Origin of the sequence: Paraburkholderia diazotrophica (genome assembly GCF_900108945.1) — a bacterium.
Classification (GTDB): domain Bacteria; phylum Pseudomonadota; class Gammaproteobacteria; order Burkholderiales; family Burkholderiaceae; genus Paraburkholderia; species Paraburkholderia diazotrophica.
The window spans coordinates 57,672-115,342 of the sequence record NZ_FNYE01000009.1 but is presented as its reverse complement, the minus strand read 5'-3'; the positions used below and the strand labels follow the sequence as shown (position 1 = coordinate 115,342).

General features: G+C 62.8%; 47 protein-coding genes and 2 pseudogenes (2 of these 49 cut by a window edge). 27 read left to right on the top strand and 22 right to left on the bottom strand.

The genetic code is table 11. The features are described 5' to 3' along the window. The 4 genes from BMW76_RS14170 to BMW76_RS14155 form a co-directional block, all read left to right on the top strand. Window positions 1–1,351: the 3' portion of a xanthine dehydrogenase family protein molybdopterin-binding subunit gene (locus BMW76_RS14170; RefSeq protein ID WP_090865910.1), read on the top strand. The gene continues 1,001 nt to the left of window position 1, outside the view; only the last 1,351 of its 2,352 coding nucleotides appear in the window; the start codon falls outside the window, past its left edge; the stop codon is at window positions 1,349–1,351. Beyond that, window positions 1,341–2,066, top strand: a complete 726-nt coding sequence (locus BMW76_RS14165; RefSeq protein ID WP_090865909.1) for an enoyl-CoA hydratase/isomerase family protein — start codon at window positions 1,341–1,343, stop codon at window positions 2,064–2,066. Before BMW76_RS14170 ends, BMW76_RS14165 begins: the two co-directional genes overlap by 11 nt. A gap of 55 nt (window positions 2,067–2,121) precedes the next feature. After that, on the top strand, window positions 2,122–3,687 hold the full coding sequence (locus BMW76_RS14160; protein ID WP_090865907.1) for a UbiD family decarboxylase: 1,566 nt from the start codon (window positions 2,122–2,124) through the stop codon (window positions 3,685–3,687). 172 nt (window positions 3,688–3,859) lie between these two features. Then, the gene (locus BMW76_RS14155; protein WP_090865905.1) at window positions 3,860–4,792 is read left to right on the top strand and encodes a LysR family transcriptional regulator; all 933 of its coding nucleotides are present in this window, start codon (window positions 3,860–3,862) and stop codon (window positions 4,790–4,792) included. 27 nt (window positions 4,793–4,819) lie between these two features. Here BMW76_RS14155 and BMW76_RS14150 read toward each other — a convergent pair whose 3' ends face one another. Both BMW76_RS14150 and BMW76_RS14145 read right to left on the bottom strand, forming a co-directional pair. Beyond that, entirely contained in the window at window positions 4,820–5,851 is a 1,032-nt protein-coding gene (locus BMW76_RS14150) for an XdhC family protein (protein ID WP_090865903.1), read from the bottom strand. A 144-nt stretch (window positions 5,852–5,995) separates the two neighbouring features. Next, window positions 5,996–7,153 carry a diguanylate cyclase domain-containing protein gene (locus tag BMW76_RS14145; RefSeq protein WP_245763221.1) on the bottom strand — a complete coding sequence of 386 codons (1,158 nt, stop codon included), beginning with the start codon at window positions 7,151–7,153 and terminating at the stop codon, window positions 5,996–5,998. A gap of 431 nt (window positions 7,154–7,584) precedes the next feature. Here BMW76_RS14145 and BMW76_RS14140 point away from each other — a divergent pair, with 431 nt between their 5' ends. Further along, a complete protein-coding gene (locus BMW76_RS14140; RefSeq protein WP_143062259.1) occupies window positions 7,585–7,890 on the top strand; it encodes a hypothetical protein in 306 nt (101 codons plus the stop codon). Between the two features lie 86 nt (window positions 7,891–7,976). On the opposite strand, the gene BMW76_RS14135 is transcribed toward BMW76_RS14140, so the two are convergent. Together BMW76_RS14135 and BMW76_RS14130 are read right to left on the bottom strand one after the other, a co-directional pair. Beyond that, a complete protein-coding gene (locus BMW76_RS14135) occupies window positions 7,977–9,506 on the bottom strand; it encodes a CYTH and CHAD domain-containing protein (RefSeq protein ID WP_090865895.1) in 1,530 nt (509 codons plus the stop codon). A 208-nt stretch (window positions 9,507–9,714) separates the two neighbouring features. Then, window positions 9,715–11,262 (bottom strand): methyl-accepting chemotaxis protein, encoded by a 1,548-nt coding sequence (locus BMW76_RS14130; protein WP_090865893.1) that lies wholly within the window; start codon window positions 11,260–11,262, stop codon window positions 9,715–9,717. A gap of 242 nt (window positions 11,263–11,504) precedes the next feature. Here BMW76_RS14130 and BMW76_RS42810 point away from each other — a divergent pair. From BMW76_RS42810 to BMW76_RS14100, 7 genes and pseudogenes are all read left to right on the top strand, one after another. Then, a pseudogene (locus BMW76_RS42810) lies at window positions 11,505–11,807 on the top strand (DUF2252 family protein); the annotation flags it as partial. Between the two features lie 34 nt (window positions 11,808–11,841). Further along, a complete protein-coding gene (locus BMW76_RS41850; RefSeq protein ID WP_245763220.1) occupies window positions 11,842–12,156 on the top strand; it encodes a DUF2252 family protein in 315 nt (104 codons plus the stop codon). A 208-nt stretch (window positions 12,157–12,364) separates the two neighbouring features. After that, the gene (locus BMW76_RS14120; RefSeq protein WP_090865891.1) at window positions 12,365–12,700 is read left to right on the top strand and encodes an ArsR/SmtB family transcription factor; all 336 of its coding nucleotides are present in this window, start codon (window positions 12,365–12,367) and stop codon (window positions 12,698–12,700) included. Next, window positions 12,697–13,188, top strand: a complete 492-nt coding sequence (locus BMW76_RS14115) for an ArsI/CadI family heavy metal resistance metalloenzyme (RefSeq protein WP_090865889.1) — start codon at window positions 12,697–12,699, stop codon at window positions 13,186–13,188. The genes BMW76_RS14120 and BMW76_RS14115 overlap by 4 nt, the downstream gene beginning before the upstream one ends. A 28-nt stretch (window positions 13,189–13,216) precedes the next feature. Further along, window positions 13,217–13,711, top strand: coding sequence for an arsenate reductase ArsC (locus BMW76_RS14110; RefSeq protein WP_090865887.1), 495 nt, complete (start codon window positions 13,217–13,219; stop codon window positions 13,709–13,711). 5 nt (window positions 13,712–13,716) lie between these two features. Continuing rightward, window positions 13,717–14,421 carry an aquaporin gene (locus tag BMW76_RS14105; RefSeq protein WP_090866111.1) on the top strand — a complete coding sequence of 235 codons (705 nt, stop codon included), beginning with the start codon at window positions 13,717–13,719 and terminating at the stop codon, window positions 14,419–14,421. A gap of 825 nt (window positions 14,422–15,246) precedes the next feature. After that, the gene (locus BMW76_RS14100) at window positions 15,247–17,040 is read left to right on the top strand and encodes a hypothetical protein (protein ID WP_090865885.1); all 1,794 of its coding nucleotides are present in this window, start codon (window positions 15,247–15,249) and stop codon (window positions 17,038–17,040) included. Between the two features lie 155 nt (window positions 17,041–17,195). On the opposite strand, the gene BMW76_RS14095 is transcribed toward BMW76_RS14100, so the two are convergent. Next, on the bottom strand, window positions 17,196–18,410 hold the full coding sequence (locus tag BMW76_RS14095; protein WP_090865883.1) for a GGDEF domain-containing protein: 1,215 nt from the start codon (window positions 18,408–18,410) through the stop codon (window positions 17,196–17,198). Window positions 18,411–18,722: 312 nt separating this feature from the next. Continuing rightward, window positions 18,723–19,853: a GGDEF domain-containing protein gene (locus tag BMW76_RS14090; protein ID WP_245763219.1), complete on the bottom strand. Its 1,131-nt coding sequence runs from the start codon at window positions 19,851–19,853 to the stop codon at window positions 18,723–18,725. A gap of 451 nt (window positions 19,854–20,304) precedes the next feature. Here BMW76_RS14090 and BMW76_RS14085 point away from each other — a divergent pair, with 451 nt between their 5' ends. From BMW76_RS14085 to kdgD, 6 genes are all read left to right on the top strand, one after another. Further along, a complete protein-coding gene (locus BMW76_RS14085; protein ID WP_090865879.1) occupies window positions 20,305–21,063 on the top strand; it encodes a FadR/GntR family transcriptional regulator in 759 nt (252 codons plus the stop codon). Between the two features lie 481 nt (window positions 21,064–21,544). Next, the gene (gene garL, locus BMW76_RS14080; RefSeq protein WP_090865878.1) at window positions 21,545–22,330 is read left to right on the top strand and encodes a 2-dehydro-3-deoxyglucarate aldolase; all 786 of its coding nucleotides are present in this window, start codon (window positions 21,545–21,547) and stop codon (window positions 22,328–22,330) included. Between the two features lie 39 nt (window positions 22,331–22,369). Next, window positions 22,370–23,263, top strand: a complete 894-nt coding sequence (locus BMW76_RS14075) for a 2-hydroxy-3-oxopropionate reductase (RefSeq protein ID WP_090865877.1) — start codon at window positions 22,370–22,372, stop codon at window positions 23,261–23,263. Between the two features lie 52 nt (window positions 23,264–23,315). Next, entirely contained in the window at window positions 23,316–24,458 is a 1,143-nt protein-coding gene (locus BMW76_RS14070) for a lactonase family protein (RefSeq protein ID WP_090865876.1), read from the top strand. A gap of 32 nt (window positions 24,459–24,490) precedes the next feature. Then, window positions 24,491–25,840: a glucarate dehydratase gene (gudD, locus tag BMW76_RS14065; RefSeq protein ID WP_090865875.1), complete on the top strand. Its 1,350-nt coding sequence runs from the start codon at window positions 24,491–24,493 to the stop codon at window positions 25,838–25,840. A gap of 131 nt (window positions 25,841–25,971) precedes the next feature. Next, a complete protein-coding gene (gene kdgD, locus BMW76_RS14060; protein WP_090865874.1) occupies window positions 25,972–26,889 on the top strand; it encodes a 5-dehydro-4-deoxyglucarate dehydratase in 918 nt (305 codons plus the stop codon). A gap of 141 nt (window positions 26,890–27,030) precedes the next feature. Here kdgD and BMW76_RS14055 read toward each other — a convergent pair whose 3' ends face one another. Further along, on the bottom strand, window positions 27,031–27,957 hold the full coding sequence (locus BMW76_RS14055) for a LysR family transcriptional regulator (RefSeq protein WP_090866109.1): 927 nt from the start codon (window positions 27,955–27,957) through the stop codon (window positions 27,031–27,033). 98 nt (window positions 27,958–28,055) lie between these two features. Here BMW76_RS14055 and BMW76_RS14050 point away from each other — a divergent pair, with 98 nt between their 5' ends. Both BMW76_RS14050 and BMW76_RS14045 read left to right on the top strand, forming a co-directional pair. Further along, window positions 28,056–28,946 (top strand): aldo/keto reductase family oxidoreductase, encoded by an 891-nt coding sequence (locus BMW76_RS14050; protein WP_090866107.1) that lies wholly within the window; start codon window positions 28,056–28,058, stop codon window positions 28,944–28,946. Between the two features lie 354 nt (window positions 28,947–29,300). Then, window positions 29,301–29,642, top strand: a pseudogene (locus BMW76_RS14045) (LysR family transcriptional regulator); the annotation flags it as partial. 71 nt (window positions 29,643–29,713) lie between these two features. Here the strand turns inward: BMW76_RS14045 and BMW76_RS14040 are convergent. After that, a complete protein-coding gene (locus BMW76_RS14040) occupies window positions 29,714–29,911 on the bottom strand; it encodes an ACT domain-containing protein (protein ID WP_407668957.1) in 198 nt (65 codons plus the stop codon). Window positions 29,912–30,243: 332 nt separating this feature from the next. Here BMW76_RS14040 and BMW76_RS14035 point away from each other — a divergent pair, with 332 nt between their 5' ends. The 5 genes from BMW76_RS14035 (at window position 30,244) to BMW76_RS14010 (ending at window position 39,424) form a co-directional block, all read left to right on the top strand. Beyond that, window positions 30,244–33,342 (top strand): acetoacetate--CoA ligase, encoded by a 3,099-nt coding sequence (locus BMW76_RS14035; RefSeq protein ID WP_090865872.1) that lies wholly within the window; start codon window positions 30,244–30,246, stop codon window positions 33,340–33,342. Between the two features lie 17 nt (window positions 33,343–33,359). Continuing rightward, complete coding sequence (locus BMW76_RS14030) at window positions 33,360–34,184, top strand: 4'-phosphopantetheinyl transferase family protein (protein ID WP_090865870.1); 825 nt, start codon at window positions 33,360–33,362, stop codon at window positions 34,182–34,184. An 801-nt stretch (window positions 34,185–34,985) separates the two neighbouring features. After that, complete coding sequence (locus BMW76_RS14020; protein ID WP_090866105.1) at window positions 34,986–35,879, top strand: LysR family transcriptional regulator; 894 nt, start codon at window positions 34,986–34,988, stop codon at window positions 35,877–35,879. Window positions 35,880–35,973: 94 nt separating this feature from the next. Then, complete coding sequence (locus BMW76_RS14015) at window positions 35,974–37,938, top strand: aconitase family protein (protein WP_090865867.1); 1,965 nt, start codon at window positions 35,974–35,976, stop codon at window positions 37,936–37,938. Between the two features lie 43 nt (window positions 37,939–37,981). Beyond that, window positions 37,982–39,424 (top strand): MFS transporter, encoded by a 1,443-nt coding sequence (locus BMW76_RS14010; RefSeq protein WP_090865866.1) that lies wholly within the window; start codon window positions 37,982–37,984, stop codon window positions 39,422–39,424. 20 nt (window positions 39,425–39,444) lie between these two features. On the opposite strand, the gene BMW76_RS14005 is transcribed toward BMW76_RS14010, so the two are convergent. Then, entirely contained in the window at window positions 39,445–40,350 is a 906-nt protein-coding gene (locus tag BMW76_RS14005; protein ID WP_090865865.1) for a LysR family transcriptional regulator, read from the bottom strand. Between the two features lie 100 nt (window positions 40,351–40,450). Here BMW76_RS14005 and BMW76_RS14000 point away from each other — a divergent pair, with 100 nt between their 5' ends. Then, window positions 40,451–44,062: an indolepyruvate ferredoxin oxidoreductase family protein gene (locus tag BMW76_RS14000; RefSeq protein WP_090865864.1), complete on the top strand. Its 3,612-nt coding sequence runs from the start codon at window positions 40,451–40,453 to the stop codon at window positions 44,060–44,062. Between the two features lie 98 nt (window positions 44,063–44,160). On the opposite strand, the gene BMW76_RS13995 is transcribed toward BMW76_RS14000, so the two are convergent. After that, the gene (locus tag BMW76_RS13995; protein ID WP_090866103.1) at window positions 44,161–44,637 is read right to left on the bottom strand and encodes a RidA family protein; all 477 of its coding nucleotides are present in this window, start codon (window positions 44,635–44,637) and stop codon (window positions 44,161–44,163) included. A gap of 242 nt (window positions 44,638–44,879) precedes the next feature. Between BMW76_RS13995 and BMW76_RS13990 the strand changes: the two genes are divergently transcribed. Continuing rightward, window positions 44,880–46,445: a methyl-accepting chemotaxis protein gene (locus BMW76_RS13990; protein WP_090865861.1), complete on the top strand. Its 1,566-nt coding sequence runs from the start codon at window positions 44,880–44,882 to the stop codon at window positions 46,443–46,445. A 37-nt stretch (window positions 46,446–46,482) separates the two neighbouring features. Here BMW76_RS13990 and BMW76_RS13985 read toward each other — a convergent pair whose 3' ends face one another. From BMW76_RS13985 to BMW76_RS13925, 12 genes are all read right to left on the bottom strand, one after another. Beyond that, window positions 46,483–47,190 (bottom strand): GntR family transcriptional regulator, encoded by a 708-nt coding sequence (locus BMW76_RS13985; RefSeq protein WP_090865860.1) that lies wholly within the window; start codon window positions 47,188–47,190, stop codon window positions 46,483–46,485. A gap of 8 nt (window positions 47,191–47,198) precedes the next feature. Beyond that, entirely contained in the window at window positions 47,199–48,296 is a 1,098-nt protein-coding gene (locus BMW76_RS13980) for an ABC transporter ATP-binding protein (protein WP_090865859.1), read from the bottom strand. A gap of 28 nt (window positions 48,297–48,324) precedes the next feature. Continuing rightward, the gene (locus tag BMW76_RS13975; protein ID WP_090865858.1) at window positions 48,325–49,119 is read right to left on the bottom strand and encodes an ABC transporter permease; all 795 of its coding nucleotides are present in this window, start codon (window positions 49,117–49,119) and stop codon (window positions 48,325–48,327) included. Window positions 49,120–49,425: 306 nt separating this feature from the next. Continuing rightward, the gene (locus BMW76_RS13965; RefSeq protein ID WP_090866101.1) at window positions 49,426–50,310 is read right to left on the bottom strand and encodes an ABC transporter permease; all 885 of its coding nucleotides are present in this window, start codon (window positions 50,308–50,310) and stop codon (window positions 49,426–49,428) included. A gap of 85 nt (window positions 50,311–50,395) precedes the next feature. Further along, window positions 50,396–51,427, bottom strand: coding sequence for an ABC transporter substrate-binding protein (locus BMW76_RS13960; RefSeq protein WP_090865857.1), 1,032 nt, complete (start codon window positions 51,425–51,427; stop codon window positions 50,396–50,398). A 73-nt stretch (window positions 51,428–51,500) separates the two neighbouring features. Next, entirely contained in the window at window positions 51,501–51,815 is a 315-nt protein-coding gene (locus BMW76_RS13955) for an NIPSNAP family protein (RefSeq protein WP_090865856.1), read from the bottom strand. A gap of 42 nt (window positions 51,816–51,857) precedes the next feature. Continuing rightward, window positions 51,858–53,330, bottom strand: a complete 1,473-nt coding sequence (locus BMW76_RS13950) for an aldehyde dehydrogenase (RefSeq protein WP_090865855.1) — start codon at window positions 53,328–53,330, stop codon at window positions 51,858–51,860. Window positions 53,331–53,363: 33 nt separating this feature from the next. Beyond that, window positions 53,364–54,407: an LLM class flavin-dependent oxidoreductase gene (locus tag BMW76_RS13945; RefSeq protein ID WP_090865853.1), complete on the bottom strand. Its 1,044-nt coding sequence runs from the start codon at window positions 54,405–54,407 to the stop codon at window positions 53,364–53,366. A 15-nt stretch (window positions 54,408–54,422) separates the two neighbouring features. Next, window positions 54,423–55,427, bottom strand: coding sequence for a flavin reductase (locus tag BMW76_RS13940; protein ID WP_245763215.1), 1,005 nt, complete (start codon window positions 55,425–55,427; stop codon window positions 54,423–54,425). Continuing rightward, complete coding sequence (locus BMW76_RS13935; RefSeq protein WP_090865851.1) at window positions 55,420–56,328, bottom strand: alpha/beta fold hydrolase; 909 nt, start codon at window positions 56,326–56,328, stop codon at window positions 55,420–55,422. The genes BMW76_RS13940 and BMW76_RS13935 overlap by 8 nt, the downstream gene beginning before the upstream one ends. After that, window positions 56,318–56,905, bottom strand: a complete 588-nt coding sequence (locus tag BMW76_RS13930) for an amino acid synthesis family protein (RefSeq protein ID WP_090865848.1) — start codon at window positions 56,903–56,905, stop codon at window positions 56,318–56,320. The genes BMW76_RS13935 and BMW76_RS13930 overlap by 11 nt, the downstream gene beginning before the upstream one ends. A 283-nt stretch (window positions 56,906–57,188) precedes the next feature. After that, window positions 57,189–57,671: the 3' portion of a GntR family transcriptional regulator gene (locus BMW76_RS13925; protein ID WP_177200382.1), read on the bottom strand. It continues 204 nt past the right edge of the window; the window shows 483 of its 687 coding nt (coding positions 205–687); the start codon falls outside the window, past its right edge — the gene reads right to left on this strand; the stop codon is at window positions 57,189–57,191.

Below are 57,671 nucleotides of genomic sequence, written 5' to 3'. Positions count from 1 at the left end.
CGTCTCGTATGTGCCGATGTCGAACGGCACGCGCATCATGACGTCCGTCTACGACGTCCCCGTCGCCGCCGTGCACGTGAGCGCCGTCTTGACCAACACGGTTCCGACCGCGCCTTATCGCGGCGCGGGCCGTCCCGAAGCGACGCACGTAATCGAACGGATGCTCGATCTCGCGGCAAGCGAACTGGGCATCGACCGCGCGGAAATCCGCCGCCGCAATCTCGTGCCGCACGACAAGCTGCCGTATCGCAGCCCGATGGGTCTTACGTACGACAGCGGCGACTTCGCGCGCAACATGGCGCGCGCGCTGACGCTCGCGCAGTGGGACAGCTTCGAGGAACGCCGCGCGCAATCGCTCGCGAACGGACGGCTGCGCGGCATCGGCCTCGCGAACTATATCGAATCGCCCGTCGGCGCGCCGCGCGAGCGGATCGAACTGACAGTGCGCGCTGACGGCAGCGTCGATATCGTGTCGGGCACGCAGTCGACGGGCCAGGGCCACGAGACCACGTTCGCGCAGGTCATCGCGCATCACCTCGGCGTGCCGATGGAAGCCGTGAAGCTGCGCACGGGCGATACCGCGTTCGTGAGCGTCGGCGGCGGCAGCCACTCGGACCGCACGATGCGTCTGGGCGGCATGCTGCTCGTCGATACCGCGCAGCAGATCGTCGCGATCGGCAAGCAGGTGGCGGCCGGCCTGTTCGGCGTGGAGCCGGCGCAGGTCGCGTTCGCGGACGCATGGTTCACGACGCCCTCCTCCGGCCAGCGCATCGGCCTCGCGGAAGTCGCGCACTATGTGTCGAAGGACGGCTTGCCCGGCGATCCGTCGACGAAGAGGCTGTACGCGCACGCGGAAGTCAACACGCGCGTGCCCGCGCATCCGACGGGCGCCGCGATTTGCGAACTCGAAGTGGACCCCGATACGGGCGTCGTGCAGCTCGTGAACTACACATCCGTCGACGATGTCGGACAGCCGATCAATCCGCTGATCGTCGAAGGCCAGGTGCATGGCGGTCTCGCGCAGGGCATCGGCCAGGCGCTGTCCGAAGGCTTCTATATGGACCGCGATACGGGGCAGGTGCTGACGGGCTCGTACATGGACTACGGCATGCCGCGCGCGGGCGTGATTCCACCGCTCAACGTCGAGCTGACGGAAGACCCGACGCACGGCAATCCGCTGCGCGTGAAAGGGGGCGGCGAGAGCGGCATCACGCCCGCGACGGCCACGATCTTCAACGCGCTGGCCGACGCGCTCAAGGCCTACGGCAACGACGAACTCGCGATGCCCGCCACGCCGAAGGTCGTCTGGGAATACATCCATCGCGCGCAAGGAGGCGCACATGTCAACTGAATCCGTCGCTATCCGTCGCAAGGGCACGCTGCTCGAAGTCGAACTCGACCGGCCCGAGAACGGCAACCTGATCGACCAGCCGATGAGCGATGCCATCATCGCCGCCGTCAGCACGATCGACGACGACACGAAGCTCGTGCGCATCGTCAGCAGCGGCAAGGACTTCTGCAAGGGACGCCAGTCGCCGATGCCGCCCGCGGGCGCGAAGCCGTCGGCGGAAACGCTGCGGCGCGTGGTTGCCGCGCCGCCGCTCGCGCTCTACGACGCACTGAAGGCCGTGCGCGTACCCGTGCTTTCCGTGGTGCGCGGCGAAGCGATCGGTGTGGGCTGCGCGCTCGCGGGCGTGTGCGATGTCGCGCTCGCCGCCGACGACGCCGTCTTCCAGATTCCCGAAATGGAACGCGATATTCCGCCGACGCTCGTGATGTCCGCGCTGATCGGACGTGTGCCCGTAAAGACGGTTGCGCACATGGTGCTGAGCCGCGCGCGGCTGTCCGCGCAGGAAGCACTCGTCGCGGGGCTCGTGAGCCGCGTCGTGGCCGCCGCGTCGCTCGACGACGAAGCCGATGCGCTCACCGAAACGCTGCTCGGCTGCAGCGCGGTCACGCTGCGCGCCGTCAAGCAGTTCCTGCATCTCGCGCCCGAAATGCCCGCAAGCGGCGCGAGCGGCTTTGCCGCGCATCTTGCCGCGACCGCGCTGTCGGCGCGTTTCTAACGATAGCGATAACGACTGCGCGCAGCGTGCCGCCCTCAGCCTAAGGACCACTACATTGAGACCCAAGACCGCCATCCCTTCGACCGCGCAAGGCGCGGAACTGCCCGACCTCGAACGCTTCCGGCTGCGCCGCTTCCTCGCTTCGCTCGACGAAACGGAGCTCGAACGGCACGATGAGCCCGTCGATCTCGCCGACGTCGCCGGCATCATGGAAGGCAATCCGCGCGCGGTGTGGTTTCAGCAGCCGTCGGGCGGCGCGGTATCGCTCGCGGGCAGCGTCGCGGCTAGCCGTTCGCGCCTTGCCAAAGCGTTCGACACGACGCCGGCGCAACTGCTCGAAGTCGTGCGCGAGCGTCTGCGCACGAAAGGCAAGCTCGTCGAAGTGCGCCGCGAAGAAGCGCCCGTGCAACAGGTCGTGCTGACGGGCGATGACTGCGATTTCACCGCGCTGCCCGTGCATCTGCAGCACGATCTGGACGGCGCGCCGTATATTTCGGCGTCGATCGATTTCGCCGTCGATCCCGACACCGGCTGGACCAATGTCGGCATTCGCCGTCTGATGCTGCGTGGCAGACGCACGGCGGGTATCGACCTCGTCGCGCCGTCCGATCTGCGCGCGATTGCGATTGCGCATGCGAAGCGCGGCGAGCGGCTGCCGATCGCGTTCGCCGTCGGCACGCATCCCATCGATCACGTCGGCGCGACGATGCGCATTCCCGCCGACGAGCTCGAACTCGTCGCGGCGCTGCGCGGCGCGCCGATGGGCGTCGTCACATGCGTGACCAACGATCTGCTCGTGCCCGCCGACGCCGAGTTCATCCTCGAAGGCTATCTGGATGAACGCGGCCACGCGGAGCCTGAAGGGCCATACGGCGAATTCCTCGGCTACTACGGCGGCATCAAGACGAACCCGGTGTTTCATCTGACGGCCATCACGCATCGCAAGGATGCCGTGTTCCAGACGTGCACGATCGGCGGCCGCACGATGGCGCGCACCGATACCGCGCAACTGGCCGCGCTGCGCACGGAAGTGACCGTCTGGCGCGCGCTCGAAACCGCCGTGCGCGAAATCAGGGGCGTCTATGCGAGCCCCGCGACGGGCGGCATGTTCAATGTGCGCGTCGCGATGCAACAGCGCGTGCCCGGCGAGGCGCGCAATGCGATCTCGGCTGTATTCGCGTCGCTCGCGAACGTCAAGCATGTATTCGTCGTCGACCACGATATCGACATCTTCTCCGACGAGCAGATGGACTGGGCGCTCGCCACGCGCTTCCAGGCCGACCGCGATCTCGTGATGCACACCGGCATGCGCGCGATGCCGCTCGATCCGTCGCTGGGCGGCGCAAACGTGACGGCAAAGGTCGGCTTTGACCTGACGCTGCCGCTGCTGCGTCCGGGCGAAGAGCGCGATCTCGAACATCGCGTGCCGACGCCGCCCGCATTCACGGGCGCGCGCTTCGACTCGCTCGAAGCCGCTCTGGAGCACGGACCGAAGCGCTTCACCGAACTGATGTCGGCGACGGGCACGCGCGACGGCCGCGAAATCGTGCGCTGGCTCGAAGATACGGGCGCCGCGCGCGCGATCGTCCGCGACAGCGAAGGCCGCTACGCATTCGCTTAAAGCGCGCCTTCGGCGCCCACATCGCGCTGTCACGACATTTGCGCGTCAAGCACAGCCGCCGCTCGATGGCGGCCCGGTATCCGCGATCGGGCTTGTCCCGGTCGCGGATACGCCTGCACGGCGATAGAATCCGGGCAGCTCTGTCCTGCCCTGCCTTCGAGGATCGCCGTCGATGAACCTGTCCCTCAAACAACTCAAAGTCTTTCTTGGCGTCGCGAACGCATCGAGCTTTACGAAGACGGCGCAGAGCATGCATCTGAGTCAGGCGGCGCTGAGCGCGATCATTCGCGAGCTGGAAACGCAACTCAATTGCCGGCTGTTCGAGCGCACGACACGCACCGTCGCGCTGACGGAAGCGGGCCGCCTGTTCTATCCGACGGCGATGAAGATCGTCGAGACGCTAGAGAAATCCGTCATCGAGCTGAACGAGCTGGGCCGGCAAAAGAAGGCCTCGCTGCTGCTGGGCTGCACGCCGATGATCGCCGCGAGCCTGATGCCGCAAGTGCTCGCGCGCTTCGCCGAGACCAGTCCGCAAGCGCAGATCGAACTGGTCGATCGCCCGCCAAGCGAACTGCTGAAGATGGTCGAGGAAGGCGACCTGGATGCGGCGTTCGGCGTGTTCTTCTCGCAGCTCTCCGGTATCGATCGCGTGCCGATCTTTCCAACGCGGCTCGTCGTCGTGTCGTCGACGATGGATGGCGCGCACGGCATCGGCAAGGTGCCGCGCGACGGCGTGCAGTGGCGCGCGCTCGAAGGGCTGCCGATGATCACGCTGCCCAAGGACAACCCGTTGCAGCGCCTGATCGAAGCGTCGCTGTCGAAGGAAGAAGTGACGACGGGAAGGCGCACGGTCGTCGGGCATTTGCAGACGGCGATTGCGATGGCGCATGAAGGGCTCGGCGTCGCGATCATGCCTTCGTTCTGCGAGCACATCTGCCGCCACTATCAGGTGCGGATCGACGTGATTCGTCCGGAGGTGGAGTTTTCGTTTTACAGGATCACGCGCAGCGGCCGCGATACGCTCGCCGCGCTCGACGAGTTCACGCAGATGTTCGCCGCGGCCGCGCAGTTGAGTCCCTTCGATACGGCGGCCAGCGTGAAGTAAACGTCGTGGGCGTTGTGGACGCCTGTGCTACGCGAAGCACGCGAGTTCGGAATCGACGAACGACGACACCATGCCGTGCGCTGTCTTTGCAGCGCCGACCTGCAACGACGGCGGCATGATCACTCCGTTCTTCGCCGCCGTCACTTCAGCAAGAATCGACACGGCGATTTCAGGCGGCGTCCTGCTGCCGATATAAATCCCGATCGGCCCATGCAGCCGCGCGAGTTCGGTTTCCGTGAGATCGAATTCTTTCAGCCGTTCGCGCCGCGCCGCGTTATTGCGCCGCGAGCCCAACGCGCCGACGTAAAACGCGGGCGTCTTCAATGCCTCCATCAACGCGAGATCGTCGAGCTTCGGATCATGTGTGAGCGCAATCACTGCGCAGCGCTCGTCGGGTTTCATGTCGAGTACCGTATCGTCGGGCATCGTACGGACCACTTTCGTGCCCGGCACGTCCCATTCATCCGTGTACTCTTCGCGTGGATCGCACACCGTCACCTGATAGTCGAGCCCCACCGCGATATTGCACAGATAGCGCGATAACTGCCCCGCGCCGATCACGAGCATCCGATAACGCGGGCCGTGTATCGTCAGCAGACGTTTGTTGTCGAAGTCGACGCCATCGGTGGCCTGCGCGGGTCCCAGGCTCGCGACGCCCGTTTCCATATCGAGCATGCGCGCAACGAGACGCCCCGCTTCGACGGCTTCACATAGTTCGGCGATGCCGCTCGCTTTCGTCAGCGGCTCCAGCACGAGTTGAATCGTGCCGCCGCACGGCAGGCCGAAACGATGCGCCTCTTCTGCCGTGATGCCGTATTTCACCGCTTCGGGTTTCGTCTGCTCGATGCCGCGCTGACGTACGCGATCGATCAGATCGTCTTCGATACAGCCGCCCGACACCGAGCCGACCACCGCGCCATCGTCGCGCACCACGAGCATCGCGCCCTCGGGACGCGGCGACGAGCCCCACGTCTTCACCACCGTCACGAGCAGCGCGCGATGTCCCTCATCGAGCCAGCGCGCGCTGGACTTCAATACTTCGAGATTGACACTGTCCACGTTCGATACCCGATTCCTGCAACTCATCCTGCAGACAGTCTAATGGCCGGAACTAGGAGCGTGAATCGGTGAATATCGATCAAGCAATCGAAATTGCTGAAGAGTGAGTCGTGCGACGGCGACGGGCATTCGTTATCCGGTGCCTCATCTTTTCAGCCTCACGACATTCGACGGATGCTGTTCCGACAAAACACCGAAGCTCCACGTCGAACGGCCGCCGCGCTTTGCGACATACATCGCGGCATCGGCGACATCGAGCAGTTTCTCGACCGACTGCACGCGATCAGGGAATGTCGCGATGCCGATGCTCACGCCAATTTCGAAGCGGCCATCGAACTCCCTCTCGCCGACCACGCGCACGCAGCGAATCAGCCGCTCCGAAAGTTCTCGCAGTTGCGCGTCGTCGCCGCAATCCGGCGCGAGCAGAACGAACTCGTCGCCACCCACGCGCGCGAGCACGTCGCTCTGTCTCGTCGCTTCGCGCAGCGCATCGGCGAGGCGCCGTAGCAATGCATCGCCGGCGCTATGACCGAGTGTGTCGTTGACGCTCTTGAAACCGTCGATGTCGAGGAACAGCAGCGCGATGCGTCGTTCGGGGGCGAAATGAAGTTGCGCATTCAGCGCATCGATCGCGGACAACAGGCGTCGCCGGTTAGGCAGGCCCGTCAGCGGATCGTGTGCGGCCTCGCGGTCGAGCGCGGCAGACCATGCGTGCACTTTCGCAAACGCGCGGCGCTGGATATGCAGCGTGTAGATCATCAGGCAGCCGACGAGAACGGCAACGACTGCCAGCGCGGCCGTTCCGAACACGAGGCGCTCGTGCGCATCGCGTGCGGCAGCCTTGCGCTTCTGCTGCCATCGGTCCAGCAGTTGCCCCATGTCGTCGCGAAGCGCGTCCATGTAACGCTCGCCCTCGTTGGTACGGATCAGCGTCAGCGCGTCATTGCTGTGCCCCGTGCGCACGAGCTCGACTGTTTGCGCCAGTTCGCTAATCTTGTCCGTCTTCACATGTTCGACGGCATCGACGAGCGCTTCGGACAGCTCGTCACCAGCCACGACCCGATGCAGCCGGAGGACTGAGTCGTCGAGGTCGCGAACACCCTGTCGATACGGTTGCAAATAGCTTTCGTCACCCGTCAGCAGATACCCGCGTTGCCCTGTCTCCGCGTTTTCCAGATCGTGAAGAACACGATTTGCCTGGCTCAATACGGCAACGGCATCTTCATCCAGCAGGCTGTCGCTGATGATGACGCGGGCTTCGTGCAGGAACAGACCGGCCGCGATCAGCAGACCGAAAGTCATGAAGAGGTAAAGCACAATGAAGCGCCACCGGTCAGCGCTCGCGGCTTTGTACAGACGCGCAGGCAACGCGCTCCCCCAGGCATTCAGGAATCAAAAGTCTAATGATAGAGGAGCGAGCCGATGCTGGCGATCCGGGCAAAACCTGTCAACGCGATCCGCGCCGCGCAGCGCGCGTAACGACTCGCGAAACTGCCGTGTCTGCGCTTGCGCCGACACGCGCCGCGACCTCGTGCGATTCGTTCAGCAGATCGATCAACTGATAAATCGTTCGAATACGATCCGCTATTTATGCACTGCTTATGCGGTATTTATTTGAATCGGACTGGTTGCACACATGGCCGTTTACGCTGCTATAGTCGGCTTCTCTTTCGCTGAACCCGACTGAAATGTCCTGCGAAGCCTGCGACCGGATGCAATGCAGCGATGCAACCGTGCCACACGACGGATTGCGGGCGACGCACAAGCCGAAAAAGCTGCGTCCGCTAGGTCGCAAGCCCGTGCTCGTACAGAACTACCAGTGCCGCGTCTGCGGGACAAACTGGATGCGCGAATTCGATCCGCAAACGCCTGATCATCTGGAATGGGTCTGTCTGCATCACGCATCGAGCATTCTGGACCCGCTTGCCGCGTTGGAACCGGAAGCATCTTTACCATCGACGGATCGCCAGAGCGAAAGCGCGGAGCCGATCGTTGCGCACGACATACCACATCACGCGTTTCGGCCGGAAGCCGCGTGATATGGAAACTCATATGGAAAGCATCTTGTCAGGTGCGCCGTATTTCGCGCCCTGACCACCGGACACGTGATAACGATGTACTCGGGTTAGTGCGGCGGCGAAAGACGTCTGAAGCGTTTCCAGAGCTTCTTCAATGTCCGATGATCGGCGGCGACGCGTGACGCGAGAAAGCCTCGTGCAAAGGCGGCGCCCGCAGCCGTCTCAGGCGACGTTCGCGGCAGCGACTTCAGCAGTTCATCGGCGACGACGGCATCGTTGCGCCAGCCGAGATCGTCCTGCAGCTCAGCCAGGGCACCGACGTAGTGTTGCACGACGCGCCTCGGACAAAGCGACGCGAAGAACTCGGTCGCGTATCGCACTTTCTTCGCTGCAATGCGGGCGCGATGGCGACGGCGATCGTCGATATCGGCGAGCCCCTTGCCGCGCTTGATCAGCTTCCTGTGCCGGCGACGCAGCACATCCGCGGCGAACAGCCTCGCGGGCCGGCTGAGCGCTTCGCGCTGCTCGTCGGACATTTCGCCTCGCCATCCCTTTTGGCTCAACCATAGCGCGAGTTGCAGCGCGAGCCGCGTGTAGCGAACCGACTCGACGGCCTGCGCCGCGCGCTGCCGGTTGTTGGTGGCGATCTTCAAACAGGCGTCGCGCACGGGCAGCAGTTCTTCGGGATTGCCGCTCGTGCCCGCATGTTCGAGCGTCGATCCCGCGAGCACCTCCCAGTCGCGCGCGGCGCCCAGTTCCGAGGCGATCCACCGCAGCTCTTCGTCGAGACCGGCATAAGCGGGAATGACCGTCGCGAACAGATCGAGCGCCGAGCGCAAACGACGCAGCCCCACGCGCATCTGATGAACGCTCGAAGGATCGTGACCCGACACGACGCCGCGCTCGTTCGCATGAACCTGAGCGAGGCAATTGCGCACGATGCTGCAAAACGCGTCTTCGACCGAATCGCTTTTCTGCAGATGCACGGGTTGCGCCTTCACGGCCTTGCAGTGCTCCGCGATGAGGAGCGCGTAGCCGAGGTCGGCCTTGCTGAAACGGTCGATGCGCAGCGGCACGGTGTCGAGCAGTTCCAGTGCGACGCCGTACAGGTTCTCCGCCTGCCCCTGTTTCAGCTCGAGTTCGAGCGCCGCAATCGGCAAAGAGCCTGAGTCGGCTTCGACCGTGCCTTCGTCGAGTGCAACTTCGATTTCGTCTCCGGACGGCAAGCGCAGCGGAAAAACCGCTCGATTGATTCGCGTGACAAAGACGGGCTTTAACTGAGCCGCTGCGGACTCGTCACGGACCAGCTTTCCGCAGTCGCTCGCCTCGGGGATCGGGTCGTGCAGCAGCTTCAGATCGGGTACGTCGCCATCGACGGGCATCTCGAACTCGTTCCTGTCGAACAGGCCCGCCTGAACCGATCCTTCGAGCTTCAGCGTCTGGAGTCTCCCGTCACCGACTGCGCGCACGCGCAACGACGCCCCGCATTCGTGAAAGGCAAGCTCGGGCGTGTCGAAATAGGTGCTCGTCAACAACCGGGGAACCTCGGCCGCGCCTTTCGATTGCGCAAACAAAGGCACGTGACGCAATGTGTCGAGATCTTCGATGCGGACCCGCAGCTTCAGCTCCTGTTCCATACCGGCTCCCATTTGCGCTCGGGACTATCAGGCTACACCGAATCCGCCGGATTGCGGGTCATGCACGGGAGCATTTCATGCATGCGGCGCGCTGGCCAGCGCAATGCGCGCTTTCGACTCGGGACTGCCGTCGGCATGGTACTTCGATCACGAGGAACCCGGCGGCACGCAGCGGCCGGGGCTCGCGTAGCAAAGAGAAGAGTTCGGGTTAAAGCTGAAAGGCCCGCACGGCCGACCGCAAAGATTCTGCCTGCACGCGCAAATCGCCTGACGCCTGCGCGCCGTCCTGTACGAAAGCGGTGTTCTGCTGCGTCACGCGGTCCATCACGAGAATGGCCGCGTTGACCTGCTCGATGCCGTTGCTCTGCTCGCGTGACGCTTCTGCGATCGAGTCGACCAGATTTGCCACGCCGCGAACGGCGGCGAGCAAGTCGACAATCGTGGCCCCGGCTGCTTCGACTGCGACGCCGCTCTGGTCCACTTCGGCTGTCATCTCCTTGATCAACGCGCCGATTTCCTTTGCCGCTTTCGAGCTTCGCTCAGCAAGTGCACGCACTTCCTGCGCGACGACGGCGAAGCCGCGCCCCTGATTGCCTGCGCGCGCGGCTTCGACGGCGGCGTTGAGGGCCAGCAGGTTCGTCTGGAATGCAATGCCTTCGATCACCGATGTGATGTCGCGCACGCGGCCCGACTGTCCTGCGAGTGCGCGCATGCGCGCACCGGCATCCTTCGCGGCGCGGTCCCCGTCGCCGGCCTTGCCCGACGCGATGCCTGCCAGCGTGCGAGCTTCAGTCGCATGTTCCGCGTTGGCTCTGACCATCGACGCAAGCTGCTGCATGCTCGCCGAAGTCTGCTGGATGCTCGCCGCGTGTTCCTCTGCGCTGGTCGCAAGCGTGCCCGTGCCGCTCGCGATGGATGCGCTCGCTTCGGCGATCGTATCCGTCGAGTGGCGGATCTCGCCGATCATCGAGGCAAGACGTTCGCGCATCGCCTTCATCGCGAACAATACGCTGTGTGTGTCGCCCGGCTTCACGGGCACGTCGACGGAGAGATCGCCCGACGCAACGCGATTGGCGATTTCCGCCGCCGTTTGCGGCTCGCCGCCGAGTTCACGGAACAGGCTTCTCGACATCGACGCGGACAGTGCCGCCACGACGCCCAGACCGACGACGATAAAGCAGATGACGAGCATCTCGACGACGTGTCCCGCTTTTGTCGCCTGTTCGTACTCGTACTGAGCAGCCGTCAATTCGATCTTGCGCAGCTCCGCGCCCTGCTGCTTCAACGTGCGCGACAACGGGTCGACGGTTTGCGTCTGCACCCACTGCGCTTCGGCCAGGCTGTTTGCGCTCAATTGCTGAACGGCCGGCCGCAGACCCTTGTCGCGCAGATTCGCCCAGTTCGAAGCGTATTTCGTCGCGAGTTCACGCGAATCCGCCGATGCGCTGTTGGCGAGATACTGCTTCATCAGCGTGTCGACCTGCTCGATGCGCGCGACACCGCTTGCCGCGAGCGCCTGCGTTTTCTGCGCCGACGGATCGAGAATCGCGTCGCTCACTGCAAAGACCGTTTCGGTGACGAGTTCATTGATGGTCGATATCGTCTGCAACGCTTGCGCGCGTCCCTCATACATCTGCTGCAGCGTGTCGATCGACCTCGACACACCCATCAATCCCGCTGCGCCGATGCAAAGGGCAATGACGGTAACGGCGCCCGTCAAAAGAAGAAGGCGGGTTCTGATACTTAACTTGCGCATTGGAGACCTGAATGGCAATGCGTCGCGGCGGCATGGATGCGCGGCTGCGAGGCACGGAGAGAAGACAGTCCTTTTAAAGGGACGCGTCTTCTTTACGGCCCTAAGCGTGGATACTTGAATGAAGTTTTTATGACCATGCGCACCGACGCAGTGCATATGATGAACTGCCGCATGGCAGCGTCCATTGCGTTTGGGGCTTTTCTACGAAACGCGCCATGTCGTTGTCACTCCGCGCTGCTTGAATGACGCCGCACCAACAAGAGGGGCGGCTTTGTCGCTCCTTTTTCTTTATCCGAGGGAGAACAATGAAGAAATCGTGGATCGCCTTGTCCGCTGCCGCCTGCCTGCTGAGCGCATTTTCCGCCCACGCTCAAACTTCGCGACCCAGTTGGATCGTGACGCAGATCTACAACTACAACCATCCTCTCGCGGCCACGGACAGCGCGGAGCTTGCGACCAGGATGTCGACTATGGCGGGTGACGCGTTCGCGTTCTATCGCGGCACTGACCACATCTTCTACCAGGTCATGCTGACGTTACCTGCATCGAGCTATACGACCACGCAGACGGATCAACGGCTTGAATTACTACTTCCACGAGAAGTCGCCGTATCAGGAAGATTTCGACTACACGCAGTTGACGAGCGCCGGCAAGCTGAATACGGCGGCCGCTTATTTGGGTCAGGCATTGGCATCGGCTCACGCGATTTCCGATCAAGACTACAACAGCTCGATCGTCACCTATAGCATCGACAAGCAGGTGACCGACGCCATCACGAGTACGAGCGGACTGGAATCGGAAATCTCGAGCTTCGCATTCAGCTATGCGGCTCAAGTCAATCTGGACTGGCAATCTTTCGTCAGTGCTTATAAGGCCGGGACGCCGCTTTATTGAATTGGTATCGGTGGGAGAGGATTCGGCTTGGTGCGTTCGGCTGAATCCTCTTCGTTTTTCGAAACTCATGCGCGCGAAGTTCGACGTGTTTTCCGAAATTCGCCCGGCAGATGACATCGCATCGGAGCTGAACCAAATCGCTCGACGAAATGCGGGCGGGCGCATGCGTTCCTTGCTGTTTCTCCAACATTTCGACTATCATTGAAATATGGAAATGAATCAGACCGTCGCTGCTTTGGCGGCACTCGCGCACGAGTCCCGGCTTGCCGTGTTTCGCGCCCTCGTGCAGGCGGGCCCAGAAGGCATGCCGGCGGGCCAGATCGCCGCGCTGCTCGACGTCGCGCCGTCATCCCTCTCCTTTCACCTGAAGGAGCTGGCTCACGCGCAACTCGTCACGAGCCGGCAGGAAGGGCGCTTTGTCTTCTACTGCGCGAACTTTGCAACGATGAACGGCCTGCTGGCCTATCTCACCGAGAACTGCTGCGGCGGCAATCCCTGCACGCCAACGACAGCATGTCCCCCTTCCAGGAAGAAGCAATCATGAAGCGCTTTCACATTCACGTTGCCGTCGAAGACCTCGCAGCAAGCATTCGCTTTTACTCCGCGTTGTTTGCATCCGAGCCCACCGTCGTCAAGAGCGATTACGCGAAATGGATGCTCGACGACCCACGTGTGAATTTCGCCATCTCGCAGCGCGGCGCGACGCCGGGCCTGGATCATCTGGGCATGCAGGTCGAGAGCGAAGCCGAGCTGGACGAGATGCGCGACCGGCTGAAACGCGCTGCATTGCCCGTCGACGAGCAGATCGGTACGGCCTGCTGTTACGCGAATTCGAACAAGTACTGGACCGTCGATCCGCAAGGCATCGCATGGGAGTCGTATCGCACGCTGAACGAAATTCCCGTGTTCGGCGAATCGCGCAAGACGCAGTCCTCTGCGCCGGCCTCGGAGGTCGCCGCGTGCTGCGCGCCGCCGTCGGGCAAACCGGCTGGCGTTCCCGTGAAGTCTTCCTCGTCCTCCTCGTGCTGCTGAGTGCTGCGCGCAATTCGACGGGCGACCTGTGACGACCAACGTATTGATCCTGTGCACGCACAACTCGGCCCGCAGCGTGCTCGGCGAGGCCATGCTGAATCATCTCGCTGCGAAACTCGGCAAGGACGTGCGCGCTTTCAGCGCTGGTAGCGCACCCGGCGGCCGGCTGAATCCGTTCGCTGTCGAGGTGCTCACGCAAGCGGGCATCGACGCGAGCGGCTATCGCAGCAAGAGCTGGCACGAGTTTGCGCGCGACGACGCGCCTGCCATGCGCGTCGTCATTACCGTCTGCGACAGTGCGGCTGCAGAAACATGCCCCTACTGGCCAGGCAGTCCCGTCAAGGTTCACTGGGGCTATGCGGACCCATCCGTTGCGCCCGGCGGCGACGAAGGCAAGCGCGTTGCATTCGAACTCACCCGTCAGGCGATCGGATACCGGATGTTGCAACTGCTGGCACTGCCACTGGAAACGATGAACAACGACGAGCTCCAGCGAGCGCTCACAATCATTTCCGAATCGTGACGACAGTGATCGATCTCAAGCGCAAGATTCTCGCCGAGCTGATCGGCACGGCTTTGCTGCTCGCCGTGGTGATCGGCTCCGGCATCATGGCCGAACGGCTTGCGGGCGGCAACGTCGCGATCGCGTTGCTCGCAAACACACTGGCAACCGTGGGCGGACTGTATGTGCTGATCGAAGTATTCGGGCCATTGAGCGGCGCGCATTTCAATCCCGCCGTCAGCGCCGTCATGACGTTGCGTGGCGAACTGCCTGCACATGAGCTGCTGCCGTACATCGCTGCGCAGCTGATCGGCGCACTGCTCGGCGCGTGGCTCGCGCATGCAATGTTCGATCTGCCCATCGTCGCGTTTTCAGGCAAGATCCGCGTGGGAACCGGCCAATGGATTGCCGAAGCCGTGGCCACGGCCGGCCTGCTGCTCGTTATCCTGCGCGCACCGGCCGGACGCGCGTCGATCATGGTCGCTGCATATATCGGCGCCGCGTACTGGTTCACGGCATCGACGTCGTTTGCAAATCCGGCGGCCGCATTCGGCCGCATGTTCACGAACAGTTTCGCGGGCATCGCACCATCCAGCGTGCCTGGCTTCGCGATCGCCGAACTGATCGGCGCGGTCATCGGTCTCGCACTTCACTCTGCGTTCGAATTGCGCCGACTCACTGGGCACCCCAACGACATCGAATCCTCTGGCACGCGTAACGAAATTCGCTAACCAGGCGGCATGTCGACGCACACGCATCGTTGACTGCTTCTTGCATTCAAGTCGCAGGCATTGTCGATGTGTACAGCACCATAGCCGCAATGCCCGCTCCAGTCGACGCGTCAGCACGATTCCGCCCAGCGGCGAAAACGGCAATACGCAGTACGCCGCCGCGTAACGCAAATGTGAGCGTCGATCCATCGACGCATCGTGGCTACTCCGGCGGAAGAACATCGAAGCCCATCCCGTACTGCGTGTAATGGCGCGCAGGTAAAAGCTGTTCCGATGCAACCCAAGCCGACTCACGGGCTGAATAATATACTTACTTCTTAGAGCCGAAATCGGTAAAAATTCGGCCTCTTTTTGCCGGTCATATCTGCCGATTCTTATCTACGGGGTCGCATTCCAAATCATTCGGCAAAGACCCTCTTGCTGGAACGCGCATCACGCAAAAGAATTCCCCGATGCGACGCATCCATGTGATTGCATTGTTTTTTCTTATGATATTACGCACGTCCGCTAGAACCCGGTAGACTTTGCGCTGTTCGGACTTATGTAACGGCATTAAATACCGATTCACTGTTTTTGGTGCTAATCGAGTCTGTGACATTTGCTGCTTTACGGACAATGAGGTACTTATTGCCGGCAAGGCGGTAACGCGGCCAGGACACCTGCCGCGCTCTTTTAACTTGTCACGGGAACGCACCGCGTCGGTCAAACGTTTGCGCTTCAAGGATTCCAAACCCTGAAGCGGACGATCTGCGCTTTTTCCTCGCATCTCCCAGACGAATTACGCAACTTCTGCCGGTGAGTTTCACGGCGAGGATCTTGTTAGCCATGATCAAACGACGTCAATTTCTCGGACTCCTAACTTCCCTTGGTGGCAGCTACATTCTGACCGCTTGCGGCGGTGGCAGTGAAGGCATCAGCGGCAGCTCGCCCGTTGCCAGATCGACAGCGCGCGCAAGCGCTGCATCGGCGAACGGCACGACGATTCCATCCGCATCGTCGATCATCGATAACAACGGTTCCGTATGGACGCTGTCCGGCGGTTCCGTGTATCTGAACGGCGTAAAGGCCGGCAACAACTACAACGTCACGCTGGTGCTGTGGTACGGCGGCACCGTTTATCACCAGGGCACGGGCGGCCAGTTCTACGCGTATAACGGCACCACATGGTTGGCGAGCAGCGATCCGCGCCTGGGCGGCGGCGGCGCCTCCAGCGACGGCACCTCGATTCCGCCCGCTTCGCAGATCACCGACACGTCGGGCGCGGTATGGACCGTCGTCAACGGCGTGATCTATCGAAACGGATCGAAAGTCGGCAATACGTACAACGTGTCGCTGCTGCTGTGGTTCGGCGGCAGCATGTACCACCAGGGCACGGGCGGTCAGTTCTACGCATGGAACGGCACGACGTGGAACGCCTGCAACGATCCGCGTCTGGGCGGCACGTCGGCGGACGGCACGACCATTCCTTCGGCTTCGTACATCATCGACAAGACGGGCGCAATCTGGACTGTCGTCAATGGCGTCATCTACCGCAACCGCGCAACCGTCGGCAACACATACAACGTTTCGCTTCTGCTGTGGTATGGCGGCAAGATCTGGCATCGCGGCACGGGCGGGCAGTTCTACGTGCTCGCCGATCTCGACAGATGGTTGCCGTGCGACGACCCGCGCCTTGCTACATCGCTGACGACGGCCGGAAGCTTCTATGGCATCAACGGACACTTCGACTACACGTACACGCCCGCGCAGCTCGTCGCGATCATGAAGAGCATGGGCTGCACGTCATATCGCGTGGGATGTACCGACGATCCGATGCAACTGAATGCCGTCACGAAGCTGGCGCAGGCCTTCCAGGCCGCCGGACTCACACTGTTCGTTCTCGTCAACCAGGGCGTGTATGACGCAACGGGTGCGCTGCTTCCCGGCGAAGGCGCCGCATACAACCGCGGATTCGCGGTCGGCATGACGATCGCAAAAGCGCTCCAGCCGTATGGCGTCACGCTTTATGAATGCGGAAACGAGCTGACGCGACAGGACGCAACTGTCATGGACTTCACGTACGCCGGAACAAAGGCCTCCGATTTCAACAACGCCAACTGGCCCGTCATGCGCGGCGTGATGCGAGGGATGATCGATGGCGTGAAGTCGGTTCAACCGTCGGCGAAGTGCGGCATCAACTTCTGTGTTGCGGATGTCGGCGCAGCCGATGCGCTGTGGGACGGCATGCAGCCGGACGGCAGCGGCGGCTATCCGAAAGTGCGCTGGGACGTCACGACGTGGCACAACTACGAAGTGTACGGCGACATCTTCAACATCGGGGTCGACGGTGCGGGTCCGGGCTTCGATCTGCCGACCTACTGCAAGGCCCGATATGGTGTGCCGTTCATCATCTCCGAATGGAATACGGGTCCGGAGAAAACCGAGGCTTATCGCGCGTCCTACATTTCTTCGACACTGGCGAACTTCTACCGGTCGAGAAAGAGCCACAACATCCAGTCTGTGATGTACTACGTGCTGGACAGCGGCAATAACACGTACGGCATTATGATCAACGGTACTCCGATTAGCCAGCCGTACTCGGCGCTTTCGAGCTTCATTTCGGCAAACGCCGACAGCTGATCCGGCAAAAACCGGTCGAGCATCGACGAAGCTGTCTTAGCGGCCCGCCACCCGGCGGGCCGTTTTTTATCGTAGCCGACCCTGGCGTTCAAAAGGCAGAAACGACCGAAGCCATACGACGACAACAGCTTCGCAAATCCCGCGTTTAAACAGCGTTAAACAGTACTTCTGCGGCGAGACGCAACTTCATCGTCATCGTCGCGAGATCCCAGGCGTGCGGCCGGCTGCGCCAGTTCAACCCGATTCCCGCCAAGCGATTTCGCGCTGTACAACGCCTGATCGGCGGCTGCCAGCAGGTCGGCAAGCGTGAGCGTTTCGCTTGTGGACTGCGCCAGTCCGATGCTGACCGTGCCCCTGATCTCGACGCCGTTCTTCCTGTGAGAGACGGCGTCGGCGAAGCGCCTGACGATAGCCTCGCCCACCTCTTTGCTGCGAACGCTGTCATGTCGAGGCAGCAATGCGGCAAATTCTTCTCCGCCTATACGCGCGAGAATCGCATCCCGTCCCAACACGCCGCGGGCGACATCCCCAAATGACTTCAGGACCTCGTCGCCCGTCTCGTGGCCGTATCGATCGTTGATTGCCTTGAATTGATCCAGGTCGAACGCAAGTAATGAAACTGGCCGGGACACTTCACCGCGGATGACGCGCGCGCCCTCTTCGAAAAACCATCTGCGATTGCCAAGACCGGTCAGATAATCCGTCTGCGATTCCTTTAGAAGCTGACCGTGGGCTTCGTCGCGCACGAGCCTCAGCAAGGTCATCGGCAGAACGACCGAATACAGCACGCCCTCGTATATCGTGATCTTGCCGACAACCAGCAGCATGCCTTGCCCATACAGCGCCACGAGACCGGGCAACACAAATGCTCTCGCGGCATAGAAGAATGCATGGGCGCCCGACACGATTGCAGCGATGTGCCGCGACTGCATCCCTTTCATTCCGTCGCATCGCAGCAGCTCGCGGGACGTCATGCCGCAAGCCACCGCGATTGGGAACGCACTCACGTAGCTCCACATGGTTTCTTGCCACCGCGTGCCGCCAACCGCCCACGCCAGCGCCAGTAGAACGAGCATGCCGATCGAACCCGCACGGTATTGCCGGTTGCTCAACGATGCGACGCCGTGCAGGATCAGCAGATAGCCGGAGACGATGATCAGGTTGCTTAGCGCAGAGCCCGCCGCGCCGGGCAGATCGTGGCGCAACGGCGCCACCGCACAGCCGATGGCAAGCGTGGCGTATCCCGCTGCCAGTATTTGCAATTCCCTGCTGCGTCCGGGATGCGTGCGACGCTCCCAGAGCGTCATCCCGCAACTGGCGAGAAGGGTTCCGATCGCGAGGAGATATAGAGTTATAAGATCCACATGCATCGCTGACGTGATGACCTGATGTGATGGCTTTAGGCCGGCACATCGCGGCGAAAGCCGGATTTTACGCCGAAATTTTCGACAGCAAGATGATAGTCAAGCGTCCGGTTTCAATAGCGAAGTACTGGTGCACTGGCGTTTCAAGAGTAGATAGCACTCGACGTATTCCCTTGCACAGTACTTGTCGCGGGCCGGTGCAATAGACGTTCTTGCGGCGCCGTCCGCGCTGCCGAATAACGTCGATTGTCGTTGCGTCCGCACGCTTCGGCACCGGGTCTTGTGTCGAACGCAATGGCGTTCACCGCACTGACGCGCCTAAAGCAGAATCACATGATCGCTGATCCGCACGCAGTTCCGGCCGCCGCGCTTCGCGCCGTACAGCGCTTCGTCGGCATCGCGCGCGAGTTGCTCGATCGTCGCGTCGGCAGCGGCCATGCACGCGACGCCGATGCTGCACGTATAGCCGGGCAGCGATTGATCCTCTTTCCGCTCGACCCTTCGCCGGATGATTTCGGCCTGCTCTCGCGCCTCGTCGGGTTGCGCGCGCGGCAGCAGCACGGCAAATTCCTCGCCGCCCCAGCGCGCAAAGTGGCCGTGCTCCGGCAGCATGTCGGCGACGCGTCGCGCGAAGTCGGTCAGGATGCGATCGCCCGTCGCGTGCCCGTACGTGTCGTTCACGTGCTTGAAGTGATCGAGATCGATCAGCATCAGCGAAAGGAGCCCGCCTGCGCGCATCGTCTTTTCGCGTTCCTGCTGATGCGCGCTCAGAAAGGCGCGGCGATTCAGCAAGCCCGTCAGCGGGTCCATGAAGGACTGCTGTTCGAGCTGATTGCGAAGCCGGTCCATCGCCGCGAACAGCAGGCCGACCGTCACTGTCAGCGACATCAGCGCGCTCGTCGTCAGATAGATCTTCTGGAACAGGTCCGCCGAAAAGAGTCCGGCGTTCGCCCATGACGGCGTGAACATCGTCACGACTCGCGCGGCCGTCACGGCCGCCTGGACCAGCAGCATCGAGCCGACGAACAGCGCGGTGTTGCTGCCGCGGCCCAAACGCAGCATCACGACGCAATGCGTCCCGTAGGTCAAGGTCAGGATCAGCGACATCCACAGCGTGCGGCCCGCTGCGGACGGCTGCACCCACGTCGTCCAGCTCATCGCGATGATGCCGACGATCAGCAGCAAGGCAATGAAGCGCCGCGACGGACGGCGCCCGAAAAACAGCTGGCTGCCGATCAGCCACAGTCCCGTGCCGAGGATCATCCCGACATTGGCGACGAGAAACGAAAGCCAGTCGGCGATGCCGCCGCGCAGCGCAAGCATGATCGCTGACACCGACACGATCAGCGCCCCCGACGCCCAATGCCCGACGCCGCGAATGTTCGTCGGAAAACCACGGCTCAGCGAAAACATCACGAGCGACATCAGCCCAGGCATGACTGACGACATGAGAATGACGGTGCGGAGATCAAAGGCTGGCATACGGTTCCGATAGCGGTCTGGCGACATGAGAACCGTCCGGGCTCGCCGACGGCGAGGCGACGGATTTGATCGCCTCATGTGCGCTGGCAGATCAGGCTCGCAATATACCGTACAGCGAACGCAGACTTCACGTATGTCTGTCCAGCGCGGACTATGTCACAAGCGTGTTCACCGGACATCGCTCCGCATATACGTAAGCCGGGTTGCAGATGCTTGCTGCTGCAACAAAACGCGCACCGGTTGTGGAGAGCGAGCCTGCAATGCGACGTCCGACGAGACAGGCGATAGAGCCGCTAACACCGATACAAACCCGCGCATATTCGCCTTTTTACGGCCGGTCAATTCGTAACTACGCGCCGCTTTCGCGTTGTAGGACAACGTATAATGAAGACAAATCTGAATCCCCGAGGAGCGTTTCATGGCCGCGTCCGTAGCACCAGGTTCGACCCCAAGGCGGGCACGCGGGAGTCTTGCCGATCAGGTCGTCGCTTATGTGAACGAGCAGGTTGCCTCGCACGCGCTCAAACCCGGCGATCAGCTGCCGACGGAAACTACTCTGATGTCGTTGCTCGGCGTGAGCCGCACCGTGGTGCGCGAAGCCATTTCGCGGCTGCAGGCCAATAGCGTGATCGAAACGCGCCACGGCATCGGCAGCTTCGTGCTCGAACCGCGTCGCGAGCCGCTGGGTCTGGAGATGGTTCCCGCGACCACACTCAACGACGTGCTCTCGGTGCTGGAGTTGCGCATCAGCCTCGAAACGGAATGCGCGGGGCTCGCGGCCCAACGCGCGAGCGAACGCGATATCGCGAAGATACGCGAAGCACTCGACGCCATCGAAGCAGCGAGCCGCGCCGGCGGCGACAGCACGGCCGCCGACTTGCGATTCCACATTTCGATTGCGAGCGCGACGGGCAACCGCTATTTCGTCGACATCCTCACGCAACTCGGCACGGCGCTGATTCCGCGGCATCGCGTGGATTCGCCGGGGCTCGCGCAAAGCGATCTCAGCGCGTATATGGCGCGGGTCAATCTCGAACACGAAAACATTCTCGACGCGATCGCACGCAAGGACCCCGACGGCGCGCGCGCCGCGATGCGCATGCATCTGTCGAGCAGCCGTGAACGCTTGCGCCGTGCAAGCGCTCAGGCGGAAGAAGCGGCGACACGCACGACGTGAGCCGTCGAGAGCACGCAATCGGAAGAGCGGCCCGCATGTGGCCGCTCTTTTTATTTGCGCAGCGCATCTGACGATCAAGCGTTGACGATCGTGCTTACCGGGCGACGCAATCGGCTGAACGGGATTGTCGTCGGCCAACGACTGTGACAACGGCTCTGCTGGAGAGCGCTCGCGGCGCGCCGTCTTTTCTGCATCCGTCCAGCCGGCATCCGTCATCATACAACTAATTTCGCAAGCTAACCGTGTATGCCTTCTGTGCGCCCCGCTTTGCAGGCTTCCTGCGGATGCGTTGCGGCGCGTCCAGGGTTTACCACCCTTCCTCCTAGTCAACTGACGACTTATCTTGTGTTCAGACGTCCTATGACATACCATGTTCCGCGCAGGACGAAATTCGCCTTGCGTGGTTCGTCAGCCGGGCAATCCGCTTGCATCGGCCCGGAGCAAGCGCTAAAGCGCCTGCTCTGGCCAACAGGAGAATGAAATGAACCAGCCGTCCCCATATCAACCGCTGCCGAACAGCTTTCGCGCCGCCGTCAGAAGCGGCGAGCGGCTCATCGGCTGCTGGGCGTCGTTTGCCAGCCCGATCACGACCGAACTGCTGGGCACCGTGGGCTTCGACTGGCTCCTGCTCGACGCCGAGCACGCGCCCAACGACGAACTCACGCTGATCCCGCAACTGATGGCGTTGAAGGACAGCCGCTCGGCGCCCGTGGTTCGGCCGCCCGCCAACGACAGCGTGATCATCAAGCGCATGCTCGACCTGGGCTTCTTCAATTTCCTGATTCCGTTCGTCGATAGCGCGGACGATGCGCGCCGCGCCGTGGCCGCCACCCGCTATCCGCCGCACGGCATTCGCGGCGTGTCGGTCAGTCAGCGCGGCAACCGCTACGGCACCGTGACTGACTACCTGCACGTCGCCAACGAAAACATCTGCGTCGTCGTGCAGATCGAGAGCCGCGCGGCCGTCGAGGCGATCGACGAAATCGCGGCGGTCGAAGGCATCGACGGCGTCTTCATCGGACCGTCGGACCTCGCCGCCGCATACGGCCATCTCGGCAATCCCGCGCACGCCGATGTCCAGCAGGCCATCGCGCATGTGTTCGAACGGGCGAAGGCAGCGGGCAAAGCTTCGGGCATCCTCGCGCCCGTGCAGCAGGAAGCCGAGCGCTATCTCGCGATGGGCAGCACGCTGGTTTCCGTGTGCGCCGACATGGGGCTTCTGCGCAACGCCGCGCTAAACGTCCGAAAGCATTTCATGCCGGACTGAGCGGAACGCCCCCTCACCTCACACTATCTGGAGTAGCGAATGAAAAAAGCAGGCTTCATCGGACTCGGCATCATGGGCAAGCCCATGGCGGCCAATCTTCGCAAGAACGGTGTCGAGCTTGCCGCCTTCACGCGCAGCGGCGTGCCGGATGAGCTGACGCAGGCAGGCGTGCTCGCATGTGGCAGCCCCGCCGAAGTCGCGGAAAAAGCCGATGTGATTTTCATCATGGTGCCCGACACGCCCGACGTCGAACGCGTGCTGTTCGGCGAGAACGGTGTGGCAGGCAAGCTGCGTCAAGGACAGATCGTCGTCGACATGAGCTCGATCTCGCCGATCGCAACGCGCGACTTCGCGGCGCGCGTGCGCGCGAAGGGCGCCGAATATCTCGACGCGCCCGTCTCCGGCGGTGAAGTCGGCGCGAAGGCCGCGTCGCTGACAATCATGGTGGGCGGTCCACAAGCCACGTTCGATGCCGTCAAGCCGTTCTTCGACATGATGGGCAAGAACGTCTCGCTGATCGGCGAAGTGGGCGCGGGCCAGATCTGCAAGGTGGCCAATCAGGTCATCGTCGCGGCAACGATCGAAGCCGTCGGCGAGGCGCTGCTGCTGGCGTCGAAAGCGGGCGTCGATGCCGAGAAGGTGCGCAAGGCGCTGATGGGCGGCTTCGCTTCGTCGCGCATTCTGGAAGTACACGGCGAACGGATGACGAAGCGCACGTTCGATCCGGGCTTCCGTATCGAGCTGCATCAAAAGGATCTTAACCTTGCGCTTTCGACGGCGCAGGCGCTCGGCGTCTCGCTGCCGAATACGGCCACCTGTCAGGCACTTTTCAACGCATGCGCGGCGCACGGCGGCAACGCATGGGATCACTCTGGCATGGTCCGCGCGCTCGAGTATCTCGCCGATCACGAAATCGGACAGCAGCGGAAATGACGATGACGCATCCGCCGCGCGTGCCGGATCGTCGAATGAACGCGCGCACATCATGAGCGACCCGACTCCCGCATCGTTTTTCGCGATCGTCTCGAACGCGGCGGACGGCGATCTTGCCGTGTTTCGCGTCGACGCATCGACGGGCCACATCGAGCACGTCGCGCGTCATCCCGCTGGCGAGGCCGCCATGCCGATGGCGCTGTCCGCCGGCGGCACCATGCTCCACGCCGCAACGCGCGCAGCGAAGCGGACCATCGTCACGTATTCCGTCGATTCGGGCACGGGCGATCTCACGCGGCTGCGAACGACGTCCATTGCATCGAGCCTCGCCTATCTGTCGCTGACGCCGTCCGGCGCATGGCTGCTCGGCGCATCGTATGGCGAGCATTCGGTGAGCCTGTATCGCGCCGCCGATATTCACGCCAATGCGCAAGTCGAACCGTTCCAGGTGATCGAAGGCATCGAGCACGCGCATTCGATCGTGGCATCCGCGGATGGCCGCTTTGCGTACGTCGCGTCACTCGGCTCCGATACGGTGTCGTGTTTCGCGATCGTCGAGCGCGCCGCCGATGCGCGACTCGAACTCGTGCAGAAGATTCGCGTCGAGGCGGGCTTCGGTCCGCGTCATCTGCGGTTTTCGCCGGATGGCAAGACACTCTATGTATCGAGCGAGTTTCGCGCGACGGTCGCCGTGTTCGCACGCGATACAGAAGCGGGCACGCTCACGGCCCGCTCGGTCGCGCCGCGTGCGCCGGTGCTCGCTCATCTGCACGACGGCCGCGCGCGTCCGCTTGTTGCGGGCACTGCTGGCACTGCGGGCGCTCAAGTCGATCCATCGACACTTATCTGGGCCGCCGACATTCAGATCACCCCCGACGGACATTTTATTTTCGTCGCCGAGCGCACGACGAGCCGGTTGATCGGCTATCGCGTGACGGACAACGGATCGCTCGACTACGCGGGCTATACCGACACCGAAACGCAACCGCGCGGCTTCCGTATCGACCCGAGCGGACGCTTCCTCGTCGCGTGCGGAGAGCAGTCGACGCACGTCGCCGTCTATGCGATCGACGCAGAATCAGGCGCGCTTGCGCTGCTGTCGCGCTGCGAAGGCGGACGCGGCGCGAACTGGGTCGAAATCATTCCACAGACGCCGCCGATCAGGCGCGCGACGTCTGCTCAACCCACTCATTGATCTACCAGCACCGAACCTCAGGACCGACTTTCATGTCTACGATCGCATCCCAAACCCAAGGCGCGCCGACCGTCACCGAATTGCGCGTGGTGCCCGTCGCCGGCCGCGACAGCATGCTGATGAACCTGAGCGGCGCGCACGGCCCGTTCTTCACGCGCAATATCGTGATCCTGCGCGACAGCGCGGGCAATACGGGCGTCGGCGAAGTGCCGGGCGGCGAGAATATCCGCAAGACCATCGACGATGCGCACCCGTTCGTCGTCGGCCAGTCCATCGGCAATCTGCACGCGGCATTGAACAAGGTACGCAAGCAGTTCGCGGATCGCGACGCGGGCGGACGCGGCCTGCAAACCTTCGACCTGCGCACGACGATCCACGCAGTGACGGCGCTCGAAGCCGCGTTGCTCGATCTGCTCGGCCAGCATCTCGGCGTGCCCGTCGCGGCGCTGCTCGGCGAAGGCCAGCAACGCGACGAAGTCGACATGCTCGGCTACCTGTTCTATATCGGCGACCGCAATAAAACGGACCTGCCGTACGCGAGCGGCGCCGAAGGCCGCGACGACTGGGAACGCCTGCGCACCGAAGAAGCAATGACGCCAGAAGCCGTCGTCCGCCTCGCGGAAGCGGCGCAAGCGCGTTATGGCTTCAACGACTTCAAGCTAAAGGGCGGCGTGCTTTCCGGCGACGCCGAAATCGAGGCAGTCTCAGCGCTCGCCGAACGCTTCCCCGATGCACGCGTGACGCTCGATCCGAACGGCGCATGGTCGCTCGCGGAAGCGATCCGCCTGTGCCGCGACAAGCACGATGTGCTCGCCTACGCCGAAGACCCATGCGGCGCGGAGAACGGTTATTCGGGCCGCGAAGTGATGGCCGAGTTCCGCCGCGCGACGGGCCTGCCGACGGCCACCAACATGATCGCGACCGACTGGCGCCAGATGGGTCATGCGATCCAGTTGCAATCGGTCGACATTCCGCTTGCCGATCCGCACTTCTGGACGATGCAAGGCTCGGTGCGCGTCGCGCAGATGTGCAACGACTGGGGCCTCACATGGGGCTCGCACTCGAACAATCACTTCGATATCTCGCTCGCGATGTTCACGCACGTCGCGGCCGCCGCGCCGGGCAAGATCACCGCGATCGACACGCACTGGATCTGGCAGGACGGCCAGTATCTGACGCGCAATCCGCTGCAGATCGTCGGCGGCAAGGTGAAGGTGCCGGCGAGGCCCGGCCTCGGCGTCGAACTCGACATGGATGCGCTCGAACAGGCGCACGCGCTGTATCAGCAGCACGGACTGGGCGCGCGCGACGATGGCGTCGCGATGCAGTATCTGATTCCGAACTGGAAGTTCGACAACAAGCGCCCCTGCCTCGTGCGCTGATGCTGAGCTAACCGCGCGCGGGTGGCCTGCTGATTGCAGCCCTTTCGCGCGCTGACAACGAATCGAACCGGAACGCCGAAACAACGCGGCCAGCATGGCCGCCCCACATCGACCGACATACAAAGCGAACCATGACCACGCCTCAAGAACTCAAAGCGATCGTTTCCGAAGGCCTTCTTTCTTTCCCCGTCACCGACTTCGACAGCAACGGCAACTTCCGCGCCGATACCTATGCGGCGCGTCTCGAATGGCTCGCGCCGTATGGCGCAACGGCTCTCTTCGCGGCGGGCGGCACGGGGGAATTCTTCTCGCTGACGAAGTCCGACTATACGAACGTCATCCGCACGGCGACGGAAACCTGCAAGGGCAAAGTGCCGATTCTCGCGGGCGCGGGCGGCCCGACGCGCGTCGCGATCGAGTACGCACAGGAAGCGGAGCGCCTCGGCGCGAGCGGCGTGCTTTTGATGCCGCACTATCTGACGGAAGCGCCGCAGGAAGGCATCGCCGCGCACGTCGAACAGGTGTGCAATGCGGTGAAGAACATCGGCGTGATCGTCTACAACCGCGCGAACTCGAAGCTCAACGCCGACGCGCTCGAACGTCTCGCGGACAGGTGCCCGAACCTGATCGGCTTCAAGGATGGCGTCGGCGACATCGAAAGCATGGTGACGATCCGCCGGCGCATGGGCGACCGCTTCTCGTACCTCGGCGGCCTGCCGACGGCGGAAGTCTACGCAGCCGCGTACAAGGCGCTGGGCGTCCCCGTCTACTCGTCGGCCGTGTTCAACTTCATTCCGAAGACGGCGATGGCGTTCTACCGCGCGATCGCCGCCGACGATCACGCGACGACGGGCAAGCTGCTCGACGAGTTCTTCCTGCCGTATCTGGCGATCCGCAATCGTCGGCAGGGATACGCGGTGAGCATCGTGAAGGCGGGCGCGAAACTGGTCGGCCGTGACGCGGGCCCGGTGCGCGCGCCGCTGACCGATCTGACCGAAGACGAAATGGCGCAGCTCGACGCGCTGATCAGGAAGCTCGGCGCTCAGTGACATCCATGTGATGTGATGCATTGCGCGCCGCCGAAAGAACCTCAGCGGATCGGGTTGCGGGCGAACGGATGGAGCAGCCGCGTCGGCAGCGAAAGCCGTGCGCGCGAGCCTGTCCATCCGTCGAATCCGATACCTCTGGCGTCAGCGGCGCGAACGCGCATCGGGCGCAACCTGCGCATCCTGCGCCTTCAGGAAATCGACGAACGCGCGCAACGGCGCAGGCAAATGACGGCGGCCTGGATAGTACAGAAACGGCCCCGAAAACCGCTGCCACCAGGGTTCGAGAATCGGCTCCAGCGCGCCGCTGTCGAGATGCGGCCGCAGCATGCCCTCGAACAGATGGATCACGCCGATACCCGCGAGCGCTGCGCTCACAGCCAGATCGATCGCGGCACCCGGCCTGACCACGAGCGGCCCCGACGGATCGAGCCGCACCACTTCGCCGTCGCGCTCGAAGTCCCACGTCGGCATCGCGCCGCCCGCGAACTGGCTGCGCAGGCACGCATGAGCGAGCAGATCGCGCGGATGCTCGGGCCTGCCATGCGCGTCGAGATAGCCGGGCGCGGCTGCCGTCGCGAAACGCTGCACGCGCGGTCCGATGGGAACGGCGATCATGTCCTGCTCGAGGCGCTCGTCGTAGCGGATGCCCGCATCGCAGCCGATCGACAGCACGTCGACGAAACCATCCTCGACCACCACTTCCACGCGGATGTCGGGATACTCAGCGAGAAACGACGCGATCACGGACGGCAACACGATGCGCGCGACGCTCGACGGCACGTTCAGCTTGAGAGTGCCCGTCGGCGTGTCCCTGAAAACGTTGAGCACATCGAGCGCGGCCTCCATTTCGCTGAAGAGCGGCGTCAGCTTGTCGATCAGGCGCTGCCCCGCCTCCGTCGGCGCGACGCTGCGCGTGGTCCGGTTCAGCAGCCGCAAGTCGAGCTTCGTTTCGAGCCGCCGGACGGCGATGCTCAGGCTCGATGCCGAAACGCCGCTGATGCGCGCAGCGTCGCGAAAGCCGCCGGCGCGCGCGACCGAGACGAAGGCGGCAAGATCATTGAGTTCCATGGCCATTGTTCGAAATTTTCAACAACCCGTACACCTTAGGTCGCTTTATTCAACAGCGCAATGGGATCAAACTGGCGGCGTTCAACAAGGAGAGCGTCATGTCGAAGTTCAAGTCAGCCGATCACTTCACGCTTGCCGGCCGCGAGATTCGCCGCATGGGCTATGGCGCCATGCAACTCGCGGGGCCCGGCGTATTCGGGCCGCCGAAGGACCGCGACGCCTGCATCGCCGTGCTGCGCGAGGCGATTGCGTCGGGCGTCAATCACATCGATACGAGCGATTTCTACGGGCCGCATATCACGAACCAGTTGATCCGCGAAGCGCTGCATCCGTATCCCGACGATCTGCTGATCGTCACGAAGGTCGGTGCGGTGCGAGGCGATGACGGCGCGTGGCTTCCCGCGTTCGAGCCGGAGGATATCCGTCGCGGCGTGCACGACAATCTGCGCAACCTCGGGGTCGAAGCCCTCGACGTCGTCAACATGCGCATCATGGGGAGCGTTCACAGCCCGAGCGAAGGCTCGATCGAAAAGCAGGTGGTGGCGCTGGCCGAACTTCAGCGCGAAGGGCTCGTGCGGCACATCGGCCTCAGCAATGTCACCGCGACGCAGATTGCCGAAGCGCAGCGCATCGCGGAGATCGTCTGCGTGCAGAATCACTACAACCTCGTTCATCGTGAGGACGATGCGCTCGTCGACGAACTGGCGGCCAAAGGCATTGCGTACGTGCCGTTCTTTCCGCTCGGCGGGTTCACGCCGATCCAGTCGTCGGCGCTCTCGGACCTGGCGAGCGAACTCGGCGCGACGCCGATGCAGCTCGCGCTTGCGTGGCTGCTGCATCGTGCGCCGAACATACTGCTGATTCCCGGCACGTCGTCCGTTGCGCACTTGCGCGAGAACTTGCAGGCCGGCGAATTGAAGCTGACGGACGCGACGCTCGCCGAACTCGAAGCAATTGGGCAACGCAGCGAGAATCAGCGAGACGAATGAGCGTTGTGCGGGCCGCGCGTCTACGAAGCGGAACGCGAGATGGAACACGAGGCGAAACTCACGCGGATAGCTGCTGCATGATCGCGTAGAGATCCGCCTTGCCTTCGAAGCCGATGCTGGGACGATCCGGCATCGTCACATAGCCGTTCTAGTGATGACGGATGCAATTGACGTTAATGATCTTCGGAAGCCGCCAGGTTATGCGCGAATCGACGCGCTATGGTTCACTGAAAATCACTTCTTTATTAACTTCGGGTGAAAACCGCGACAACCATGGCACTCAGCCGCCGACTGGCGCCAGGTGTTCGCAATGCCGGTTCTGTTTCGCCCAGACTCACTTTCTTTTTGACTTAAGTGGAATCGGATCTCGCATCGCATCTGAGGTTCTTTGTGCTGCTGGCCCGCTACGGCAACCTGACTTCCGCGGCTCGTGAGCTCAACTTCACGCCACCCGCCGCGACCAAGCGGCTCGCTCGACTGGAGGCACGGCTGGGGGTGCGCCTCGTCAACCGCAGTACGCGGCACGTCAGCCTGACTGCAGAGGGTGAAACGTACCTGCATTACGCGACCCGCATCCTCGACGAAATTCGCGAAATGGCAAACGCCGTTTCGTCGAGTCACGCTGTGCCGAAGAGACTGCTACGCATCAACGCGACGCTGGGGTTTGGAAGGACAACCATTGCCCCGATCGTGTCCAACCCGACGCAGTGAGCTCGCTTACCGTGAGTTGCTCTCGCGCGCCCGCTTCTGCAAGAGAAGCAATTGCGCTATGGCGTTCTTCTTCGAATCGCCGCTCGTTTTGCTATCTCTTCCTCCACGAAAAGCGTCAGATCTTCTTTCTCGCGGAAGGTCGCGACAGCCATCAATACGTCGACATCGGTTTCCACTGAAACCGACGCGAATACGTAGATACCCTCATTCAGTTCGGAATGCATAGAGGCTAGCAACTGACCGAGGTCGCTAATGGGCTGGCTCAGCGAAAACCTCTTTGCACACTAAGGACGTGGCAGTTCCCGACGTCTTTTTCATCACAGGTACGCAGCATATCGTGTATCACCACCGGATGTTTGTTCAGAGGGTTCCCTGAACTTGCCGCTGCAGAAGCGGCTCGATCATGAGCCGAAGACAGCCATCGCGCGTGGGCACGTCTAATGCAACGCTCACAGTACCGGTACGCGCCGCGCAAAGAAACGGGCAATGCAGTAGTGGCGGCTTCCTCTTCGTGGAATAACGACCGGTGCATTTATGCCCGTTCGACGAACTCGTTTTGAAAAAAAAGACGTTGATGGAGCTTTACATGGACGGTTTCCACCTGGCAGATGCCCCGCGGTGCACAAGTGTCGCCACGGGACGAGTTCCAACTTATAAACAAATGTCCGAGCGCCCGGCAACATCGCAATTGACTGCATTTACTGCGGCGCTGCAGGCGCGCACTGACAAAGCACTCAATAACTATCGATCGTTACACGATTTCTCAGTGCGAGACTTTCGCACTTTCTGGCGATGCTTCGTTGAATGGTCGCAAGGGCTCGAAGCATCGGGCAGCATCGAGCCGGTTTGCATCGGCGACGATTGCGAGCATGCACGCTTCTTTCCCGAGGTTCGACTCAACTACGCGGCCAATCTGCTTAACCTGTCGGTGGCACCGGCCACTGCACCCGCGATCACCGCGTGTCACGCGGATGGGAGACGTGTGTACCTGACCCGAGGCGAACTGCGCGAGCGCGTCGCGCGTCTTGCACATGCGCTTTCGAAATTGGGTCTGCGCAATGGCGACCGCGTCGTCGCCGTCATGCGCAACGACGCTGACGCAGCCGTTACCGCGCTGGCAGTGACCGCGCTCGGCGCAACCTTTTCGTCCGCTGCACCCGAAATGAGCGCCGAGGCGATCCTCGATCGCTTCACGCCGCTCGCACCTCGGCTGCTGTTCGCGCACAGTGCCGCGCGCGATTTCGACACGGGCATGCCTGTGGCGGATAAAGTCGGCGTGCTGACGGCTGCGCTACCCTCACTGCAGGGCCTCGTCTGTCTCGATGATGGAAACGACTTGCCGGGCACAATCACGCAGCGCGTCTATTCGCTTGGCGAGCTGATCGACGGGGGCGACGCCGCGCGCTTCGAGTGGCCGCACTTCCCGTTCAACCATCCGCTTTTCATCATGTTTTCGTCGGGCACGACGGGCAAGCCGAAGTGCATCGTGCACGGCGCCGGCGGCAGTCTGCTCGAGCACCTGAAGGAGCATCGGCTGCACTGCGATCTGCGGCCCGGCGACCGGATGTACTTCCACACCACTTGCGCATGGATGATGTGGAACTGGCAGTTATCGGCGCTTGCATCGGGCGTCGAAATCGTGACTTATGACGGACCGATCTCCACGATCGATGTGTTGTGGCGTCTCGTCGCCGATGAACGTGTCACTGTGTTCGGCACGAGCCCCGCTTATCTGAAGATGTGCGAGGACGCGGGTCTTGAGCCAGGGCGACAGTTCAATCCAGCCGCACTGCGCGTGATGATGTCGACTGGCGCGGTGCTGTACGACACGCAGTTCGACTGGGTACGCGATCACGTGAAGTCAGTGCCGCTACAGTCGATCTCGGGCGGCACCGATATCCTCGGCTGCTTCGTGCTCGGAAACCCTGACTTGCCCGTCTATGCAGGGGAAGCCCAATGCAAGAGTCTTGCGCTCGACGTTCAGGCGTGGGATCAGGGAGAGCCCACGACTGGAGTCGGCGAACTCGTTTGCATCAATCCGTTTCCGTCACGTCCGCTCGGGTTTTATGGCGACGTGGACGGCGCGGCCTTTCACGCGGCCTATTTCGCCCGTAATCCGGGTGTGTGGACGCACGGCGATCTGATCGAATTTTCGTCTGAAGGCACGGCCCGCCTGCATGGACGCTCCGACGGAATATTGAATGTTCGCGGAATCAAGATCGCTCCCGCCGAGATCTATCGCGTGCTGAACGATATCCGCGAGATTCGCGAAGCGATGGTCGTCGAGCAGAAGCAAGGCGAAGGGCCAACCGATCACACATCCGCTCAACCGCCTGACTCACGCATCGTACTGCTGCTGGTCCTGCAGAACGGCGTTACGTTAACGGGCACGCTGGTCGCCCAGATACGCCGCGATCTCGCGCACCGCGCGTCGCCTGCGCACGTTCCAGACAGGATCATCGCCGTCGATGCATTGCCCGTCACGCACAACGGCAAGCTATCCGAACGATCCGCTCACGATGCGATCAACGGCTTGCCGGCCATCAATGTCACGGCGCTGCGCAATCCCGAATGCCTCGATGCGATCCGGAACCATCCGGCGCTCAAACCAGCGGCTCGCGAGCTTCCGCCAACCGGCGATTCGCGCGAACAACTCGAACGACATTTGCAGGCGCTGTGGGAGAAGCTGTTCGACTTTGCGCCGATCGGCCGCGATGACAATTTCTTCGAACTGGGTGGCAATTCGCTCCTCGCCGCAAGGCTGCTCGCGGAAATACGTCAGTCGACAGGCTACACGATGCCACTCGCGACGCTCGTGATCGCGCCGACGATCTCGCGCCTTGCCGCGATGATCGAAGATCGCACACCGCTGCCATCGTCGCCGATTCTGGTGCCCATGCGCACTGGAACGGGCACGCCGCTGTTCCTCGTGCATGGATTGAGCGGCTCGGCGATGGAATGCTGGGCGCTGGTCCACGCATTGCGCAGCCCGCGCCCGGTCTTTGGTCTGCACGCACGCGGCCTTGACGGAGAAGAGCCGACCCAGCGGCACGTCGAAGAAATGGCTGCCTGCTACATCGACGAGATGCGCGCCGTGCAGCCGAATGGGCCGTACTCAGTGACAGGCTATTCGCTCGGCGGTCTGATCGCGTTCGAGATCGCGCAACAGCTGGCGCGCGCTGGCGACCAGGTCGGCATGCTGTGCCTGCTCGATCCTTATGTGTACGAGCGCTGGCTGCCGTGGAGCGCGCGGGTACATCACTGGTATGGCCGGATGCATGGCCAATGGCGCAAGCTGCGTATGGTCCCGGCGTCGCGAATGGCCGGTTACGTGGCCGATCGGCTCATCGTTGGAGCCGATCACGTGCAAATGCGCCTCGGCCACATGAGACTGCGGCCGGACGCCACGATTGCGTCGTTTCCGCCGGCGCTCAGACAGGTGCGCGAAACCTTGGTACTGGCGATGACCCGCTACCGGCCGCCTCTTTACGAAGCTGGACCGATTTTGTATGTGCGCGCGACGACGCGGCTGGACGAGCATGGCGATCCGATGCTTTTGTGGCAGCGCGTCGCGCGCGGCGGCCTGGTGATCGCGGAGGTATCCGGCAGCCATGACGATATGCTGGTCGAGCCTAACTTGCGGGCCGTCGCGGCACTACTGGACAGGGCATTGGCGAACGCGTGATACAGCGAGGTTTTGGCATGCAGCACGACGTTGCTACAGCGCGAATCGCACGAAATGCGGCGGCCCTTTCACTGCCTGATCCGAGCCAGCTCGTTTTGCGGGACAGAGCCGTTCATGTATGGATGCTGGACGAGCATGTCATCGGACAGGCATGTTCGTCCCTCGCCTACACGCTTTCGCAGGACGAACGACAGCACGCACGAGCGTACCGGCATGAACGCGATCGCAACAACTTTATCGGCCGACGGAGCATGCTCCGCTGGCTGATCGGCGTCTATCTGTGCTGCAAACCCGAATCGCTGCGCTTCAATGTGTCCACGCTCGGCAAGCCCGTATTGCAGCGGCCATGCGATACGAGGCTCGCATTCAATGTTTCCCATACGGACGGGATCGCCCTGCTCGCTTTTGCATTGAATTGCCGCATCGGCATCGACGTCGAGCGACGGATCAACTGCATCGACTGCATCGACTTCGTGAGCGTCGGACGCGGGATCTTTTCTCCCGCAGAGGAAAGCGTGCTTGCGTCGGCACGAACCGATCCGGCCGCTACCTTCCTTAGCATCTGGACACGAAAAGAGGCCCTGCTTAAGGCACTCGGCGGCGGCCTTCTGATCGAGCCCACTTCCTATACGACAGAAGATGCTCTCGCACCCGGCGAAGGCCACTGGCACGCTTCGAAAAAGGGCACACGCATTTCGGGCTGGACGTGCCTGGACTTGAGCGTCGGACGGGAAGTCCAGGGCGCCCTTGCCGTGTCGCTCGATGACGCGCGCGTCGCGCTTTGCCGTTGCTCGCCTTCGATCTGGGCAAACAGTTACTCATTCGCGGGAATGCCGTCTTGACGATTGGTTCGCCATGTCACGCAGAAGCGGGCAACGCAAATCGTTCGCGGAAATTCGGGTGACAAAATGATCGACTACGCGTTGGCATTCGGCGAAAAGGCCGTTGTGCACGTGAAGACAGATCTCGAAGTTCTAATTCAATGCTTCACGAATGGAGCTAAAGTCCCCATAAACCGGACGTAAAAATTGCACGGGCTTGCCGCCCTTCTCCTCGCGATCTGGCACAAGAAAAAATAATTCGGTGAAGGCCTACGGTTTCAGAGGCGGGTGCCGATAAGAGCGCTCATAAGTCCCCTGCAGACGAGGCTCCCCATGTCATTTGCATTTGATCTGATCGCTCACCCCACACCCAGATTGAAGCGTACCGTCGTTATCCTCGTTGGCTGTGCGGGCGTACTGGCCAGCCTGTCGATCTGGAGCCGGGTGCCCGCCGATGTACTCGCCGACGCCGACAGAGAAGTCGCCCACTACGGCCCCGCACTAACGGGGTCCGCGTGCGCGGTTGAAGGAGCCGTCTCGAGAGACGCTCATGGCACGTTCCTCATGTGCTGGAAACAGGTCTGGAGCAAGCCGTAAAAGCGACTCCCGAATCGCCGCGACTGAGTCATTCCGTAACGGGCACTAGCACGAGCGGCTGAGCAGCAGCCGCCTGCGATCGCAAAAGCACGGCTGCTACTATTGCCGCTGTCGGAGCAGTCGAAGCACCTGGGTGTGGAAACGGGCGTTGCGCGAAAAGCGCTGACGCAGTGCTTCGACGTGCCCATCCGACAAGCCATCAAACTCGACAGGGATTCTGGCGGCGTGCGAATCGATCCATACAGCCTGGAACTGTTCATATCCGTGGTGCAGGAGGGCTCGATTGCTCGCGCGGCCAGTCGTAATCACATCGCCCCTTCGGCGCTCAGCCGGCGCATTGCGGATCTCGAAACCGCCATGAGCCTTACCTTGCTCATCCGCTCCCCGTCGGGTGTCGAACTCACCGAAGCGGGCCGCCATGCGTTCGCGCGCGCAGTGTCACTGCATGATCAGTTGCAATCGCTGGCACGCGAGGTACAGTCGCTGAGCGGCCAGATCGCCGGCGTCGTGCGGCTGTATGCGAATGCATCGGCGATCGTCGGCTTCTTGCCCGAGCGGCTGAAAGCGTTTCAGGCGCGATACCCGCTCGTACAGATCGCATTGACGGAACAGATCAGCGATGAAGTGATCCGCGCGTGCGTCGACGACCGCGCCGACGTCGGCATCTGCGCGAGCGGCAAGATACCGGGTGGCCTCGATTCGTGGCACTTCGCCGATGATCCGCTGATGGTCGTGCTGCCGCCCGATCATGAACTTGCCGCGCTCGACGCGCCGACTTTCAGCGATGTCATCCGCTTTCCGCTCGTCGCCCTTCAGGCGGGCGGCTCGCTCGATCAGCTCGTCAACGAGCGCGCCGACGCCATTCGTACGCCGCTCAAGCTGGCCGTGACGGTCAACAGCTTCGATGCGCAGTGCCGGATGGTCGAAGCAGGACTCGGCATCGGCATTGTGCCGACGAGTGCCGCGTCCGCGTTCGCCGGATCGCACGGCTTCGTGCGCCGCCCGCTCGATGAGCCGTGGGCGACCCGTCGCAGCCTGCGGGTTCATGCGCTCAAGAAGTCTTCACGCCTGAAGGCCGTGCAGGCACTGATCGACTCGCTGACGCACGCCGAGGGTTAACGAGGACATCGCGGTTTGCGATGCCCCCTTTGCCGATCCAGCACTTCTTGCCCGTTCGCGCTGCCGTCTAGATTTCCGTTCAAGGAGAAATCGGATGGCGACACTGGATTTGACGGGCCGGATATTGTTTCTTTGCGAGGACCCGCAACGGGTCGAGCGGCAACTCGACGGGCTCGATCTGACCGAGGCGACAGCGGGCACGCTGCGAGACGATGTCTCGACCGACGAGATCACGCCGATGAGCGTGCTCACCCGCTTCGACGAGCGTCTCGGCCGCTTTCCCTATCTCGGCTTTCGCACGGGAGGACGCAATCCCATCGGCGCCGACGCGATCCGCAACGGCCGTTTCTGCGTGACAGTCGCGGGCAACCGGTACGGCAAGGGATCGTCGCGCGAGCACAGTCCGCTCGCGGAATATCGCGCGGGCATCCGGCTCGTGATCGCGAAGAGTTTCGAACGGATCTATCGTCAGAACGCGGACAACCTCGGACTCTTCACGTCGACGGATTTTGGGCTGATCGACCGCATCCGGCGCGGCGAGCCGATCGACATCGAGGAACTCGTCGCATCGCGCGACGCGCTGTCCGCGTCGATTCTCCGAAGCGGCGGCTTGCTGCGCTATGGCGCGCGGCACATGCGGCATATCGAGGCCGCAGATCGCGCCGCGCATGGTGAGCCGCGCACGCTCGCGCAGAAAATCATCGAGCGTCACGCGCTGCGCACAGAAGGAACGGGCGCATCGCTCGCGCCCGGCTCTGGCATTTTCGTGCGCGCGGACTGGCGCTTCATCCACGAGTACTACACCGGTATGGCGACGCACATGCTGCACGCGACGTTCGGCAAGCCGTTGTCGCTGCATCAGCCGGACACCATTCTTGCGTTCGAAGACCACCTCTCCTATTCGCACAAGAGCGCGCTTCACATCAGAAATGGTTTGCTGCCTGACGTCAACGAACTATCCGCGGCGCACAGGCAATTCGCTCAGGACCACGGGCTGAAGAATCACGGCTATCTCAGCGAAGTCGACGGCAGCTTTAGCGAAGGCTCCGAAGGCATCTCGCACGCGATGATGGCCGAGCGCTACGCGCTGCCCGGCCATCTGATCGTCGGCACGGACTCGCACACGCCGCATAGCGGCGCGCTCGGATGCGTGGCGTTCGGCGTCGGCACCACCGATATGGCGAATGCATTCGTCACCGGCGCAGTGCGCATGACCGTGCCGCAATCGCTGCGCGTCGATTTCAACGGCTCCATTCCAGCCGGCGTCACCGCGAAAGACCTGGTGCTGCATCTGCTCGCCGATCCGAGAATCCGAGCCGGCGCGGGCGTCGGCAAAGTGTTCGAGTTCGCGGGCTCTGCGATCGCGCAACTGACGACGGATGAACGCACGACGCTGACGAACATGACGGCCGAACTCGGCGGCTTGACCGGCATCGTCGCGCCCGATGAAGAGACCGTGCGCTTTCTCAAGGCGCGGCGCGGCGTCGACTTCGTGATCGAACCGTGGATGCGCAGCGATGCGGGCGCAAGCTATACCGACGTGATCGAGATCGACTGTGCGGGCATCACGCCGATGCTCGCCTCACCCGGCGATCCGGGCAACGGCATCGCGCTGCGCGATCTCGCTGAGCGCCCGCGCGTCGATATCGCTTATGGCGGCTCGTGCACCGCTGGCAAGCGCGAAGACTTCGACCACTATCACGAAGTCCTCGCATGGGCTGCCGCGCGTGGCCTGCGCGTCCCGTCGAACGTGAAGCTGTACCTTCAGTTCGGCACATCGGATGTGCGGGACTATTGCGTGCAGCGCGGCTACATCGACGCATTCGAGCAGGCCGGCGCCATTCTGCTGCAACCGTCATGCGGCGCATGCGCCAATTGCGGGCCGGGCGCTTCCGTGGACGCGAGCCAGGTCACGATCAGCGCGATCAACCGCAATTTTCCGGGCCGCTCGGGTCCGGGCCAGGTCTGGCTCGCAAGTCCGCCGACCGTGGTGGCCAGCGCGCTCGCCGGCCATATCGCTTCATTCGATGAATTGAAGGCGCGTGCGCAGCGGGCCTGATGGTTCGCTCGCAAACCATACAACGACGATACTGGAGACACACATGGCCATGATGGAGGGCGCGTCACAACTGCGCGCCGCAGATCATCCGGCGCTAGCCGGAACAGCTTCTGCCGTCGACACAGGCGCGATTTCCGCCCGTCTGGACAGGCTGCCTGCAACACGCGCGGTCTGGAAGCTGATCGTGCTGCTCAGCCTCGGATTCTTCTTCGAGCTGTACGATCTTCTCTTTACCGGCTACGTCGCGCCGGGCCTCGTCAAGAGCGGCATTCTCACATCGACGACGTCGGGCCTGTTCGGCACATCGGGCGTCGCGAGCTTCATTGCGGCGCTCTTTTGCGGACTGTTTCTGGGCACCGTCGCTTGCGGCTTTCTCGCCGACCGTTTCGGCCGACGAGCGATCTTCACGTGGTCCTTGTTGTGGTACGTGGCGGCCAACACCGTGATGGCCTTTCAGGACACCGCGAGCGGCCTGAATTTCTGGCGCTTCGTTTCAGGCATGGGCATCGGCGTCGAGCTGGTGACCATCGGCACCTACATGTCCGAGCTTGCGCCGAAACATCTGCGCGGCAGGGCTTTCGCGATCTGCCAGACGCTCGGCTTCTCGGCTGTGCCCGTCGTTGCGTTTCTTTCTTATCTGCTTGTACCGAACGCGCCGTTCGGCGTCGATGGCTGGCGATGGGTCGTGCTCCTCGGCGGTATCAGCGCGCTCTTTATCTGGTACTTCCGGCGCAATCTGCCGGAAAGTCCGCGCTGGCTGGCGAGTAAAGGACGAATTCGCGAAGCCGACGAAGTCCTCTCCCGGCTCGAAGAAAAAGTTGCGAGCGAATACGGACAGCCGCTGCCCGAGCCGGGACCGTCCGACCCCGTGCCCCGCAAGGCAGGCTTCGCGGATATGTGGAAACCGCCGTATCGCAAGCGCACGGTGATGCTCATCATCTTCCACATCTTGCAGACGGTCGGTTTTTATGGCTTCGCGAACTGGGTGCCGACTCTGCTCGTCAAGCAAGGCATCACGGTGACGTCGAGCCTGCTGTACACGACGGTTATCGGCCTTGCGGCGCCGCTTGGGCCGCTGCTCGGCTACTGGATCGCGGATCGCTTCGAGCGCAAGCATGTGATCGTCTGCATGGCTGCACTCAATATCGTCAGCGGCCTGTTGTTCAGCCAGGTGGCGTCGGCGGTCGCGATCGTGACGCTCGGTGTTTTGCTGACGCTGGCCGGCAACATCATCTCGTTCACCTATCACACGTATCAGCAGGAACTCTATCCGACCGCGATCCGCGCACGCGCAGTGGGCTTCGTCTATTCGTGGAGCCGGCTCTCGGCCGTGTTCAGTTCTTTCGTTATCGCGTTCACGCTGAAGGAATTCGGCGTGACGGGCGTGTTCGTTTTCATCGCAGGTGCGATGACGCTCGTCATCGTCGCGATCGGCCTGATGGGTCCGCGAACGCTCGGCAAGTCGCTCGAAAGCATTTCGCACTGAGCGGCGCGTCGCGTCGCCGTTCAACCGCCGCATGCGTGGATCAGAAACTGCTGTAGCGCAGTCGCTGGTCCACTCAGCCGCGCGCCCTTCAGCCAGATCATGCCCGCATCCATTTGCGGAACGGCATCCAGAATCGGACGCGCTTCGATACGCTTACCCTCCAGCGACCACGGGCGGAACACCATATCCGAGAGGACGGTCACGCCGAAGCCGTGTGCAACCAGCCCGCGCAGCGCTTCCATTGAACTCGTGCGAAACGCGATATTCGGCTCGATGCGTTTTTTCTTCCAGTAACGAAGCGTCGATTGCTCGCCTTCGTCGACTGTGATCAGGATGTACGGATGCGCGGCAATGTCCTTCAGCGACGGTGCGTCGAGTTGCGCGAGCGGGTGTGTCGGCGCAACCCATAGCTGCCGACGCGAGCGGATCAGCACCTGTCTGCCGAAGCGGTTGAGGTTCTCGACATTCGAAAGCAGCACCACGCCGATCTCGATGTCGCCGGCGAGAACCGCACTTTCGATATCCGCTCGCTCCATGTCACGCAAATCGAAGTCGATCAACGGATAGGTCGCGCGAAAACGTGCGAGCAGTTCCGGCAGAAAGTAGCCCAGCACCGTATACGACGCGGCGATCCGCACGATGCCGCGCATGTCGTGTGAACGGAACGGCGGCTTGTGGATGGCATCGCGCGCCGCGTCCAGCACGCGCCGCGCGTGGTTGTAGAAATCCTGGCCATCCGGCGTGAGCGCGACGCCCTGAGGCAGCCGCTCGAACAGACGCGTGCCGACACCGCTTTCCAGCGCGAGAACGGCATTGGTGATCGCCGATTGCGACACGTGCTCGTTGGCGGCCGCCATCGAGAACTGGCCTGTTTGCGCCGCCGCCACGAAGTAGCGCAATTGCCGAAGTGTGAGATCGAATGCCATCTGATTTTCGGATACCAGAGTTGCTTATTTGTGATTTTACGATAGCAATCCGGCTTTCTATACTCGGCGAAAAATCACGATTCCGCCGGAGACAGCCCCCATGAATGCGCCCGATCTAGCCGCTACGTCTGATCAATTCGACCAATCCCAACTGGCGACCGAAACGCCTGCCACGCCTGTGACGCTCGACGACAAGTACACGCTTGAAAAAGGCCGCGTGTACATCAGCGGCACGCAGGCGCTCGTGCGTCTGCCGATGCTGCAGAAGGCTCGCGATCTGAAAGCGGGGCTGAACACGGCCGGCTTCATTTCAGGCTATCGCGGCTCGCCGCTCGGCGCGCTCGATCAGTCGCTGTGGAAAGCGAAAAAGCATCTGCAGGCAAACGACATCGTGTTTCAGCCCGGCGTCAACGAGGATCTGGCCGCGACGTCCGTGTGGGGCACGCAGCAGATCAACCTGTGGCCGGGCGCGACGCGCGACGGCGTGTTCGGCATGTGGTACGGCAAGGGTCCGGGCGTCGACCGCACGGGCGATGTGTTCAAGCACGCGAACTCCGCAGGCAGCGACGCGCGTGGCGGCGTGCTCGTGCTGGCCGGCGACGACCACGCCGCAAAATCGTCTTCCGTTGCACATCAATCCGAGCATGCATTTATCGCGGCGGGCATCCCCGTGCTCTATCCGGCGAACGTGCAGGAATATCTGGACTACGGCTTGCACGGCTGGGCGATGAGCCGCTACTCGGGTCTATGGGTCGCGATGAAGTGCGTGACGGATGTGATCGAATCCACCGCGTCGATCGATCTCGATCCGGATCGCGTCGAGATCGTCACGCCGACCGACTACACGATGCCTGCCGGCGGTCTCAACATCCGATGGCCGGATGCGCCGCTCGCGCAGGAAGCCCGGCTGCTGGACGAGAAATGGTATGCCGCGCTCGCCTACGTGCGCGCGAACAAGCTGAACCGTGTCGTCATCGATTCGCCGAAGCCGCGCTTCGGCATCATCACGGCGGGCAAGGCCTATCTCGACGTGCGCCAGGCGCTGAGCGACCTCGGCCTCGACGACGACACGTGTGCGCAGATCGGCTTGCGTCTGTTGAAAGTGGGTTGCGTATGGCCGCTCGACGCGCAGGACGCGCGCGCGTTCGCCACGGGGCTCGAAGAGATACTCGTCGTCGAAGAAAAGCGCCAGATTCTCGAATATGCGTTGAAGGAAGAGCTGTACAACTGGCGCGAGGATGTTCGCCCGAAGATCTACGGGAAGTTCGACGAGCGCGACAACGAAGGCGGCGAATGGTCCGTGCCGCGCGGCGACTGGCTGTTGCCCGCGCATTACGAGCTGTCGCCCGCGCTGATCGCGAAGGCCATTGCGCGCCGCCTTGCCCGCGCGAATCTGCCGGATGACGTGCGCGCGCGCATGCTCGCACGCGTCGCGATCATCGAAGCGAAAGAACGCGAAGCCGCGAAGCCGCGCGTCGCCGTCGAGCGAAAGCCGTGGTTCTGCTCCGGCTGCCCGCACAACACGTCGACGAACGTACCCGAAGGCTCGCGCGCGCTCGCGGGCATCGGTTGCCACTACATGTCGATGTGGATGGACCGCAAGACGGAAACCTTCAGCCAGATGGGCGGCGAAGGTGTCGCGTGGATCGGGCAAATGCATTTCTCCGGCGACAAGCACGTATTCGTCAATCTCGGCGACGGCACCTACTTTCATTCGGGCCTGCTCGCGATCCGCGCGGCGATCGCGGCGAATGCGAACGTCACGTACAAGATCCTCTATAACGACGCTGTCGCGATGACGGGCGGCCAGCCTGTCGACGGCGTGCTCACGGTGCCGCAGATCGCGCATCAGGTCCACGCGGAAGGCGCGAAGCGGATCGTCATCGTCACCGACGAGCCGGAGAAGTATCACTCTGGCATTACGCTGCCCGCGGGTGTCGACGTTCACCATCGCGATCAGCTGGACTCCGTTCAGCGCACGTTGCGCGACATGCCCGGCACGACGGTGCTGATCTACGACCAGACCTGCGCGACCGAAAAGCGGCGCCGCCGCAAACGCGGTACGTATCCCGATCCGGCGCGCCGCGCATTCATCAACGATGCCGTGTGCGAAGGCTGCGGCGATTGCTCGGTGCAGTCCAACTGCCTGTCCGTCGAGCCGCTCGATACGCCGCTCGGCACCAAGCGGAAAATCAACCAGTCGTCGTGCAACAAGGACTTTTCCTGCGTGAAGGGCTTTTGTCCGAGCTTCGTGACGGCTGAAGGCGCGCAGCTTCGCAAGCCTCAGGCCGCACGCGCTGGCGGCACGGAAAGCGGCACGCCCGATTTCGATGCGCTCCCGCTGCCATCGCTGCCTGCGCTCGCGAGGCCGTATGGCATTCTCGTGACGGGCGTCGGCGGCACGGGCGTCGTGACGATTGGCGGATTGATCGGCATGGCGGCGCATATCGAACGCAAAGGCGTCACCGTGCTCGATATGGCGGGGCTCGCGCAAAAAGGCGGCGCGGTTCTCAGCCATGTGCAAGTCGCGTCCGCGCCCGAAGCGCTGCACGCAACGCGCATTGCAACAGGCGAAGCGCGGCTCGTGATCGGTTGCGACGCGATCGTGTCGGCGTCGAACGATGTGCTGTCCCGCACGCAGCATGGTGTGACGTTCGCCGCGATCAACAGCGGCGCGACGCCGACCGCGGACGTCATCAAGAACCCGAAGTGGACCTTCCCTGGAACACAAACGGAAGCGGAACTCCGCGAGAGCATCGGAGACGGCTGCGCGTTCATCGACGCCAACGCGCTTGCGCTCACGCTGCTCGGCGACACGATCTACAGCAATCCGCTGCTGCTCGGCTTTGCATGGCAGAAGGGCTGGCTGCCGCTGGAACTGGCGAGCCTTGTACGTGCAATCGAACTCAATGGGGTTTCGGTCGAGAAGAATCGGCAGGCGTTCAACTGGGGACGCTATGTCGCGCATCACGGCGATGCCGCCGTTCAGGCGATGATCAAGCCGGATGTTGCGGCTCAGCGTATCGTCGTGCAGATGCCCGAATCGCTCGACACGCTGATTGCGTCGCGAGAAGCATTGCTGACCGCGTACCAGAACCAAGCGTACGCGCGAAGCTATCGACGCGTGATCGACGGGATTCGTGCAAAGGAAATGGACATCGCCGGCAACTCGAAACTGCCGCTTACGCGAGCGGTTGCCGTGAATCTCGCGAAGCTCATGGCGTACAAGGATGAATACGAAGTCGCTCGTCTTTACGCGGATCCCGCTTATATGGCGAAACTGCGTCAACAGTTCGACGGTGAACCGGGACGTGACTACAAGCTGAGCTTCTATCTCGCGCCGCCTATGTTCGCGAAGCGCGATGAGCACGGGCACTTGCGGAAGAAGCGCTTCGGCCCGTGGATACTGCCCGTCTTTCGCGTGCTCGCACGGATGAAGGGACTTCGCGGCACGGCGCTCGATGTGTTCGGACGAACGGCTGAGCGGCGCGGCGAGCGTCAACTGATCGCCGAATACATCGCGCTCGTCGATGAGTTCCGCGCAACACTCGACGCGAAACGTCTTCCTGTGGCGCTGCAACTGGCCAACTTGCCCGACGACATACGCGGTTTCGGTCACGTCAAGGAGCGCAATGTCCGCGCAGCCGCGAACAAGAAGGAGCGCTTGCTGCGCGAGTACCTGATGCCCGAGCAATCGACCGCATGCGCATGACAGGTATATGTCTGCGTGCGAGGACGCGAGAGAACGAAGCAGCCCCGGAGGGCTGCTTTGGCGCAGTCCACGTCGTGCGAACAGCTCTGTCGAACTGGCTACGCAGGCCGCACGCTGAAAATAAAATCCACTTCCACTGACGCGCCTTTCGGCAATTGCAACACGCCGACAGACGAGCGTGTGTGTATGCCGGCATCGCCAAGCACGTCGTACAGCACGTCGGATGCGCCATCTGCGACTTCGCTTTGCATCGTGAAGTCCGGCGCGCTTCGCACGAAGACGGTGATGCGCGGCACCGCCAATATCGCGTCGAGCGTTCCGCAATGCTTCTTGATCAGCGACAGCGCGCGGAGCGTCGAAGTCCCTGCTGCGCGACGCCCCTCTTCCAGCGAGAGGGATTCGCCCACCACGCCGACGAAGCGCACCACGTCTCCCACGCGCGGAATCTGGCCGGCAACATAGGCCGCGTTCCCGTCGATCAAAAGAGGCGTGTACTTTCCGCCTTTCTTGATTTCCTCGTCCGGATCGAATCCGAATTCGGCCGCGACCTGTCGCAACTTGTCGTCTCTCGTCATGGCATTTTCACCGACGCTGTCGAAAGCGTAAGGATAGTTGAGTGCTTTGGCTTTGTCCCATACGACGCGTGTCGCAATCCGCCATATCCGCGTCGCCTGCACGCAAAACCTTTCCATTCACCCGGTCGTTAACTCGTTCGCAACCCAGGATCGCCACGCGTTGCAAGACAGCGCCCGTCTATCGTGATCCGGAAACCACATCGGCCGCTGGCCGCGCCCGGCCGCCGGCCAAGGGACCCTTCGTGCGAAAACAACTGACTATCCGCGGCGGACTCGTCGCAACAATCGCCGGCTATACCGTGTTGCTCGTGCTGGTGGTCGGTGCGTGCATCGCTGGCCTCTATGTGGGCAATGCTTCGCTCGAGGCGATGTATCGCGACGACACCGCTTCGCTGCTGCACCTGAAGACAAGCTCCGAGCGCATGCTCGTCCTGCGCGAACGTCTGAGCGACGTCGCGCAGATCATCAGTGCCGGCCAGCCTGCCAGGGATGAGATCGCGCAAGTCCACACGCTCCTTGCGCAGAGCAACGACGAACTGGCGGCCTACTCGCGCCTGCACCAGCGCGCCGCCGACGAGCAATCCCTTTTCGACACGCTCCAGCGCAACCGCCAGGCGCTGCTCGACCAGGTATTTCTGAAGGCGCTGTCACAACTCGACCACGACGACGCGTTCAATTTCCTCAGCACGCAGCGTGACGCGCCGCCCGCTTTGTTCGTCGCGTATCAGGACGCGATCGGCGCGCTCGAAGCATTCCAGGTCGCGCGTGAAAAGGCCCGCTACGACGCGGCCGCCACGCGCTTCCACCAGGTCGTCTGGGCGATGGGCGCGGTGGCCGCGTTCGCGCTCGTCGTCGGCTTCTTCGCGCAGCGCGCGCTTGCGAAGGCGATCGTCGAGCCGATCGATCTGGCCGTCGACCACTTCGAGAAGATCGCGAAAGGCGACCTGACGGGCACCGTCGTCATTTCCCGCGAAAACGAAATGGCCTATTTGCTAAATGCGCTCAAGCAGATGCAGGCCGGCCTCATCGATACCGTGAAGCAGGTGCGCGCGAGCACGGAGACGATCGTCGGCGACGTCCGCGCGATTGCGAGCGGCAACGTCGATCTGTCTTCGCGCACCGAGCAACAGGCCGTGTCGCTGCAGCAGGCCGCGGCGAGCGTGGAGCAGTTGACGGCGGCCGTGCGCCAGAACGCGGACAACGCTCGCGATGCACGCAGCTACGTCGAGGGCGCCGCCGACATCGCGTCGCGCGGCGGAGAAGCGATGCAACGCGTCGTCGAGACGATGTCCGCGATCTCCGAGAGCTCTGCACGAATCTCGGGCATCGTCGGGGTCATCGAGAGCATTGCGTTCCAGACGAACATTCTCGCGTTGAACGCGGCCGTCGAAGCCGCGCGCGCGGGCGAGCAGGGACGCGGCTTCGCGGTCGTCGCGACGGAGGTTCGCGGACTCGCGCAGCGCTGCGCGTCGGCAGCGAAGGAAATCAAGGAGCTGATCGGCGATTCGGCGCGGCGCGTCGACGACGGCAGCGGCCACGTCGCGCTGGCGGGCTCGACGATGAGCGAACTCGTCGGCGCCGTCGAGCGCGTCAATACGATCATGAGCGAAATCAGCATCGCGTCCGATGAGCAGTCTTCGGGCATCGAGCAGGTGAACACCACGGTCACGCAAATGGAGCAGACGATGCAGCGCAATGCCGCGCTCGTCGAAGAAGCGGCGGCCGTGGCACTCTCGCTCGAAGAACAGAGCACGCGGCTCAACGATGCGGTGGCGCAGTTCCGTCTTCGCGAAGAGGCAGTCGCATGATGCCCGGCATCGAGCCTCGACGCCCTCTCGCCGTGATTTATCCCGCGCGCCTCCATGACGCTTTTTCCTGCCCTTCGCACAGCAAATGACGCGCGATCTCGGCCACTCTTTCGACGTGCGCAATCGCGGCCTCGCGTGCCTCCATTGGCTTGCGCGCGCGAATGGCGGCCAGCATCCGGCGCATTTCCTGGACCGCCTGGCGCCCGCGGTCGTCGGATGCGATCGTCAATGCTCTTAGCCTGTTGATACGCGCAGTCAGCGACTGCACGATATCCCACGCTACCGCCTTCTTCCCCCCAGTGAACATGCGCTCGTAGAACGCCGTCGTGAATGCGCGCACGGCTTGATGATCCTGCGTATCGAACGCGTGCTGGATCCTGTCGATGCAGGCCGCGAGTTCCTCGAACGTGCTTTCCTCGGCGTGCCGTGCGCAGGCCATCGCGGCCTCGCCCTCCAGCAACGCGCGTATTTCGTAGATCTCCGCTGCCGTATCGAGATCGAGTATCGCGACGATGGGCCCCTGGTTCGGTATCGAATCCACCAGTCCTTCCGTCTCCAGGTGCCGCAATACTTCGCGTACTACCGTCCGGCTCACGCCGAGTTCCTCGCATAGCGCACGCTCGACGAGCCGCTCGCCCGGATGAAAATGCGCGTCGAGAATCGCGGTGCGCATTTTCTCCAGCGCGAGTTCGCGCAACGTCGTCGTGCGGCGTTCGACTCTCAGCGAAGGCAGCGCATCACTCATCGCAACCGTCAAGCCTGAGAAAACAGACGCACATCACGCGCATCCCAGTCGACGAGCGCCTGTGTGCCGATCGCGAGACCGCTGTCATGGCGATGCCCCGCCGGCATGCGAATCGAAATCTCCTGCTGCCACGGCGTCGCAACGGCGTAATGCATCGCGTCGCCGAGATACGTGATGTCGCGCACGGTGACGGGCAGACTCGCCGCATTCGCTGCGCTGCGCATGTCGTGCAGCGAGCGGATGCGCATCTGCTCGGGGCGAATCATCAGCGTGCCGTCGTCGCCCGGCGTCAGCGCGGGATTGAACGCACCCGACGCTACTTCATGGCCGTTCGGAAACACGCCGTTCATCACGCCATCGGTGTTCGACTTCAAGCGGACCGGCAGGAAATTCGAATTGCCGATAAAGCTCGCGACAAAGCGCGACGCAGGATTCGCGTACAGTTCTTCGCCCGTGCCAACCTGTTCGATGCGCCCCTTGTTGAACACGGCAATGCGGTCCGACAGGCGCAGCGCTTCTTCCTGATCGTGCGTCACATAGAGAATCGTGACGCCCGTCTCCTGATGAATGCGGCGCAGTTCAAGCTGGATTTCCTCGCGCAACTTCTTGTCGAGCGCGGAAAGCGGCTCGTCCATCAACAGCACGGGCGGATCGTAGGCGAGCGCGCGCGCAATCGCGACGCGCTGCTGTTGTCCGCCCGACAGTTGCGCGGGCATCCGGTCGCGGCATTCGGACAGATGCACGAGCGCGAGCATCTTGTCGACTTTCGCCTTCACCTCAGCATCGGGACGGCGGCGCACGCGCAACGGAAACGCGACGTTCTCGCCCACGGTCAGATGCGGAAAGAGCGTATAGCGCTGAAACACCATGCCGATATTGCGCTTGTTCGGCGCGACGGAAAGCAGCGGCTTGCCGTCGAGCAGCACGCGCCCTTCGCTCGGCTCCTGGAAGCCCGCGACGATATAGAGCGTCGTGCTCTTGCCCGAGCCCGACGGCCCGAGAAAGGTCATGAACTCGCCCTTGCGCACGTCGAGCGACACCTGATCGATGGCGACGACATCGTCGTATGTTTTGCGCAGGCGCTGGATTTGCAGGAATGCAGTCATGTCTGGTTCACCTCGCTGGTTACGTCGATTAGCGCGCGCGGCGCAGCACGGCGCCCGCCAGCATCAATACAGTCGTCAGTCCGACGAGCAACGAAGATGCCGCCGCGACGACGGGCGTCAAGTCTTGTCTCAGCGTCGCCCAGATACGCACGGGCAGCGTCTGCAACGTCGGGCTCGCCATGAAGATCGACACCACCACTTCGTCCCATGACGCAAGAAACGCGAAGATCGCGGCAGCGAAGAGCCCGAGCCGGATCGCGGGCAGCGTCACGCGCAGCTTCACTTCGAGCGGCGACGCACCGCAAATCATCGCGGCGTCTTCGAGCGCCGTGTCGAAGCTCGCGAGCGAGTTGCTGATCGAAATGATCGAGAACGGCAACGCGATGATCAGATGGCCGATCACGAAGCCCGTCATCGTGCCGTTCAGCCCGATGCGCAGGAAGAACGCATACAGGGCAACGGCGAGCACGACGACGGGCAGCACCATCGGCGTGAGAAAGAACGCCTGCACTGCGTTGCGTCCGCGAAACTTGCCGCGCACGAGCGCAAGCGACGCGAGAAAGCCGATCAGCACCGACAGCACCGTGACGATCACCGCGAGCTTCGCGCTCGTCAGCAGCGAGTCGAGCCAGCCTGCGTCGGTGAACAACTGGCGATACCACTCCAGCGTCCAGCCCGGCGCCGGAAAGATGAGCCACTGCGAATCGCCGAACGACAGCGCGACGATGAACAGTATCGGCAGCAGAAGAAAGAGCGCGACGGCAGCGCCAACGGCGAGCAGCACCCAGCGCAACGAGCCTAGACGGTCGAAATCGAGCAACATGTCAGTCCTCCCGCCGGGCCGCCCCAAGGGGCGTAGCAGGGAATTCGCGGAGCACCGCTCCGCGCCTGTGAAGCCGTCCGGCTCTGCAGAGCCGGACGTGGACGGCTGACGCCCCCTCGGGGGGCAGCGAACGTAGTGAGCGTGGGGGTTGTTCAGCCTCCCGCCGGGCCGCCCCAAGGGGCGTAGCAGGGAATTCGCGGAGCACCGCTCCGCGCCTGTGAAGCCGTCCGGCTCTGCAGAGCCGGACGTGGACGGCTGACGCCCCCTCGGGGGGCAGCGAACGTAGTGAGCGTGGGGGTTGTTTCATCACCGGCCTCCAATACTTGCGCGCGCACTGCCCGTGAAGCGCAGTTGCAACGCGTAGAGCGCGAGCGTCACGGCGAGCAGCACGAATGCGGCAGCGCCAGCAAGGCCCCAGTTCAGCAGTTCCTGCACGAGCTGCGCAACGAGTTCAGCAAGCATCATGTACGACGGGCCGCCGAGCAGCGCAGGCGTGACGAAGTAACCGAGCGCCATCACGAACACCATCAGCGCGCCCGACGCGACGCCCGGCATAGCGAGCGGCACCAGCACGCGCCAGAACGCCTGCCAGCGGCTCGCGCCGCAGATCGCGGCGGCGCGCAACGTCGACGCGTCGATGCTGCGCAACGTCGCGTGCAGCGGCATCACGAGAAACGGCAGCATGATGTACGTCATGCCGACCGTCACGCCGACGAGGTTGTTCACGAGCGTCAGCGGCTCGCTGATGATGCCGAGCGCCATCAGCATCCGGTTGATCGGCCCCGTCTGTTGCAGCAGCACCATCCATGCGAAGGTGCGCGCAAGCAGATTGGTCCACATCGACAGCAGCAGGATCGCGAATAAAAACGAACTCAGCTTGCGCGGCGCGATGGCGAGCAGCCACGCAGTCGGAAAGCCGATCGCGAGCGTCACGACCGTCACGACCGTCGCGACCAGAAAGGTGTTGCCGAATACGCGCAGATAGGTCGTCGAGCCGAGCAGTTGCTCGTAGTTGTGCAGACCCGGCGTCGGCTCGATCACGCTGCGCAACAGCAGCGACAGCACCGGTAGCAGAAAGAAGATCACGAGCAGCAGCAGCGCGGGCACCAGCAGGCGGATGCTGCGCCAGTCGCGCCGCCGGCGCTTGGCCGTCGCGGGAGGATGCGCGACGGTACTCAGAACATTAGGCATGGTGTCTCCCATCCACTCCGATGACTATGTGCGCTCGCGTCGACGTTCATATCGACGCTCGTGTCGACGTTCACGCAAAGCGCGCTTATTTCGACTGCCACGCGTACCAGCGCTTCGCGATAGCGTCGCGGTTCTCGGCCCAGTACTTCATGTCGAGATTGATCTGCGAGTTCTTGTACTGATCGGGCAGCGTCTTCGCGATCGCGGGCGACATCAGCGCAGCCGATTTGACGTTGATCGGCGCGTAGCCCGTATCGGTTGCGAACTTCGCCTGGGCCTGCGGGCTGGTCGCGGCGGCGAGGTACTTCATTGCCTCGGCCTTGTGCTTCGCGCCCTTCGGGATCACGAGCATGTCGGCGGCCGTCAGGTTCTGGTTCCACGAAATGCCGACAGGCACGCCCGTCTGTTCGAGCGCATGCAGGCGGCCGTTCCAGAACATGCCGATGGGCGCTTCGCCCGATGCGAGCAGTTGCTGCGATTGCGCGCCGCCGCTCCACCAGACGATCTGGCTCTTGATTGTGTCGAGCTTCTTGAACGCGCGGTCGAGATCGAGCGGATAGAGCTTGTTCGGCGGCACGCCGTCGGCGAGCAGCGCGATTTCGAGCACGCCGGGCGCCGACCATTTGTAGAGCGTGCGCTTGCCGGGGAATTTCTTCGTATCGAACAGGTCGGCCCACGTCGACGGCTGTGCGCCCGCGTACCTGGCCTTGTTGTAGCCGAGCACGAACGAGTAGTAGAAGCTGCCCACTGCCGCCTGCGTCGCGAAGCGCGGGTCGAGCTCGTCCTTCTTCACGACGGAATAATCGATCGGCTCGATCAGTCCTGCCTGCTGCGCGGCGTACGCGAAGTCGCCTTCGACATCGACGACATCCCAGTTCACGTTGCCGCTATCAACCATCGCTTTCAGCTTGCCGTAGTCGGTCGGGCCGTCCATCAGCACGTTGATGCCCGTCGCCTGCGTGAACGGCTGCGCCCAGTTCTTCTGTTGTGAAGATTGCGTGGTGCCGCCCCAGCTCGTGAAGACGATCGGGTCTGCGGCGAGGACGGGCGCGGACACCAGCGTCGCCGCGCACAGCGCGACCAGCGGCGCAATGAAAGAAGTGCTTTTGCTGCTCATGTCTGTCTCCATGGAATACGTTTTGTATCGGGCAACGTGTACGGCGGCGAGCCGGACGCTCTCTCTCAGGTTTTCAGTTCAGCGGCGAGAAACGCGCCGGCTTCATGATCTTGTTTTCCATCTCTTCCATCAGCGCCTGAATCTTCGGCGCAAAGGCCTGCCATGCAGGGTCTTCGGCGAGCGCGGCGCGGCGGCGCTCGCGTTCGTCGAGACTCGGATAGGCCCAGATATGCACGATCTGATTCAGCGGACCGACTTCCGAAAAGAAGTAGCCGACCAGTTGACCCAGATACCGCTTCTGCAACTCGATGCCCTCCTCCTCGACGAGCTTCAGATAGGCGGGCACGGCGCCCGTCTTGATGCGGTACGTGCGGATTTCGTAGAACATGCGAGCTCCTGTTGCTGTGCGAACGTTGCGAGCGTTGATGGATCAGCGCATCACGAACGGATCGGCGATCGGTTCATCCGATGTGCGAATCCAGACCGATTTCGTGCGCGTGTAGTCGAGCACCGCATCGAGGCCGCCTTCGCGTCCGAGTCCGCTCAAGCCATAGCCACCGAACGGCACGATCGGCGACACCGCGCGATACGTGTTGACCCACACGATGCCCGCGCGCAACGCACGCGTCAGACGATGCGCGCGCGTCAGGTCGCGCGTGAATACGCCGGAGGCGAGGCCATAGCGCGTGTCGTTCGCGAGCGCGACCGCGTCGGCTTCCGTATCGAATGTGACGACGCTGAGCACCGGCCCGAACAGTTCTTCCATCACGCTCGGCACTTGCGCATTCGGACAATCGACGATGGTCGGCATGAAGTAGTTGCCCTTGCTCGCGCCATCAGGCTGCTTGCCGCCCGTCACGATGCGCCCGCCTGCTTCGACGCTCGCGTGCAGCACGCGCTCGATGTGTTCGAGTTGACGGCGCGTCGCGAGCGGTCCCATTTCAGTCGCCATGTCCTGCGGATCGCCGATGCGGATCGCCTGTGCCTTTGCGACCAGACGTTCGACAAGCGCATCGTGTATGCCGCGCTGCACGACGAGACGCGAGCCCGCGACACAGCTTTGGCCCGTCGCCGCGAAGATGCCCGCGACGATGGCGTTGCATGTGCTGTCGAGATCGGCGTCATCGAAGACCAGCACGGGCGACTTGCCGCCGAGTTCCAGCGACATCGCAGCGAGGTTCTCCGCCGAATTGCGCACGACATGACGTGCCGTTTCGGGGCCGCCCGTGAAAGCGATCTTCGACACGAGCGGATGACTGGTCAGCGTGCGGCCGCAATCGTTGCCGAAGCCCGTCACGATGTTGACGACGCCCTGCGGAAAACCCGCCTCATGCACGAGCCGCGCGAATTCGAGCAGCGGCGCGGGGCCGTCTTCCGATGCCTTAAGGACGATCGTGCAACCCGCCGCGAGTGCAGGCCCGACCTTGACCGCCGAGAGAAAAAGCTGCGAATTCCACGGCACGATGCCCGCGACGACGCCGACGGGCTCGCGTCGCAGCGTCACTTCCATATCGGGCTTGTCGACGGGCAGCCACGCGCCCTGGATCTTGTCGGCGACGCCCGCGTAATAGCGGTAGTACTCGGCGACATAGCCGATCTGCGCGCGCGTCTCGCGAATGATCTTGCCCGTGTCCTGCGTTTCGAGTTCCGCGAGACGCGGCGCATGTTGCGCGACGAGATCGGCGAGCTTGTACAGCAGCTTGCCGCGCGCGCTCGCCGTCAGATTCGCCCACGCCGGATCGTTCAGCGCGCGATGCGCGGCGCGCACCGCACGGTCGACATCTTCGGCGCTCGCGGCAGGCATGTGCGCCCACACGTCGCCCGTCGATGGATCGACGCTGTCGAAGTGCTCGCGCGCATCTTCGAATGCACCGTCGATGTATTGCTGGAACCGCTGGACCATGTCAGCCACTCCGTTGAATGTTGAGGCTTCGTGTCAGCTTGCGGCGAACGCGGGCATCACGTCGGAGATGAACAGCTCCAGTGACTTTCGCTTGCGCTCGAAGCTCATGTGACTGTCGAGCCAGAAGCTGTACTGGTCGTAGCCGAGTTCTTCGTAGCCCTTGAGACGCGCGATCACCTGCTTCGGCTCGCCGATCACGAGGTTCTTGCGGATCGATTCGGACGAGTATTGCGGGAACATCTCGACGTCGGCGTCCGTCAGCGGCTCGATGAAACCCTGTGTGACGGGGCGCTCGTTCTTGAACCATTTGCTGAAGTAGCGATAGAAGCGCGCGAGGTCCTCGACGGCTTCATCCACTTCTGCGGCATTCGCGCCGACGAACGTGTGCATCAGCATCATCACCTGCGGACGCGGCACGTCAGGATGCGCGGCGCACGCGGCGTTGAAGCGCTCCATCAGGCTCACGACTTCGGCATCGCCGGAAGCCAGCGACGTCACCTGCACGTTGCAGCCGTTCGCGACCGCGAACGCATGCGAGTTCGGATCGCGCGCGGCGAGCCACATCGGCGGATGCGGCTGCTGGATGGGACGCGGCACGGGCGTCGATTTGGGCCACGACCAGAACTCGCCCTGATGCGCGTAATCGCCTTCGAAGAGCTTGCGCAGCGCGGGCACCAGCTCGCGCATCCGCGCACCGGCGCTCATCGCATCGAGACCGGGAAGCAGGCGCTCGTATTCGAAGTTATAAGCGCCGCGTGCGATGCCGAGATCGAGCCGCCCATTGCTCGCGACATCGACCATGCCCGCTTCGCCTGCGAGCGCAATCGGATGCCAGAACGGCGCGATGACCGTGCCCGTACCCAGACGAATGCGCTCCGTCTTCGCGGCGAGATACGACAGATTGACGAATGGGTTGGGCGCGATCGTGAACTCCATCGCGTGATGCTCGCCGATCCATGCCGTCTCGAACCCGCCGCGCTCGGCGATCTGCACGAGCTCGGTCATCTGGTCGAACAGCTCGCGATGCGACGTCGTGTCGTCGTATCGCTCCATGTGCAGAAACAATGAAAACTTCATGATGTCTGTTCTCTCTTAGTGAGCAAGTGCGAGCGTCTGTACCGTGCCGGCTTCCGTATCGCCGACATAGATGCCGAATGCGTCTTCGCTGCGTTCGCGCACGTAGCGTTCGAGCATCGAGCGCACGGCTTCGTCGCGCAATTCATCCCACGGAATCTGCGACAACGGCACGATGCGAATCGAGCTATCGATCCACGCAGCGCCGCTGTCGATCACGCGGCCGCGATAATAGATTTGTACACTCGGCGCCTGTCCGCTGCCCGATTCGAATACGGCAAAAATGAAGTCGAGATGCGCGTCGAGACCGAGCTTCGCGAGCACGCCGCGCAGACTCGCCGCATCGCTCGCGGGTTCGAGCTTGACGCCTGTCGGCAACTGCAATCCCTTCGGCGTATCGAGCAGCACGAGTCCATCGCGATGTTCGAGAATCGCGCCCACTTGCGCGCGCGAACTGGCTGCCGCCAACGCATCCTGCGACAGGCTGAAGTTCACATACGCGCCCCGGCAATAGCCGAGCGGCGACGAAGTGGTATGAACAAAATCGACGACGCGTCCGATCAATATGATGTGATCGCCGGCATCGACGACTTCATGCGTCGTGCAGTCGAAGCTCGCGGCCGCATCGTCCATCACGGGCGCGCCCGTCGTGCGCGCGTGCCACGCGACTTGCGAGAACTTGTCGGCGGCCTTGGATGCGAACACGCCCGACACCGCTTTCTGATCTTCGGCAAGCACACTGACTGCGAAGCGGCGCGTCTGCGAGAAGACCGCGTAGCTCGATGCCGTCTTCGCAATGCACACGAGAATCAACGGCGGATCGAGCGACACCGACGTGAACGAATTCGCCGTGAAGCCGCGCGGCGAACCGTCCGGCTGGATCGTCGTGACGACCGTCACGCCCGTCACGAACGCGCCGAGCGCGCGGCGAAAATCGGCGAGGTCGAAACTCTGTTCCGCGATTTGCCCGGTGGTCGGCGCAGTGGTCGGCTCAGTGGTCCGCTCAGTGGTCCGCTCAGTCATGGCGTTCTCCAGAAATCGTTCGGTGCTGCGGATTGAAAGCTCGCGCCGGATTCACTGCCGATGCTTCGGCGAAGAACGCGAGCAGCTTTTCGTTCACGCGCGCCGGATCGGTGACGTTCATCATGTGACGCTCGTTCGCGATGATCTCGGCGCGGCCGAACGGCGCCGCGGCCGCCATCGCGAGCGACATCGACGGGCTCGAATTCGGATCGCACTCGCCCGTGAGAAAGAGCGCGGGCACGGCGAGACTCGCGAGGCGGCCGACGTGCGCATCGTCCGAGCTGGCAAAGAGCCGGTAAGTGCGCGCATAGCCGACAGGGTCGACGGACAGCAGCAATTCGCGCACAGCCTGCGCCGCCTGCGTCAGATGCACGGGAATCGGATCGCCGAACCAGCGCGACAGCGTCGCGTCGACGCCTGCATGCGGACTCACACCGGCGGGCGCATCACCGAGCATCTCAGCACGCGTCATCACGGCTTCGCGCTGCGCGGGCGTGCGGTCATAGACCGCGTTCAGCGCCGCAACGCTCAGCGTGCGCTGCGGATGCGTCAGCGCGAATTCGAGCGCGACGAGCGCGCCCATCGAATGCCCGACGATATGCGCGCGCCCGATTCGCATCGTGTCGAGCAGCGCTTCGAGTTGCGCCGCGTATTCGTCGAGCGTCGGCGCGGGCGTCGGCAGCGCGCTGTCGCCATGACCGAGCATGTCGTACACGACGACCTGGAACGACGCCGTCAACGCGTCGATCTGCGGTGCCCACACGCTCTGGTTCATGCCTACGCCGTGGATCAGCACGACCGTCTCGCCACCTTCGTCGGCGCGCGGCGCGTAGACGCTATAGCTCGTGCCCGCGGCCTCGCCATGCGACACCGCCCGCTCGGGCGCCAGTTCAGGCTTCATTGGATTCGAGTTCCTTCAGGTCCTGATAACGGTCGCCGATACGGTGGTGCGGACGGCCTCCGATCGATGCGCCCAGCGCGATCACGAGTTCATCGGGCGCGGGCGCATCGACGATCGAAAACTGCACGGTCAGATAGTGCGAGCGCATGCCTTCGTCGTGCTTGTGCATCAGCGGAATCGAGATCGGGCAGTTCGGTCCGCCGCGCAGATTCGTGAAGCTCAGATAGCTCTTCGCGCCGACGGCCTTGCGATAGTGGTTGCCGAAACGCAGCGTGTGGATCAGCGCGGACGCATGCTCGATTTCGCCCGACGTGCCGACGATGGCCGCCTTGCCATAGCCTTCGATCGCATCGCCCGAACCCGCGACGCGCAGCATTTCCGCCGTCAGCATTTCGCCGAGCTGCGGCGCGAGCGCGTGAATCTCCGGCTTCAGGTCTTCGACGAAGCCGCGCCCCGCCCACGGGTTACGCAGCACGGCTGCCGCGCCGAACAGCTTCAACGGCCGGGCCGCTTCTTTGCCGCCTTCGATAAAGGTCTCTTCGATGTAAGTGACCAGCTTGCGCACTTCCAGCTTCATATTGGTTTCTCCTGATGTGGGCCCGAGGCCGTTGATCTGCGGCTCGTTGAGATTATGGTATTCCATCTTACGGACTACACCAAGAAGCAAAGTATTATGGAATACCATGATATTGACGGAGCGATTTCAGGCACGTTTTTCGGCGCCTCTGACGTTGTGCAATGCGGCAGTTCTCAAGGGGCGGCGATCGGCAGGCGTCGACGCGCAGGAACGGTGGCTCAAACGAAAAAAGGCCGCCGGGAGCGCCGGCGGCCTTGATCCGTAAGCGTTCGTGGGAAAGAGATCAGCCGTTGTCGGCCGCTTCCTGCTGCTGCGCGAGCGCGCTCAAAGCCAGCTCTGCCGTGCGTCTGATGTGCGCAAAGGAAGCCGCCGACGCCGCGTCGCCGTCGCGCCGCTCGATCGCGTCGAGCAGCTTGTTCATCTCGCGGTTCGACTCGTCGCCGCGGCCCGGCGTCGCGATGGTCAACGCGCGCAGCCGGTTGATGCGCGCGTTCAGCGTCTTGACGACAGCCAGTGACACGCGTTTTTGCGCGCCCTCGAACAGCGCCTCGTAGAAGCGCTCGGTGTATTCGAGCACGCGCGGCATGTCGCGCTGTACGAACGCATCCTCGATGGTTTTGCGGATTTCGCGCAATTGCCTGACGAGTTCAGGCGTCGATTGTTCGGCGCACGCGCGCGCGGCGTTTGCCTCCAGCAGACCACGCAGTTCGTAGATCTCGCCGACCTGCTCGGGATCGAGCCGCGCGACGATCGGCCCTTTTTGCGC

Coding starts and splice junctions, on each gene's coding strand:
- BMW76_RS14115 (WP_090865889.1), top strand. CDS start 12,697: ATGAAGCGCTTTCACATTCACGTTGCCGTCGAAGACCTCGCAGCAAGC.
- BMW76_RS14050 (WP_090866107.1), top strand. CDS start 28,056: ATGTCGAAGTTCAAGTCAGCCGATCACTTCACGCTTGCCGGCCGCGAG.
- BMW76_RS14135 (WP_090865895.1), bottom strand. CDS start 9,506: ATGGAACAGGAGCTGAAGCTGCGGGTCCGCATCGAAGATCTCGACACA.
- garL (WP_090865878.1), top strand. CDS start 21,545: ATGAACCAGCCGTCCCCATATCAACCGCTGCCGAACAGCTTTCGCGCC.
- BMW76_RS14035 (WP_090865872.1), top strand. CDS start 30,244: ATGGACGGTTTCCACCTGGCAGATGCCCCGCGGTGCACAAGTGTCGCC.
- BMW76_RS14120 (WP_090865891.1), top strand. CDS start 12,365: ATGGAAATGAATCAGACCGTCGCTGCTTTGGCGGCACTCGCGCACGAG.
- BMW76_RS14075 (WP_090865877.1), top strand. CDS start 22,370: ATGAAAAAAGCAGGCTTCATCGGACTCGGCATCATGGGCAAGCCCATG.
- BMW76_RS13945 (WP_090865853.1), bottom strand. CDS start 54,407: ATGAAGTTTTCATTGTTTCTGCACATGGAGCGATACGACGACACGACG.
- BMW76_RS13935 (WP_090865851.1), bottom strand. CDS start 56,328: ATGAAGCCTGAACTGGCGCCCGAGCGGGCGGTGTCGCATGGCGAGGCC.
- BMW76_RS13975 (WP_090865858.1), bottom strand. CDS start 49,119: ATGTTGCTCGATTTCGACCGTCTAGGCTCGTTGCGCTGGGTGCTGCTC.
- BMW76_RS14015 (WP_090865867.1), top strand. CDS start 35,974: ATGGCGACACTGGATTTGACGGGCCGGATATTGTTTCTTTGCGAGGAC.
- BMW76_RS13995 (WP_090866103.1), bottom strand. CDS start 44,637: ATGACGAGAGACGACAAGTTGCGACAGGTCGCGGCCGAATTCGGATTC.
- BMW76_RS14055 (WP_090866109.1), bottom strand. CDS start 27,957: ATGGAACTCAATGATCTTGCCGCCTTCGTCTCGGTCGCGCGCGCCGGC.
- BMW76_RS14030 (WP_090865870.1), top strand. CDS start 33,360: ATGCAGCACGACGTTGCTACAGCGCGAATCGCACGAAATGCGGCGGCC.
- BMW76_RS13955 (WP_090865856.1), bottom strand. CDS start 51,815: ATGTTCTACGAAATCCGCACGTACCGCATCAAGACGGGCGCCGTGCCC.
- BMW76_RS14155 (WP_090865905.1), top strand. CDS start 3,860: ATGAACCTGTCCCTCAAACAACTCAAAGTCTTTCTTGGCGTCGCGAAC.
- BMW76_RS14095 (WP_090865883.1), bottom strand. CDS start 18,410: ATGCATGTGGATCTTATAACTCTATATCTCCTCGCGATCGGAACCCTT.
- kdgD (WP_090865874.1), top strand. CDS start 25,972: ATGACCACGCCTCAAGAACTCAAAGCGATCGTTTCCGAAGGCCTTCTT.
- BMW76_RS14000 (WP_090865864.1), top strand. CDS start 40,451: ATGAATGCGCCCGATCTAGCCGCTACGTCTGATCAATTCGACCAATCC.
- gudD (WP_090865875.1), top strand. CDS start 24,491: ATGTCTACGATCGCATCCCAAACCCAAGGCGCGCCGACCGTCACCGAA.
- BMW76_RS14085 (WP_090865879.1), top strand. CDS start 20,305: ATGGCCGCGTCCGTAGCACCAGGTTCGACCCCAAGGCGGGCACGCGGG.
- BMW76_RS13960 (WP_090865857.1), bottom strand. CDS start 51,427: ATGAGCAGCAAAAGCACTTCTTTCATTGCGCCGCTGGTCGCGCTGTGC.
- BMW76_RS13950 (WP_090865855.1), bottom strand. CDS start 53,330: ATGGTCCAGCGGTTCCAGCAATACATCGACGGTGCATTCGAAGATGCG.
- BMW76_RS14165 (WP_090865909.1), top strand. CDS start 1,341: ATGTCAACTGAATCCGTCGCTATCCGTCGCAAGGGCACGCTGCTCGAA.
- BMW76_RS14130 (WP_090865893.1), bottom strand. CDS start 11,262: ATGCGCAAGTTAAGTATCAGAACCCGCCTTCTTCTTTTGACGGGCGCC.
- BMW76_RS13980 (WP_090865859.1), bottom strand. CDS start 48,296: ATGACTGCATTCCTGCAAATCCAGCGCCTGCGCAAAACATACGACGAT.
- BMW76_RS14145 (WP_245763221.1), bottom strand. CDS start 7,153: ATGACTTTCGGTCTGCTGATCGCGGCCGGTCTGTTCCTGCACGAAGCC.
- BMW76_RS14005 (WP_090865865.1), bottom strand. CDS start 40,350: ATGGCATTCGATCTCACACTTCGGCAATTGCGCTACTTCGTGGCGGCG.
- BMW76_RS13985 (WP_090865860.1), bottom strand. CDS start 47,190: ATGAGTGATGCGCTGCCTTCGCTGAGAGTCGAACGCCGCACGACGACG.
- BMW76_RS14010 (WP_090865866.1), top strand. CDS start 37,982: ATGGCCATGATGGAGGGCGCGTCACAACTGCGCGCCGCAGATCATCCG.
- BMW76_RS13965 (WP_090866101.1), bottom strand. CDS start 50,310: ATGCCTAATGTTCTGAGTACCGTCGCGCATCCTCCCGCGACGGCCAAG.
- BMW76_RS13940 (WP_245763215.1), bottom strand. CDS start 55,427: ATGACTGAGCGGACCACTGAGCGGACCACTGAGCCGACCACTGCGCCG.
- BMW76_RS14090 (WP_245763219.1), bottom strand. CDS start 19,853: ATGTCGTCAGTCATGCCTGGGCTGATGTCGCTCGTGATGTTTTCGCTG.
- BMW76_RS13930 (WP_090865848.1), bottom strand. CDS start 56,905: ATGAAGCTGGAAGTGCGCAAGCTGGTCACTTACATCGAAGAGACCTTT.
- BMW76_RS14070 (WP_090865876.1), top strand. CDS start 23,316: ATGAGCGACCCGACTCCCGCATCGTTTTTCGCGATCGTCTCGAACGCG.
- BMW76_RS14100 (WP_090865885.1), top strand. CDS start 15,247: ATGATCAAACGACGTCAATTTCTCGGACTCCTAACTTCCCTTGGTGGC.